The sequence below is a fragment of the Neobacillus niacini genome (assembly GCF_031456445.1).
GTDB classification, from domain to species: domain Bacteria; phylum Bacillota; class Bacilli; order Bacillales; family Cytobacillaceae; genus Neobacillus; species Neobacillus niacini_I.
This window is the reverse complement of sequence record NZ_JAVDUQ010000001.1, coordinates 173,015-229,379: the sequence shown is the minus strand read 5'-3', so window position 1 is coordinate 229,379 and position 56,365 is coordinate 173,015. Positions and strand designations below refer to the sequence as shown.

The 56,365-nt window shown below is 37.1% G+C and carries 65 protein-coding genes, 1 tRNA gene and 1 pseudogene (1 of these 67 only partly in view); 49 read left to right on the top strand and 18 right to left on the bottom strand.

Annotated elements, in window-relative coordinates; genetic code table 11:
* The 5 genes from J2Y67_RS01195 to J2Y67_RS01175 form a co-directional block, all read left to right on the top strand.
* Window positions 1-146, top strand: the end of a protein-coding gene (locus J2Y67_RS01195; RefSeq protein ID WP_310169698.1) for a proline racemase family protein. Its footprint begins 856 nt before the window's first position; 146 of the gene's 1,002 nt are visible here — the last part of the coding sequence; its start codon lies off the left edge, out of view; its stop codon occupies window positions 144-146.
* 187 nt (window positions 147-333) lie between these two features.
* A complete protein-coding gene (locus J2Y67_RS01190; RefSeq protein WP_310169696.1) occupies window positions 334-561 on the top strand; it encodes a hypothetical protein in 228 nt (75 codons plus the stop codon).
* Window positions 562-621: 60 nt separating this feature from the next.
* Window positions 622-3,225, top strand: a complete 2,604-nt coding sequence (gene adhE / locus J2Y67_RS01185) for a bifunctional acetaldehyde-CoA/alcohol dehydrogenase (protein ID WP_310169694.1) — start codon at window positions 622-624, stop codon at window positions 3,223-3,225.
* 154 nt (window positions 3,226-3,379) lie between these two features.
* A complete protein-coding gene (locus J2Y67_RS01180; protein ID WP_310169692.1) occupies window positions 3,380-3,571 on the top strand; it encodes a hypothetical protein in 192 nt (63 codons plus the stop codon).
* Window positions 3,572-3,744: 173 nt separating this feature from the next.
* Window positions 3,745-4,551 (top strand): C40 family peptidase, encoded by an 807-nt coding sequence (locus J2Y67_RS01175; protein ID WP_310169689.1) that lies wholly within the window; start codon window positions 3,745-3,747, stop codon window positions 4,549-4,551.
* A gap of 92 nt (window positions 4,552-4,643) precedes the next feature.
* Here the strand turns inward: J2Y67_RS01175 and J2Y67_RS01170 are convergent, their stop codons facing one another.
* The gene (locus tag J2Y67_RS01170; RefSeq protein WP_310169687.1) at window positions 4,644-4,775 is read right to left on the bottom strand and encodes a hypothetical protein; all 132 of its coding nucleotides are present in this window, start codon (window positions 4,773-4,775) and stop codon (window positions 4,644-4,646) included.
* Window positions 4,776-5,181: 406 nt separating this feature from the next.
* Between J2Y67_RS01170 and J2Y67_RS01165 the strand changes: the two genes are divergently transcribed.
* Entirely contained in the window at window positions 5,182-6,141 is a 960-nt protein-coding gene (locus tag J2Y67_RS01165) for an aldolase catalytic domain-containing protein (RefSeq protein ID WP_310169685.1), read from the top strand.
* Between the two features lie 338 nt (window positions 6,142-6,479).
* Here the strand turns inward: J2Y67_RS01165 and J2Y67_RS01160 are convergent, their stop codons facing one another.
* Window positions 6,480-6,650 (bottom strand): SPW repeat protein, encoded by a 171-nt coding sequence (locus J2Y67_RS01160; protein WP_310169684.1) that lies wholly within the window; start codon window positions 6,648-6,650, stop codon window positions 6,480-6,482.
* A 310-nt stretch (window positions 6,651-6,960) separates the two neighbouring features.
* On the opposite strand from J2Y67_RS01160, the gene J2Y67_RS01155 reads away from it, so the two are divergent.
* The 4 genes from J2Y67_RS01155 (at window position 6,961) to J2Y67_RS01140 (ending at window position 10,912) form a co-directional block, all read left to right on the top strand.
* A complete protein-coding gene (locus J2Y67_RS01155; protein ID WP_310169682.1) occupies window positions 6,961-8,214 on the top strand; it encodes an MFS transporter in 1,254 nt (417 codons plus the stop codon).
* A gap of 313 nt (window positions 8,215-8,527) precedes the next feature.
* A complete protein-coding gene (locus tag J2Y67_RS01150) occupies window positions 8,528-9,334 on the top strand; it encodes an alpha/beta fold hydrolase (protein WP_310169681.1) in 807 nt (268 codons plus the stop codon).
* The gene (locus J2Y67_RS01145) at window positions 9,324-9,824 is read left to right on the top strand and encodes an undecaprenyl-diphosphatase (protein WP_310169679.1); all 501 of its coding nucleotides are present in this window, start codon (window positions 9,324-9,326) and stop codon (window positions 9,822-9,824) included. Before J2Y67_RS01150 ends, J2Y67_RS01145 begins: the two co-directional genes overlap by 11 nt.
* A 521-nt stretch (window positions 9,825-10,345) precedes the next feature.
* Window positions 10,346-10,912, top strand: a complete 567-nt coding sequence (locus J2Y67_RS01140; protein WP_310169678.1) for a YitT family protein — start codon at window positions 10,346-10,348, stop codon at window positions 10,910-10,912.
* Between the two features lie 9 nt (window positions 10,913-10,921).
* On the opposite strand, the gene J2Y67_RS01135 is transcribed toward J2Y67_RS01140, so the two are convergent.
* The gene (locus tag J2Y67_RS01135) at window positions 10,922-11,563 is read right to left on the bottom strand and encodes a DUF2238 domain-containing protein (RefSeq protein WP_310169677.1); all 642 of its coding nucleotides are present in this window, start codon (window positions 11,561-11,563) and stop codon (window positions 10,922-10,924) included.
* 324 nt (window positions 11,564-11,887) lie between these two features.
* Window positions 11,888-12,613: a MurR/RpiR family transcriptional regulator gene (locus J2Y67_RS01130; protein ID WP_310169676.1), complete on the bottom strand. Its 726-nt coding sequence runs from the start codon at window positions 12,611-12,613 to the stop codon at window positions 11,888-11,890.
* A 254-nt stretch (window positions 12,614-12,867) separates the two neighbouring features.
* On the opposite strand from J2Y67_RS01130, the gene J2Y67_RS01125 reads away from it, so the two are divergent.
* The 4 genes from J2Y67_RS01125 (at window position 12,868) to J2Y67_RS01110 (ending at window position 16,425) form a co-directional block, all read left to right on the top strand.
* Window positions 12,868-14,304 carry a glycoside hydrolase family 1 protein gene (locus J2Y67_RS01125; protein WP_310169675.1) on the top strand — a complete coding sequence of 479 codons (1,437 nt, stop codon included), beginning with the start codon at window positions 12,868-12,870 and terminating at the stop codon, window positions 14,302-14,304.
* Window positions 14,305-14,462: 158 nt separating this feature from the next.
* Complete coding sequence (locus J2Y67_RS01120) at window positions 14,463-15,287, top strand: DUF4405 domain-containing protein (RefSeq protein WP_310169673.1); 825 nt, start codon at window positions 14,463-14,465, stop codon at window positions 15,285-15,287.
* Window positions 15,288-15,469: 182 nt separating this feature from the next.
* A complete protein-coding gene (locus J2Y67_RS01115; RefSeq protein WP_310169671.1) occupies window positions 15,470-15,592 on the top strand; it encodes a YjcZ family sporulation protein in 123 nt (40 codons plus the stop codon).
* A 125-nt stretch (window positions 15,593-15,717) separates the two neighbouring features.
* On the top strand, window positions 15,718-16,425 hold the full coding sequence (locus J2Y67_RS01110; RefSeq protein ID WP_310169670.1) for a ZIP family metal transporter: 708 nt from the start codon (window positions 15,718-15,720) through the stop codon (window positions 16,423-16,425).
* 160 nt (window positions 16,426-16,585) lie between these two features.
* On the opposite strand, the gene J2Y67_RS01105 is transcribed toward J2Y67_RS01110, so the two are convergent.
* Window positions 16,586-16,849 carry a DeoR/GlpR family DNA-binding transcription regulator gene (locus tag J2Y67_RS01105; protein WP_310169669.1) on the bottom strand — a complete coding sequence of 88 codons (264 nt, stop codon included), beginning with the start codon at window positions 16,847-16,849 and terminating at the stop codon, window positions 16,586-16,588.
* A gap of 370 nt (window positions 16,850-17,219) precedes the next feature.
* Between J2Y67_RS01105 and J2Y67_RS01100 the strand changes: the two genes are divergently transcribed.
* From J2Y67_RS01100 to J2Y67_RS27870, 3 genes are all read left to right on the top strand, one after another.
* Window positions 17,220-17,711: a CBO0543 family protein gene (locus J2Y67_RS01100; RefSeq protein WP_310169667.1), complete on the top strand. Its 492-nt coding sequence runs from the start codon at window positions 17,220-17,222 to the stop codon at window positions 17,709-17,711.
* Window positions 17,708-18,175, top strand: a complete 468-nt coding sequence (locus J2Y67_RS01095; protein ID WP_310169666.1) for a CBO0543 family protein — start codon at window positions 17,708-17,710, stop codon at window positions 18,173-18,175. The genes J2Y67_RS01100 and J2Y67_RS01095 overlap by 4 nt, the downstream gene beginning before the upstream one ends.
* 294 nt (window positions 18,176-18,469) lie before the next feature.
* The gene (locus J2Y67_RS27870; protein ID WP_396954027.1) at window positions 18,470-18,634 is read left to right on the top strand and encodes a spore germination protein; all 165 of its coding nucleotides are present in this window, start codon (window positions 18,470-18,472) and stop codon (window positions 18,632-18,634) included.
* A 151-nt stretch (window positions 18,635-18,785) separates the two neighbouring features.
* On the opposite strand, the gene J2Y67_RS01090 is transcribed toward J2Y67_RS27870, so the two are convergent.
* The 3 genes from J2Y67_RS01090 to J2Y67_RS01080 all read right to left on the bottom strand — a co-directional run bounded on the left by J2Y67_RS01090 (window position 18,786) and on the right by J2Y67_RS01080 (window position 20,091).
* Window positions 18,786-18,859: transfer RNA gene (locus J2Y67_RS01090), tRNA-Arg, on the bottom strand.
* A 195-nt stretch (window positions 18,860-19,054) separates the two neighbouring features.
* Window positions 19,055-19,801, bottom strand: a complete 747-nt coding sequence (locus J2Y67_RS01085) for a YwaF family protein (protein WP_310169665.1) — start codon at window positions 19,799-19,801, stop codon at window positions 19,055-19,057.
* A 77-nt stretch (window positions 19,802-19,878) separates the two neighbouring features.
* Window positions 19,879-20,091, bottom strand: coding sequence for a hypothetical protein (locus J2Y67_RS01080; protein ID WP_310169664.1), 213 nt, complete (start codon window positions 20,089-20,091; stop codon window positions 19,879-19,881).
* 77 nt (window positions 20,092-20,168) lie between these two features.
* Here J2Y67_RS01080 and mutS point away from each other — a divergent pair, with 77 nt between their 5' ends.
* The 5 genes from mutS to J2Y67_RS01055 all read left to right on the top strand — a co-directional run bounded on the left by mutS (window position 20,169) and on the right by J2Y67_RS01055 (window position 25,974).
* Window positions 20,169-22,790, top strand: coding sequence for a DNA mismatch repair protein MutS (gene mutS, locus J2Y67_RS01075; protein WP_310169663.1), 2,622 nt, complete (start codon window positions 20,169-20,171; stop codon window positions 22,788-22,790).
* Between the two features lie 13 nt (window positions 22,791-22,803).
* Window positions 22,804-24,678: a DNA mismatch repair endonuclease MutL gene (gene mutL, locus J2Y67_RS01070; protein WP_310169662.1), complete on the top strand. Its 1,875-nt coding sequence runs from the start codon at window positions 22,804-22,806 to the stop codon at window positions 24,676-24,678.
* 487 nt (window positions 24,679-25,165) lie between these two features.
* Complete coding sequence (locus J2Y67_RS01065) at window positions 25,166-25,339, top strand: hypothetical protein (RefSeq protein WP_310169660.1); 174 nt, start codon at window positions 25,166-25,168, stop codon at window positions 25,337-25,339.
* A gap of 168 nt (window positions 25,340-25,507) precedes the next feature.
* On the top strand, window positions 25,508-25,801 hold the full coding sequence (locus J2Y67_RS01060) for a DUF2500 domain-containing protein (protein WP_310169659.1): 294 nt from the start codon (window positions 25,508-25,510) through the stop codon (window positions 25,799-25,801).
* Window positions 25,802-25,806: 5 nt separating this feature from the next.
* Window positions 25,807-25,974: a hypothetical protein gene (locus J2Y67_RS01055; protein WP_310169658.1), complete on the top strand. Its 168-nt coding sequence runs from the start codon at window positions 25,807-25,809 to the stop codon at window positions 25,972-25,974.
* A gap of 589 nt (window positions 25,975-26,563) precedes the next feature.
* On the opposite strand, the gene J2Y67_RS01050 is transcribed toward J2Y67_RS01055, so the two are convergent.
* Complete coding sequence (locus J2Y67_RS01050; RefSeq protein ID WP_310169657.1) at window positions 26,564-27,199, bottom strand: pentapeptide repeat-containing protein; 636 nt, start codon at window positions 27,197-27,199, stop codon at window positions 26,564-26,566.
* A 102-nt stretch (window positions 27,200-27,301) separates the two neighbouring features.
* Between J2Y67_RS01050 and J2Y67_RS01045 the strand changes: the two genes are divergently transcribed.
* The 3 genes from J2Y67_RS01045 (at window position 27,302) to J2Y67_RS01035 (ending at window position 29,536) form a co-directional block, all read left to right on the top strand.
* The gene (locus J2Y67_RS01045; protein ID WP_310169656.1) at window positions 27,302-27,811 is read left to right on the top strand and encodes an RNA polymerase sigma factor; all 510 of its coding nucleotides are present in this window, start codon (window positions 27,302-27,304) and stop codon (window positions 27,809-27,811) included.
* Between the two features lie 12 nt (window positions 27,812-27,823).
* Window positions 27,824-28,957: a DUF4179 domain-containing protein gene (locus J2Y67_RS01040; RefSeq protein ID WP_310169655.1), complete on the top strand. Its 1,134-nt coding sequence runs from the start codon at window positions 27,824-27,826 to the stop codon at window positions 28,955-28,957.
* An 84-nt stretch (window positions 28,958-29,041) separates the two neighbouring features.
* The gene (locus J2Y67_RS01035) at window positions 29,042-29,536 is read left to right on the top strand and encodes a DUF456 domain-containing protein (protein ID WP_310169653.1); all 495 of its coding nucleotides are present in this window, start codon (window positions 29,042-29,044) and stop codon (window positions 29,534-29,536) included.
* A 9-nt stretch (window positions 29,537-29,545) separates the two neighbouring features.
* Here J2Y67_RS01035 and J2Y67_RS01030 read toward each other — a convergent pair whose 3' ends face one another.
* Window positions 29,546-30,058, bottom strand: a complete 513-nt coding sequence (locus tag J2Y67_RS01030; protein ID WP_310169652.1) for a DoxX family protein — start codon at window positions 30,056-30,058, stop codon at window positions 29,546-29,548.
* Between the two features lie 245 nt (window positions 30,059-30,303).
* On the opposite strand from J2Y67_RS01030, the gene J2Y67_RS01025 reads away from it, so the two are divergent.
* Both J2Y67_RS01025 and J2Y67_RS01020 read left to right on the top strand, forming a co-directional pair.
* On the top strand, window positions 30,304-30,957 hold the full coding sequence (locus J2Y67_RS01025; RefSeq protein ID WP_310170240.1) for an HAD family hydrolase: 654 nt from the start codon (window positions 30,304-30,306) through the stop codon (window positions 30,955-30,957).
* 48 nt (window positions 30,958-31,005) lie between these two features.
* The gene (locus J2Y67_RS01020; protein ID WP_310169651.1) at window positions 31,006-31,287 is read left to right on the top strand and encodes a hypothetical protein; all 282 of its coding nucleotides are present in this window, start codon (window positions 31,006-31,008) and stop codon (window positions 31,285-31,287) included.
* Between the two features lie 89 nt (window positions 31,288-31,376).
* Here the strand turns inward: J2Y67_RS01020 and mreBH are convergent, their stop codons facing one another.
* Window positions 31,377-32,384, bottom strand: a complete 1,008-nt coding sequence (mreBH, locus tag J2Y67_RS01015; RefSeq protein WP_310169650.1) for a rod-share determining protein MreBH — start codon at window positions 32,382-32,384, stop codon at window positions 31,377-31,379.
* A gap of 295 nt (window positions 32,385-32,679) precedes the next feature.
* On the opposite strand from mreBH, the gene miaA reads away from it, so the two are divergent.
* From miaA to spoVK, 3 genes are all read left to right on the top strand, one after another.
* The gene (miaA, locus tag J2Y67_RS01010; protein ID WP_310170238.1) at window positions 32,680-33,636 is read left to right on the top strand and encodes a tRNA (adenosine(37)-N6)-dimethylallyltransferase MiaA; all 957 of its coding nucleotides are present in this window, start codon (window positions 32,680-32,682) and stop codon (window positions 33,634-33,636) included.
* A 26-nt stretch (window positions 33,637-33,662) separates the two neighbouring features.
* Window positions 33,663-33,893 (top strand): RNA chaperone Hfq, encoded by a 231-nt coding sequence (gene hfq, locus J2Y67_RS01005; RefSeq protein WP_310169649.1) that lies wholly within the window; start codon window positions 33,663-33,665, stop codon window positions 33,891-33,893.
* 142 nt (window positions 33,894-34,035) lie between these two features.
* Entirely contained in the window at window positions 34,036-34,986 is a 951-nt protein-coding gene (spoVK, locus tag J2Y67_RS01000) for a stage V sporulation protein K (protein WP_310169648.1), read from the top strand.
* A gap of 388 nt (window positions 34,987-35,374) precedes the next feature.
* Here the strand turns inward: spoVK and J2Y67_RS00995 are convergent, their stop codons facing one another.
* Window positions 35,375-35,980 (bottom strand): trimeric intracellular cation channel family protein, encoded by a 606-nt coding sequence (locus J2Y67_RS00995; RefSeq protein ID WP_310169647.1) that lies wholly within the window; start codon window positions 35,978-35,980, stop codon window positions 35,375-35,377.
* Window positions 35,981-36,152: 172 nt separating this feature from the next.
* Here J2Y67_RS00995 and hflX point away from each other — a divergent pair, with 172 nt between their 5' ends.
* The 4 genes from hflX (at window position 36,153) to glnA (ending at window position 40,787) form a co-directional block, all read left to right on the top strand.
* Window positions 36,153-37,421 carry a GTPase HflX gene (hflX, locus tag J2Y67_RS00990; RefSeq protein ID WP_310169646.1) on the top strand — a complete coding sequence of 423 codons (1,269 nt, stop codon included), beginning with the start codon at window positions 36,153-36,155 and terminating at the stop codon, window positions 37,419-37,421.
* 15 nt (window positions 37,422-37,436) lie between these two features.
* The gene (locus J2Y67_RS00985; protein WP_310169645.1) at window positions 37,437-38,708 is read left to right on the top strand and encodes a methionine gamma-lyase family protein; all 1,272 of its coding nucleotides are present in this window, start codon (window positions 37,437-37,439) and stop codon (window positions 38,706-38,708) included.
* A gap of 312 nt (window positions 38,709-39,020) precedes the next feature.
* A complete protein-coding gene (locus J2Y67_RS00980) occupies window positions 39,021-39,422 on the top strand; it encodes a MerR family transcriptional regulator (protein WP_310169644.1) in 402 nt (133 codons plus the stop codon).
* Between the two features lie 30 nt (window positions 39,423-39,452).
* Window positions 39,453-40,787, top strand: coding sequence for a type I glutamate--ammonia ligase (gene glnA, locus J2Y67_RS00975; protein WP_310169643.1), 1,335 nt, complete (start codon window positions 39,453-39,455; stop codon window positions 40,785-40,787).
* Between the two features lie 75 nt (window positions 40,788-40,862).
* Here the strand turns inward: glnA and J2Y67_RS00970 are convergent, their stop codons facing one another.
* Window positions 40,863-41,147 carry a DUF4257 domain-containing protein gene (locus tag J2Y67_RS00970; protein WP_310169642.1) on the bottom strand — a complete coding sequence of 95 codons (285 nt, stop codon included), beginning with the start codon at window positions 41,145-41,147 and terminating at the stop codon, window positions 40,863-40,865.
* A 184-nt stretch (window positions 41,148-41,331) separates the two neighbouring features.
* Window positions 41,332-41,955, bottom strand: a complete 624-nt coding sequence (gene lexA / locus J2Y67_RS00965) for a transcriptional repressor LexA (protein ID WP_310169641.1) — start codon at window positions 41,953-41,955, stop codon at window positions 41,332-41,334.
* Between the two features lie 158 nt (window positions 41,956-42,113).
* Here lexA and yneA point away from each other — a divergent pair, with 158 nt between their 5' ends.
* From yneA to J2Y67_RS00935, 6 genes are all read left to right on the top strand, one after another.
* The gene (yneA, locus tag J2Y67_RS00960) at window positions 42,114-42,437 is read left to right on the top strand and encodes a cell division suppressor protein YneA (protein WP_310169640.1); all 324 of its coding nucleotides are present in this window, start codon (window positions 42,114-42,116) and stop codon (window positions 42,435-42,437) included.
* A 16-nt stretch (window positions 42,438-42,453) separates the two neighbouring features.
* Entirely contained in the window at window positions 42,454-43,101 is a 648-nt protein-coding gene (locus J2Y67_RS00955) for a YneB family resolvase-like protein (protein ID WP_310169639.1), read from the top strand.
* 92 nt (window positions 43,102-43,193) lie between these two features.
* The gene (locus J2Y67_RS00950) at window positions 43,194-43,424 is read left to right on the top strand and encodes a DUF896 domain-containing protein (RefSeq protein WP_310169637.1); all 231 of its coding nucleotides are present in this window, start codon (window positions 43,194-43,196) and stop codon (window positions 43,422-43,424) included.
* 181 nt (window positions 43,425-43,605) lie between these two features.
* The gene (gene tkt / locus J2Y67_RS00945) at window positions 43,606-45,612 is read left to right on the top strand and encodes a transketolase (RefSeq protein ID WP_310169636.1); all 2,007 of its coding nucleotides are present in this window, start codon (window positions 43,606-43,608) and stop codon (window positions 45,610-45,612) included.
* A 241-nt stretch (window positions 45,613-45,853) separates the two neighbouring features.
* Window positions 45,854-46,294, top strand: a complete 441-nt coding sequence (sirA, locus tag J2Y67_RS00940; protein ID WP_310169635.1) for a sporulation inhibitor of replication protein SirA — start codon at window positions 45,854-45,856, stop codon at window positions 46,292-46,294.
* A 75-nt stretch (window positions 46,295-46,369) separates the two neighbouring features.
* On the top strand, window positions 46,370-46,585 hold the full coding sequence (locus J2Y67_RS00935; RefSeq protein ID WP_310169634.1) for a YneF family protein: 216 nt from the start codon (window positions 46,370-46,372) through the stop codon (window positions 46,583-46,585).
* 103 nt (window positions 46,586-46,688) lie between these two features.
* On the opposite strand, the gene J2Y67_RS00930 is transcribed toward J2Y67_RS00935, so the two are convergent.
* The gene (locus tag J2Y67_RS00930; RefSeq protein WP_310169632.1) at window positions 46,689-46,895 is read right to left on the bottom strand and encodes a site-specific integrase; all 207 of its coding nucleotides are present in this window, start codon (window positions 46,893-46,895) and stop codon (window positions 46,689-46,691) included.
* Window positions 46,896-46,898: 3 nt separating this feature from the next.
* Here J2Y67_RS00930 and J2Y67_RS00925 point away from each other — a divergent pair, with 3 nt between their 5' ends.
* Window positions 46,899-47,315, top strand: coding sequence for a tyrosine-type recombinase/integrase (locus J2Y67_RS00925; RefSeq protein WP_310169631.1), 417 nt, complete (start codon window positions 46,899-46,901; stop codon window positions 47,313-47,315).
* A gap of 152 nt (window positions 47,316-47,467) precedes the next feature.
* Here J2Y67_RS00925 and J2Y67_RS00920 read toward each other — a convergent pair whose 3' ends face one another.
* On the bottom strand, window positions 47,468-47,680 hold the full coding sequence (locus tag J2Y67_RS00920; protein ID WP_310169630.1) for a helix-turn-helix domain-containing protein: 213 nt from the start codon (window positions 47,678-47,680) through the stop codon (window positions 47,468-47,470).
* 240 nt (window positions 47,681-47,920) lie between these two features.
* Here J2Y67_RS00920 and J2Y67_RS00915 point away from each other — a divergent pair, with 240 nt between their 5' ends.
* Window positions 47,921-48,109: a hypothetical protein gene (locus J2Y67_RS00915; RefSeq protein ID WP_310169628.1), complete on the top strand. Its 189-nt coding sequence runs from the start codon at window positions 47,921-47,923 to the stop codon at window positions 48,107-48,109.
* A gap of 607 nt (window positions 48,110-48,716) precedes the next feature.
* On the opposite strand, the gene J2Y67_RS00910 is transcribed toward J2Y67_RS00915, so the two are convergent.
* Window positions 48,717-49,094, bottom strand: coding sequence for a metal ABC transporter solute-binding protein, Zn/Mn family (locus J2Y67_RS00910; RefSeq protein ID WP_396954019.1), 378 nt, complete (start codon window positions 49,092-49,094; stop codon window positions 48,717-48,719).
* Here J2Y67_RS00910 and J2Y67_RS00905 point away from each other — a divergent pair.
* From J2Y67_RS00905 to J2Y67_RS00880, 6 genes and pseudogenes are all read left to right on the top strand, one after another.
* Window positions 49,093-49,809, top strand: coding sequence for a BMQ_0737 family morphogenetic spore coat protein (locus J2Y67_RS00905; RefSeq protein WP_310169627.1), 717 nt, complete (start codon window positions 49,093-49,095; stop codon window positions 49,807-49,809). The two genes, J2Y67_RS00910 and J2Y67_RS00905, sit on opposite strands and share 2 nt — an antisense overlap.
* Window positions 49,810-50,326: 517 nt before the next feature.
* The gene (locus tag J2Y67_RS00900) at window positions 50,327-50,485 is read left to right on the top strand and encodes a hypothetical protein (RefSeq protein WP_310169626.1); all 159 of its coding nucleotides are present in this window, start codon (window positions 50,327-50,329) and stop codon (window positions 50,483-50,485) included.
* A 197-nt stretch (window positions 50,486-50,682) separates the two neighbouring features.
* Window positions 50,683-50,766, top strand: a pseudogene (locus J2Y67_RS00895) (YneF family protein); the annotation flags it as partial.
* Window positions 50,767-51,023: 257 nt separating this feature from the next.
* The gene (locus tag J2Y67_RS00890) at window positions 51,024-51,176 is read left to right on the top strand and encodes a hypothetical protein (RefSeq protein WP_310169625.1); all 153 of its coding nucleotides are present in this window, start codon (window positions 51,024-51,026) and stop codon (window positions 51,174-51,176) included.
* Between the two features lie 242 nt (window positions 51,177-51,418).
* Window positions 51,419-53,170: an ABC transporter transmembrane domain-containing protein gene (locus J2Y67_RS00885; RefSeq protein WP_310169624.1), complete on the top strand. Its 1,752-nt coding sequence runs from the start codon at window positions 51,419-51,421 to the stop codon at window positions 53,168-53,170.
* A gap of 1 nt (window position 53,171) precedes the next feature.
* Window positions 53,172-54,968 (top strand): ABC transporter ATP-binding protein, encoded by a 1,797-nt coding sequence (locus J2Y67_RS00880; RefSeq protein ID WP_310169623.1) that lies wholly within the window; start codon window positions 53,172-53,174, stop codon window positions 54,966-54,968.
* Between the two features lie 154 nt (window positions 54,969-55,122).
* On the opposite strand, the gene J2Y67_RS00875 is transcribed toward J2Y67_RS00880, so the two are convergent.
* Window positions 55,123-55,302 carry an aspartyl-phosphate phosphatase Spo0E family protein gene (locus J2Y67_RS00875; protein WP_310169622.1) on the bottom strand — a complete coding sequence of 60 codons (180 nt, stop codon included), beginning with the start codon at window positions 55,300-55,302 and terminating at the stop codon, window positions 55,123-55,125.
* 281 nt (window positions 55,303-55,583) lie between these two features.
* On the opposite strand from J2Y67_RS00875, the gene J2Y67_RS00870 reads away from it, so the two are divergent.
* On the top strand, window positions 55,584-56,291 hold the full coding sequence (locus tag J2Y67_RS00870) for a cytochrome c biogenesis CcdA family protein (protein ID WP_310169621.1): 708 nt from the start codon (window positions 55,584-55,586) through the stop codon (window positions 56,289-56,291).
* The last annotated feature ends 74 nt before the right edge of the window (window positions 56,292-56,365 follow it).

Sequence of the window (56,365 nt, the reverse complement as noted above, 5' to 3'; positions counted from 1 at the left end):
TTATCGGACAGGTTTCTGCCGTTAGCAAGGTAGGAAACTATGATGCAATTATTCCACAGATTTCAGGGTCAGCGTGGATTACGGGTATGCATCAATTTATTATTGAAAGCGAAGACCCTTATAATGAAGGATTTTTATTAGTTTGATTAGATTTTTTTAATGGCTAAGAGCTTGAAAAGTTCTTGGCTTTTTTACTTTTTGCTGTTTGAAATGTACATCGAATAGCCCGGCCGACACTTTATTCAAGTTTCATACTTTGTTCAATATTTCACAATCTACTTTTCGAAATACGTGCTATGATGAAATCACAAAAGGTAATAAGGAGTGATAAACATGATGCAATGTGATTGGAAGACCTTTTCAACTGATTCTGAGACTTATACATTGGAGACATTTGAGACGGCAGTTGGAGACGAATTTGAGGCGATGATATTCAAAGAAAATGAGCAGATTCCTTCTTATATTTGGACCGTCAATTTTGTAATCATCGTAAAAAGAAGCTCAAAGGTTCTAACAGACATATATTTTGAAAAAATACCGCGTAATCCTGTATGTGATTAAATAACTTTTTGAATAGGCATGTGAAACATTTCACAACCAAAATTATCGGAGGGATTTATAATGGCAATCGATGAAAAAGTAATGAAGCAAACTCAAACAGTGGCAGAAACAATTGATAATTTAGTTGATAATAGTTTAAAAGCATTAGAGGAATTCCGCGGTTTTGACCAAGAAACGATTGATGAAATCGTCAAACAAATGGCGTTAGCCGGACTTGACCAGCATATGCCGCTTGCAAAACTCGCCGTAGAGGAAACAAAACGAGGTGTGTATGAAGACAAAATCATCAAAAATATGTTTGCAACTGAGTATGTCTATCACAATATAAAATACGATAAAACAGTTGGGATCATTAATAAAAACGACCATGAAGGAATTATCGAAATTGCCGAGCCTGTTGGGGTAGTGGCAGGGGTTACTCCGGTTACAAATCCAACCTCGACCACCATGTTTAAGGCATTAATTTCAATTAAAACAAGAAACCCAATTATTTTTGCCTTCCACCCATCTGCACAAAAATGCAGCAGTGAAGCGGCAAGGGTTTTACGTGATGCTGCAATCAAAGCCGGTGCTCCGGAGAATTGTATTCAATGGATTGAAACACCGTCTCTTGAAGCGACCCAAACTCTGATGAATCACGGGAATATCTCGCTCATCCTTGCAACAGGCGGCGCCGGAATGGTCAAATCTGCTTACAGTTCCGGTAAACCAGCATTAGGTGTTGGACCAGGAAATGTTCCATGCTATATTGAAAAATCTGCCAACCTAAGCCAAGCCGTAAATGATTTAATTTTATCGAAAACCTTTGATAACGGTATGATTTGTGCATCAGAACAAGCCGTTATCATTGATAAAGAGATTTATAGCAACGTGAAAAAAGAAATGATCGCCAACAACTGTTACTTCCTTAATGAAGAAGAAAAAGAAAAGGTCGAAAAATTAGTGATCAATGAACATTCCTGCGCTGTAAATGCAGATATCGTCGGGATGCCTGCTTTTAAAATAGCAGAAATGGCTGGGGTAACGGTACCCGAAGGCACCAAAATTCTTATTGCGGAATTAACAGGTGTTGGACCAGCATACCCGCTTTCAAGGGAAAAATTAAGTCCGGTTTTAGCCTGCTACAAGGTGAGCGGTCTTGATGAGGGGTTAAAAAGAGCAGAAGAAATGCTGGAATTTGGCGGGTTAGGTCACTCTGCTGTCATTCATACTAATGACCAAACGGCTATTAAGGAATTTGGTATGCGGATGAAAGCAGGTCGGATAATTGTCAATGCACCATCTTCCCAAGGAGCAATTGGTGATATTTATAATGCCTATATGCCTTCCTTAACACTAGGATGTGGTACGTATGGCGGAAACTCTGTTTCTACCAATGTTGGAGCTATTCATATGATTAACATTAAAAAGGTTGCGAAAAGGAACGTGAATATGCAGTGGTTTAAGGTCCCATCCAAAATTTACTTTGAGAAAAATTCAACTCAATACTTATCAAAAATGCCAAAAATTTCAAAGGCATTTATTGTTACTGACCCTGGGATGGTAAAACTGGGTTATGTGGACCGGGTGCTCTATTATTTAAGAAAACGTCCGGATTATGTACATTGTGAAATTTTTTCAGAAGTGGAGCCAGATCCATCCATCGAAACCGTAATGAAGGGAGCAGAAATGATGGCAAAATTCCAACCGGATGTCATCATCGCGCTTGGAGGCGGTTCTGCCATGGATGCAGCAAAAGGAATGTGGCTCTTCTATGAATATCCGGATTCTGAGTTCTTTGGATTAAAACAAAAATTCCTAGATATCCGTAAGCGGATTGTGAAATATCCGAAGTTAGGTGAAAGAGCCCAATTTGTCGCGATTCCAACCACATCCGGAACGGGTTCAGAGGTAACCTCTTTCTCTGTTATTACCGATAAAGAAGCCAATATTAAATACCCGCTTGCCGACTATGAATTGACACCTGATGTAGCCATCATTGACCCGCAATTCGTGATGACTGTACCAAAGCAGGTTACGGCTGACACTGGTTTGGATGTATTAACGCATGCGATTGAAGCTTATGTTTCCTGTATGGCCAATGATTTTACTGATGGCTTGGCCATGAAAGCTATTCAATTAGTATTCGAATATTTGCCAAGAGCCTATAAAAATGGCAATGATGAAGAGGCACGTGAAAAGGTTCATAATGCTTCCACCATTGCCGGGATGGCGTTTGCCAATGCATTCCTTGGAATAAACCATAGTCTTGCGCATAAGTTGGGGGCAGAATTCCATATTGCCCATGGTCGTGCCAATGCTGTTCTTTTGCCACATGTAATTCGTTACAATGCAACAAAACCGACGAAGTTTACGGCGTTCCCGAAATACAATCATTTTATTGCCGACAAACGTTACGCCCAAATCGCTAGAACCCTTGGCCTTCCTGCCCGTACAACAGAAGAAGGTGTTGAAAGCCTTGTGCAAGCTATTATTAAACTAGCTAGAGAGCTCGATGTCCCAATGAGCTTGGAAGCCAATCATATTGATCAAGTTGAATTTGAAAGCAAAGTGGAATTTTTAGCAGATCGTGCCTTTGAAGACCAATGTACGACCGCTAATCCAAAGCTTCCGTTAGTGACGGAATTGGCAGAGATTTATCGTTTGGCTTATAAGGGTGTTTAATCTACACAAATAGAAGAGAGTCTTCCTAAGGGGAGGCTTTCTTCCTTATGATTTGAAGAAAAATGGAGATAAAAAAGAGAATAATAATAAATATTTTCTCCTTTCATTTTTCGTAAAATTCTGTTACAATCACTCGCAGGTAGGGGGTGGAATCATGGCTAGTAACTTAACAGAATTACTTGGTGCTCCATATGAAAACTTAATTGAAGCCCAAGTAGATAAAAGTCCAAGCGAAATGGTAATTTCCAATAACGGCGGCGAAACCTATTACATAGTAACGCCTGAAGTATTCGAAAGCAATCTTAAACAACAAGGTTTTGAAATCGTAGTGCCAGCCGGAGAGTGAATTTGCTCTCTGGTTTTTTTGTTGTCTTTTCATAAAACTTCCCAAAATCTAATTAAACAACAAAATATTACAAAACTATTTCATTTAGCTAACAATTTCCGACATAATCTAGCAATCTCTCCATATAGTAAGTAAACTGGAAAGGTGATTATATAGATAACGTGGGGGAGAAAATGAAAAAGAAACTTTTAACATTGGTAGCAGCTACCGTATTTGGGACTTCTTTATATAGCACTTCAGCAATGGCAATGAATATCAAGGTTAAAAAAGGAGATACCTTATCAAAGTATTCCAAACAATACCATATTTCAGTTGCTAGTATAAAATCCGCGAATAAATTAAAAAATGATCGAATCATTGTCGGTCAGAACATCAATATCCCTGTAAAAGGAAAAAGTGCCGTAAAAGCGAGTGCTACTCCGACTTCATACATATATACAGTAAAAAAAGGCGATACATTGTCAGCAATCGCGAAAAAATATCATACCACTCTAAAACAACTGAAGTCATTAAACGGTCTGAAATCAGATTTTATCAAACAGGGTCAAAAACTGAAAGTCAGCGGCAAAATGACCACTCAATCGATCAATACGAATGAAACCACTCGAACTGATGTGCAAGAATTAAATGCAGATAAGTTGATACGAGATGCTAAAGCAGTGATTGGAACTCCTTACAAATGGGGAGGAACGACACCAAGCGGCTTTGATTGCAGCGGTTTTATTTACTATGTAATTAACAAACAAAAGCCTATCTCCCGTCAGACGGTTGCGGGGTATTGGAGCATGATGAAACCGGTATCAACTTTATCGGTTGGTGATTTTGTTTATTATGAAACGTATAAATCAGGTCCTTCGCATATGGGGATTTATGTAGGGGATGGTAAGTTTATTCATGCTGGATCATCCGATGGAATTGAAATTTCCGAAATGAATAACTCTTACTGGAAACCTAAATACTTAGGTGCAAGGCGATTATAGTTTTATGGAAGGAACTCTTATTTTAAGTAAGAGTTCCTGTTTTTTATTAAGGTCATAACCTAGAAAGTCTTGTTCTTCAGCGGTTTGTTTTTTTATTGACTGGTCATGGCTGAGAAATCTGTGGCTTTTTTCAAAACTTTATCCGATACACTAACATTCGCCTTTTTAAATTCATCTTTTAATACTTCTGCGATCTTTTCCTGTGTGATCTTTGTTTCTTTCAATTGATTTGCTACAAGCAGACAATCCAAGTGCGCTGATCATAATTCCTGTGAGAATCCATTTCTTCATTTTTCCTCTCCTGAATTTTGTAATCTATCAGATGTTAAAAACTATGATATTGAATGAATATGAATAAATAATGAACAGGTTAAGAAGAATTTAAGAAGATTCTAAGAAAAAATTAACAGGGATTTAATAGAAATTTAAGGAAAGGGTAGAACCACCCACGAAAAAAACACATGTTTGGTTTTTCGATGATAGTTAACATTGATTTCTTTTGAATTTTCAGGAAAATAGATTGACATATTTTATCGAAAAATGATATAACCACAATAAGAATTTTAATAAATAAAAGCGCTAAAGTAAAAAATAATCTTAGTATGAGGGAAAAATAGGGGGAGTTACATCATGGGACAACGTAGTAAAATTTTAGACTGTACAATTCGGGATGGAGGTTTGGTTAATAATTGGGACTTCAGCGTTGAATTTGTTCAAGACTTGTATAATGGCTTAAGTGAAGCAGGCGTTGAATACATGGAGATTGGCTACAAAAATTCACCAAAGCTTCTTAAAGCAACGGAACCCAATCCATGGAGATTTCTCGACGATAACTTCTTAAAAGAAATTATCCCTGAGAAAAAGTACACGAAGCTATCTGCCTTAGTAGATATTGGTCGTGTAGATCCAAATGATATCTTACCGCGTGAACAAAGTGTCTTAGATATGATCCGAGTCGCATGCTATATCCGCGAAGTGGACAAAGGCTTAGAACTTGTAAAAATGTTTCATGATTTGGGGTATGAAACTACCCTTAACATTATGGCTTTATCGAGTGTACCTGAAAAGCAATTGATTGAAGCATTTGAATTAGTCCGAAATAGCCCTGTTGATGTGGTTTATATCGTTGACTCATTTGGAAGCTTAGATCCAGGTGATATTGAGCATCTTGTGAAAAAGTTTAAAGATATGGTTCCAAACAAAGAGCTTGGAATTCATACGCATAACAATATGCAGCTAGCATTTGCCAATACAATAGCTGCAATGCAAAACGGAGTTACTTTCCTGGATTCGTCTGTTTATGGTATGGGCCGCGCGGCTGGTAACTGCCACACAGAGCTTCTTGTCAGCTACATTCAGAAGACAAGCTATGAGCTCAAGCCAGTTCTGGGTGTCATTGAAAAACATATGCTTGAAATGCGTCAAAAGTGGGAGTGGGGCTATATCATTCCTTATATGATTTCCGGTGTCCTGAATGAACATCCACGAGTTGCTATGGCCTACCGTAATAGCGCCGATCGTGATAAATTCGTGGATTTCTATGACAAGGTCACATCACCTGAAGTTGAATTGGCGACCGTTTCAAAATAGTTGGGATTGTAAAAAAATTAAGTAAAAACCCTTCTTCCGAACTTAGGAAGAAGGGTTTTTTTCAATGAATTTAGAGTATACCCCATACGCTTCCAGCCAATTTTAACGATGTGCTTAATCTTATTCCATATAAGTTCCGTTACACCTGTTCTGGTATTCTATAAATAAAATGGAGATATTTTTATTCATAGGATCTAAGAAATAAAGTTCCCTTCTATATCCGGCTTTAATTTTCTCAATGGGTTTAAGATTATGTAATGAAAATGCCAACACTTAAAAACCCTCCAAAAAGGAGGGAATGGTACTCCAATATGAAGCTTTTCAATCCTGCTGTACCATCAAGGATTATTATTTTTCGCCTTGTTTCCTGCCCAAATCGCTAAAATAAGAAGGATGACTCCAAAAATGATGCTGTTCCATAAGGCGCCGGTGTTGTCAGTAAAGTTGTATACCCATGGCGAGAAAAATAACCATATACCAATTAAACCTGAAAGCCATAGCTGCCACATCAAATATCGACCACCTTCCAAAGAAGATTCGAATATTGGAGTACTTATCAAATTCTATTCACGTTTTTTAAAAAACATTACCATAACCTTAAGAACAATTTTTAAAGTAAATTCGCCGATCAAGAAAAAACGAGTGAAGCATAGCATATAATTTTAAACATGTATTTTAAATTATTTATTGTAACATTAGAAGAAAATGGCTGAAATTAAAAGATCAGAAAGGATAGGATTTAAAGCTAAAGTATAGTTGGGCGAGAGTATCAAATTTTAAAATTTCCTTCTCGCTTACATCGTTTGGAGGTTACTATTTTTGGGGAATCAAAGAGGTAATTCTATCCTATTATTATTTGTCGTGTTTGGCGGTTTTTTTATTTTTGGTCTATCCGAAAACATTAAAGGCCCCGCATTACCAATCATGCAATCCGAATTCAAGCTGCATGAATCTCAGCTTGGTTTCTTGCTTGCCCTAAATTCCCTTGGATATTTGCTTGCTTGTTCTTTCACATCAAGCCTCTCTAATATGATAGGAATTAAATGGACAGGAATCCTCGCATTTGGCTCGATGGCATTGGCAGGCATATTCATGTTTCTGTCTAAGGGGTATACAACCTTAACACTATCCTATTTTATGTTATATCTGGGAAACGGCATCCTCGAAATTGGACTTGGAATTATGGCTGCCCGGATATTTACCAAGAACACGGGGACGATGTTGAACCTGTCCCACTTTTTCTACGGACTCAGTTCAATTGGGGCTCCTATTTTGGGTGCATCGATGATGGGCTGGAATGTTCTGGGTGGAGAACTTGGCTGGAGGGGCATGTATTTGATTATCCTATCACTATCCATTTTACCAATCATTCCATCACTTTTAGGGAGGTTTCCGGAGGAGCATCAAAAAGATGGAGAATCTACATCGTTTCGCAATCTATTTCGAGACCCGATCGCATGGATGATTGTGGCCATCCTTTCATTTGGAGTGGTTTCAGAAATTTCGATTGGAAGCTGGCTTGTATATTATCTGGAAAATGCTTATGATTGGTCATTAAAAAAAGCTTCAGGAATGCTTTCTTCCTTTTTCCTATTTTTTACCCTTTCAAGGCTGTTTGTCGGACCTATTACAGATAAAATTGGTTATGCCCTTTCTATTATGATTTTTTCGGCTTTTTCAGGTGTATGCAGTCTAGCAGCTGTTTTCAGCGGAGAAAAAGGTGCGATTCTTTTTGCTATTGCCGGTATAGGGATTGCTCCAATCTATCCAACCGTGATGGCGCTCCTTGCTAAACAGTATTCTAAAGGAGTAGGGACAGCGATTACTTTTACGGTGACTATCTTGGGGATTTCTAGCATTTTTGGGAATTTGCTTGTCGGTTTTATCATCGATTTTTTCAATCGGGTATTGGGGCAGGGGAGTGAACTTTTTGGTCTTCAAGCTGGTTATGTTTTTATTGCAGGAATGGCTATTCTATGCTCTGTTTGCAGTATGTTTTTATATAAAATTTTCCGAAACCGAAAAAAGGTTGAAGGGAAGGAAAAACGGTATGGGGATTTCCCAATTTATTAAGTACCGGTAAGCCTATAGTAAAAAAGACCACAATACTAAAACAAGAAACCCTTGCAATAGCAAGGGTTTCGTTTCGTATAAAATCTTCCTATCGGAGCCATGTCAATCTTACAGTACCTGCTGAGGGTTTAAAATTCTATAGCGACCCATTTAAGGAAACGCAGTTTACAAACGCAATAAGAAAATACTTTCTATTTGGAACTTTTGAATATTAAGTTGACAAATGTACAATATAAAAAAGTCTTCTGGATAACATTATGAATACATTTTGGATCAAGAAATAATTATTTTGTTCATTTGAGGTGAATATAACATGCCAATGTTGAATGTCGATGGGAATAGCCTATATTTTTCTGTTAAAGGAAAAGGGATTCCTATTTTATTTATTCATCCTCCTGTACTCACTTCTATTAACTTTGAAAACCAAATAAAGGAATTATCACAATATTTCCAAGTAATTACTTTTGATATTAGAGGTCATGGAAAAAGTCAGTATTCAAGCAAACCAATCACCTATCCGCTTATCGTTAGTGATATAAAACAACTATTAAATCATCTAGAAGTCAAAAAGGCTTTTATATGCGGCTATTCTGCGGGAGCATCTATCGTATTAGAATTTTTATTAACTTCTAAAGAACAAGCATTAGGAGGAATTGTAATAAGCGGTATGTCTGAAATTAGTGATTGTAGGTTAATGAAGAGAATTTCTTTTGCAATAAAGCTTGCGCAGGCACGGGCTGTATCTGTTTTGGCATGGTCAATCTCTTGGAGCAACTCAATTACCCAAAAACTTTTCATAAAGATGTTTATGGATTCAAAAAAAGGAGATCCGAGGAACATAGTTCAATATTACAAGTATTGTTTGAATTATAATTGTACCTCTCAACTAGGGAATATTAATATTCCGGTTATGTTAATCTATGGCAAGTTGGATAAGCCATTTTATAATTACGCTAGGTTATTACATGAGAAATTACCATGTAATGAACTAATGTTCATTGAAAATGCAGACCATCGAATTCCTACAAAATCATCAAATGCATTAAATGAAATCATTAATCAGTTTATTAAGAAACATACTTCAACTGAAAAAACAGAGGTGAATCTTTATGGACGTTAAGCTTTTTCAGGCAATAAATTTTCTTTCTGGACGTTCTTTAATATTAGATAAAATTATGATATTAATTTCAAACAGGGTTCGGTATGTATATATCCTTATTTTAATCATAATGTTTTTTAAAAAATATGATTACAAAAAAATGTCTATGGATGCAGGAATCTCTGTGCTTATTAGCTTAATGATAAATATAATAATTAAGTTATTTTATTTTAAGCCACGACCATTTTTAAAAAGACGTGTACGGATACTCATTCCCTCAAAAATGGATTCTTCTTTTCCAAGTAAACATACTTTACTTGTTTTTGCAGTTTCAACTACGGTCTTTTTATATCATCGCTGCCTTGGCTTAATAATGTGGGGGCTGTCTTTACTCACAGGGTTATCTCGAATTTGGGTAGGGCACCATTATCCATCTGACATTATTGGTAGTGCCTTTCTGGGATCATTTACAAGCATGTTCCTCCACAAAATATCACGTTTTCAAAAATAATTTTATAAGAACAACTTTTGCTTAGATTTAAAATTGCACCACCCTTTTTTGTTCTTTATAAGGTCACAAGCATATTGTTCAACTTTTTTTATAATATAAACGATAGGTTTATAATTAAACCTTCTTGATGCAATCATTTTATGATAAAGTTCCATTTTGAATGAATAAGGGCGTAGGTTTTTACCTACGCCCAAGTTTTTTTATAAGTAAATATCATTGGTTTTACATTTTCTTCTTAAAAATAGGATGTTTTCGTAAACTTTGTTGCTATTTATCCAAAAAGAAAAGTGGTTGATTTCCGCTCCAGGATGCTCGCTTTCCGCGGGGCGGGCGGTGAGCCTCCTCGGCGCTTGCGCCTGTGGGGTCTCACCTGTCCCGCTGCTCCCGCAGGAGTCTCGCACCTTCTGCTCCAATCAACTTCTCAGAAAATCTATTTAAAAACAACAATCTTTTAGAAAACAGCCTAAAAATAATACATGTACATATATTTATAGTAAAAACAAAAAAAGGTGATTTTTAGCTTGCAGAAATTATTTGCTACACTTTTAGGTAGTTTACTATTGAGTCTAGGTATAAACGGTTTTTTAGTTCCACATCATTTGTTAGATGGAGGAATTACTGGAATCGCTCTTGTTCTGCATTATTATACTGGATTTCCAACAGGTTTATCTTTATTTCTTTTAAGCATCCCTTTGTGTATCTATACGTGGTTTTATAGGCGGATATTTTTTTACAATAGCTTTTTAGGATTAATTATTGTTTCTATTAGTATTGATTGGTTAGAACCTTTAAGAAACCAATTCTTGCTTTCTATTTTTACCAGTGTGTTACTAGGGGGGATTTTCATTGGCTTAGGAGTTGGAATTATGCTTCGATATCAGACAAGCACTGGAGGAACAGACTTATTAGCCCAAATATTATCGGAGATTTTTTCCATAAATATTGGGGTCATTATATTGATTATTGACGGTCTAATAGCATTGGCAGCTTTTAATATGATTGGGATCAAATCCGTTCTTTTTTCTTGTTTAGCCATTTTCATCATTGGAACGATTACTTCCTTGATTGCAAAACCTTATAGTCATTAGAAAAGTTGTTTAGACTTTGGAATGATCCTTTCCTAATTCTTTTTGCAATAACTTATTATGCAGTTTGGAAAGGAAAAGTAATGCAAGGATTGTACCAGTTAAGGTTAATACCATATCCCACTGTGCATCCCATATATCGCCCTGGTTTCCTAAAAAGTTTTTAGCAGTTTTTCCTCCTTTATCTATTATAAAATACAACCATTCAATAATTTCATACATAGCTGAGATGGCAAGAGAAATACTTGTAGTAATCCAAAATAACCAGGTACCTTTTGTTAATGGGGTTTTCCTTAATAATAATTCTCTTATTACAATGCTAAACATGCCTTTTATAAAATGTCCAAATCGATCGTAATGATTTCTTTTAAAATCGAAAGTATCCTTAATCCAATTAAATAAAGGAACCTTTGAATAGGTGTAATGGCCGCCGACAAACATTAAAACAGCCATAATAGCAATAATGAAATAAGAAAGGGTAGTAAGACGGAACTTTTTGTATGTTGAAAGTAGAATAATCAAAACGATAATGGCAGGAGTGGCTTCTAATAACCATGATAAAAGGCTGTGGGGTTTGATTATGGACCAAATAAAAACGGCGAGAACAATCAGTAATAACAGAACATGAGTGGTGATGATACTCTTTCCCTTCATTTCTTCTATCACTCCTAAATGCTTTACTCCAAGTAATGATAAGGACGCTGAAAAAAGCTTTATTATAAAAAATACTTTTTACTAATCATTATTTTTCATAAAAAATTGAAATTACAAAAGTAGTATGTGAAATAATTTGTAGGTTATGTATTGAGATTTTCAAATTCTAACAAAACAAAACCATCCATAATAAGGATGGTTAAAGAAATTGGACAAGAATTTGTTATGTGAATAGCATTTTCACTCGTGAATTAAATGTAGCTGGGGATATAAATATTTTTAGGAATTTTTAAAACAAATCTTTTATTTCATATGGAATCTAATTTACTGATTAAGTTTATAAATTTCCCGAGCCATAGATTCTAAAATATAAACAACAGGTACTTGTGTCGTAATATTCGATTCTTCAAAAACTTCTTCTGTTACATAATAGGAAATGTTTAAATCAGAGATTTTTGCGATGGTTGAGAGTTTATGGTTGGTAATACTAACGACTTTACTTCCTTCTTGTTTAAGTTGGTTAAGATGGGTGACGGTAAAATTATTTTCACCTGAGACCGACAAAGCAATGGTTACGCTATTAAACATGAGTTTGGAGTGAATCGGAAAGTGAGGATCTTTAATATACAACGAAAATTTCCCTAAGCTTGAGAAATATCTTGCCCCATATTCAGCAAGAATCCCAGAGCTTCCGATCCCAATAAAAACAACGTTATCCGCATTAGAAACGAGACTTGCAGCCTCCCTAATTTTTTCTTCTAAATCCCCTTTAATTGTTCGCTCAAAAAATTCGACTAAGGATTGTTGAGAACTTTTTATTATCGTTTTTTTATCCTCTTTTAAATACATTTTAAGTTTGACTTTAAATTCAGAAAAACCTTCACAATTTAGTTTTTTGCAAAAACGTAAAATCGTTGCGGTTGATACATGGGTTTCATCTGCCAGTTCGCGAATTCGCATATAAGCGACCTTATCACTGTTTTGACTGATATAGTTGTATAAAGAAGTCTCTAATTCATTGAAAGAAGCGATTATCTCGTTTGAAAACATGAATCCAGTTTCCCTTCGCTAAAAAAAGTATAACCGCATTTTAACATAATTTTTTCGATAAAACACAGTGTTACATTTATGTCACAAATCACTTTTTTCGTTATAAAATACTAGATAATCTGCATTCATTTACTAGCCTGTTAAATGTAGTTATCATTCTATTGTAGTCATTGAACTTATTTTATAGGGAAGAGATTTATAAATGCACACAAAAAATAAATATTAATGATGGAATAAGTTCTGGAGGTAATCAAATGAAAAAATATCATTTCCCTGAAGGTTTTTTATGGGGAGGGGCTACAGCAGCCAATCAAATAGAGGGCGGATTTAATGAAGGGAACAAAGGACTAAATATTGCCGATGTTCTACCAGGTGGAAAAGAACGGTATAAAATTTTACTAAATCCAGGTTTTGATTTTGAGATTCATCCTGATCAATATTACTATCCTAATCATAAAGCAATTGACTTCTATCATCGCTATAAAGAAGATATTGCCTTGTTTGCGGAAATGGGTTTCAAAGCATTTCGGATGTCGATTGCCTGGACAAGAATTTTTCCAAACGGCGATGAGTTAGAGGCAAATGAGGAAGGATTGACTTTTTACGATTCTGTCATTGATGAACTGAATAAACACGGTATTGAACCAGTCGTAACCATTTCCCACTATGAAATGCCATTGCATTTAGTAAAAGAATATGGCGGCTGGAAAAGCAGACAAGTGGTGACCTTCTTTGAAAGATATGTAAAGGATATTTTCAAACGTTATAAAAATAAAGTTAAGTACTGGATGACCTTTAACGAGATCAATAGCAGCTTGGTGATGCCGATTCAAGGTCTTGGTTTTTCCATTCAAAAAGAAGAGGATAAATACCAGTCTACCTTCCAGGCCTACCATCATCAATTTCTTGCCAGTGCACTTGCGGTTAAAATGTGTCACGAAATCATTCCAAATTCCAAAATTGGCTGTATGATTCTTTTTGCACCTGTCTATTCCTTTGATAGTAATCCGGAAAATGTCATGTATGCCCTTCAGGAAGAACAGCTTTTCAATTATTATTGTGCTGATGTACAAGTACGGGGGGAGTATCCGTCCTTTATTAACCGCTACTTTAAAGAACATCATATTGAATTAGAAATTAAAGAAGGCGACTTAGAATTAATTAAAGAAGGCGCTGTTGATTATATTGGTTTTAGTTATTATATGTCCCGTACAGAGAAGAAAGTGAAGACAGATGAGGATAGTTCAGAGGGGAATATTATTGGCGGCATAAGAAATCCATTCTTAACAACAAGTGACTGGGGCTGGGAGATCGATCCAATCGGATTACGCATCACTTTAAACAAATTATACGACCGCTATCAGAAACCACTGTTTGTTGTCGAAAATGGGTTAGGGGCCTATGACAAGGTAGAAGAAGACGGTACAATCAACGATGATTATCGGATTGGCTATCTTCTGGAGCACATTCAGGCAATGGGTGAGGCCATTGAAGATGGGGTTGAATTAATGGGCTATACGAGCTGGGGCTGTATTGATATGGTAAGTATGTCGACCGGTGAGTTCTCCAAACGGTATGGGTATATCTATGTCGACAAGCATGACGATGGCAGCGGTACATTAGAACGCAGGAAGAAAACATCCTTCTACTGGTATAAGGATGTTATCTCAACAAATGGCGAGAAACTTTAATATTTCAAAAAAAGTGCGTAAATCTTAATGGATTTAGGCACTTTTTTGTTGAAGTTTAAAACGAATAATGGATTGTTTAGAGACTTAAGGATTTATTAAGGTACTCCCATTAAAATGACAAACAGTTAAAGAAAAATTATAAATTTGGGGGAATTAACTTGAAAAAGAATTATACAAAAATGGTATTGGATTTACTGATGGCAATCACTTTTGTATTGCTAATGAATCCAAGGGTATTAAATGGTTTACCATTTCATGAAATTGCAGGTCTCGTAATCGGAGTAGCAATTCTTACACATATTGGATTGAACTATCGCTGGGTGATCAATACAACCAAAAAGATTTTTGATCCAAAACTGCCGCAAAAAACACGCTTTAGTTATTTGTTAAATATCTTACTATTAATTTCGATGGCTACCGTCATTATTACAGGTATTCTGATTTCAAGGGTAGTTTTTCCAAGCCTTGCCGTTCAAGGAGGACACTCAATTAGAGGTATTCACAGTTTCTCAGCTGACGCTACACTTGCATTCGTTGGTCTTCATGTTGGAGTACATTGGCAATGGGTAATCAGTATTTGTAAAAAGGCGTTTAAATCAAAGGAAGGAAAAATTAGGAAGGGTGTTTTGGCATCAGTTGTCCTATACATCGCCATTTTAGCTGGCGGTATTCAATGGTTTTCCTCAACAGCTTCTTCAAACACAGGTGATTTCGCTCCCAAACAAGTGCAACAAAGTGGGCAGTCATCTAACAATGGGAACACTGGGGTCACTACAAATAAAGTACAGGGACCGCCTAACGGTGATTTTCGTGAAGGGAAATTTCATGGAAAAGATGGACATGGTGGCAGCAGTAACCCATTTCTCGTAGTCCTTAACTATTTCGCGATTTGGGCTGCCATTATCATTCCAACTTATTACCTGGAAAAGCGAAAATTAAGGAATAAACGAAAATCAAAGGATTTACATCTTCAAAATTCATGATCTTAGATAAATTAACTCTTGCCTTTTTAAAATAACGTAATTTCTCATTACCTACCTCAATTAAAGATCAAGAACCAAGGAGGACAAACATCCATTTTTAACTAATATGTTATATTAGCATTTCTTTAAAGGATATAGGTGCATAATCATATAGTAAACAACCTTAAGGGGGTGTGTTTACGATGTGTGGTTGGTGCGGTTGCGGTTTCGGCTATGGATACGGTTACGGTGGCTATAGCCCATTTGTTTTGATTGTTGTCTTGTTTATTCTTTTAATTATTGTTGGAGCAAGCAGCTTCTATTAATAATCATTAACAAAAATGAGGTGATCATCTATGACACCTTATTTTTTTGTAATCGTTTGACAATTAAGTGAATAAATATTGAGGAATCACCTATAAAGGAGAGGATTAAGCTGACTTCAACAGTATTGCTTGTTGTTTTAATCTCATCTCTTGCCTACATTCTTGGCGGTTTTCTTGTTTTACTGCGGAAAAATTGGTCGGAAAAAACCTTATTATCATTAGTCGCACTAAGTGCCGGTTTATTGTTATCCATTGCGCTCTTAGATTTAATTCCTGAAGGACAAGAAGGCATTAATCATAGCAGTTTGTTCGTCCTAGTTGGTTTCCTCATTATGTATTTTGTCTTTCTTCCAGTAATATTTAACGGTAAAAATGGATTAGAAAATAGTGATAATGCAACAATAAGGGGATTATCAATTGGAATGCTGCTTCACAATTTTTTTGAAGGGTTATCCATTGGGATAAGTTATACTGCATCCTTTGAATTAGGTGTCTTTGTTTCAATCACACTGATTATTCATAAAATACCAGAGGGTCTTTCTTATACTTCCGTTATGCTTGCTTTTTTTAATGGCCGGAAAAAAACAGCTATTTATCTAATCATTCAAGGAATTTTTACTTGGTTGGGAGCAGGAAGTGCCATTTTTTTATCGGAGTTTAAGGATTTTCAAGAACAGATTGTCGCCATAGGCTTATCCATAACAGCAGGGATTTTCCTGTATCTCAGTGGTACCTTATTAATACCTTTAATTAATCGGGGAACCTTTAAAAGTACACCTCTATTCTTTATCGGTGGAATTTTACTTTTTTTTGTATTACATAGTATTGTTTAGGCTTCGGACTTACCAGATGTTAACAATGATCGAGAATTTGGAGGGGGGAGAAAAATTTTCTTGTTCTTATTATTTAGAAAGGCACGTTCTTCAGTGGAATGTAGTAACACATAATACAGAAAAACCCTTGCTAAGCAAGGGTTTTTAGACGTCAACAAATTTAAGGAGCTGGTATGATTATCACTTCAATATTTTGTTCCATAACTTTTTCGGAAAAATCACCTGTTTTATCATAGTCAGTTATGATTGTATCTATTTGATCGACTGAAGCGAATGATGCAATTGAATTTTTGCCAATTTTAGTATGATCAAGCAATGCAACGACCTTTTTTGAGGCATTGACCATTGCTTTTTTTAATTCAACTTCATATACACTGAAATCCGTTAATCCTGATTCAAAGGAAAATCCATTAATTATGCTCAATCTAGAGTAATTAAATAAATATAGTTTTACCGAGTTTTTCGGCAAATTTTCGGCAATTTCAATTATAGGAAAAAAAGTCTTGTAACAATTACAAGTATGGAAGCTTTTAATAAAAATTAGAAATCTAAATACCCAAAATAATTTTTGAGCAATAGCCTTTTAATAAAATCGAATAAATGTTTCAATCGATTGGGAATGGCAGGTTATTTGGAGAAAACGGGAGTAAATGAGGACAATATAAATGAACTTTACCAAGAAATTTAAAACAAATAAATGATGGCTTACCTTGTTTTATTATTCAAATAAATGTTATTTTTTTCTAAAAAAGGAGGATGATAAATATATAAATTCTTTTTAGGAGCATAATCGAATGAATTTTGAAAGATTGATGTTAATTGGATTCTCGTTTATATGCATCCTGGCAATTTTTAAATTAGTTCCAAGAGAGAAAGTTAGAGATGCATGGATTTTATTTTTGTTCCTTCAAGTAATTACATGGCCAGCTGGTCTATTTGCTGTTGAAATGGGATGGATTGAATATCCTACGCAGTTTTTTTCATTTGCGAATAAATATAACAGGACGAGTTTCGCTTTTGAATTTTTCATTTTTCCCATTGTTGCAATTTTTTTTAGTCTGTATTATCCAAATAAAGTGAAAATAAAAGGTGCCATACTGTATTACCTATCATTTGCTGGTTTCTTCACGATTTGTGAGGAAGTTCTTGAAAAGTACACAACACTTGTGGAATATCATGGATGGAAATGGTATTGGACGTTATCTACGGTTATCATTTCGTTATTTTTAAACCATAGTTATTATCTTTGGTTTAAAAAAAGATTGGTAAAGGTTGAAAGCAGATGATGAAGGAAATTCTAATTCTGATTTTTTCTTGGTTACTTTCTATTTCTTTAATGTTGAAGTACATACCAAAAGAAAGGAAAAGAACTGCTCATATAACTTTTTTATTTGTTTCAACAATAACATGGATTTATGAATATATCGCAATATTAACTGGGGTGGTGGAATTTCCATTTAGAGAATTTAATGCAGCAACAAAAATGAGTTTTTCTCTTTATTATATTGTTTATCCAACATTTGGAGTGTTTTTTATTATTTTATATCCGATGGAGAAAATGAAACGAAAAATCTTTATTCATTTTTTTGTATTCGCACTAGCAATTACAACATTTACTTTTTTAATTGATAAATACAGCTCCTTAATTGATTTCATAAAATGGAACTGGTTCGTTAGTTTTTTCAGTAACATAATAATTTTAGTTATTGTTAAAAAGTTTTTGAATTGGTTTAAAAAGGAACTGGTATAACTAACAGGTTAAGAGTTTAGAAAGGGGAGGAGGCAATCGCCCTTTCACAATGAGTAGAATCAGGAGCTCATTTTTATTGTGCAAACGGTCAGGACTGTTAAAAATATGATGAGGCATTTAGCTTTTATAAGCAAATTTTTATTCCAAACAGGTCATACTAAACAGGATATGTCGATGAAGAGGTACTTGAAGCAGTAAAAAAGAAGATTAATGCGATTGATGTAACATATTTATTGGAAACTCGTGTAATTGAAGACGTATTAGAGGAGAAAAAAACATTATTCCCTCTAGTTTATACGTTCAGAACGTCCTGATGTAACAGTATCCGCATTATATGAGGGACAAGTCGCGATTATCGTAAATGAATTACCTTTTGTATTGATTGTGCCATCTATCTTTTTATATTATTTTCAACAACCAGATGAATACAATTCAAAATCAGGACGTTTTGGAAATTGAATTTTCCGATTGTTCAGTTGGGTATTAGCATTTCTATTACCCGCTTTTTATATAGCCATTACTCGGTTTCATACAAAACAAACTGACAGTTTAATAAATATGACTATAACAGATAATACAGAAAACCCTTGCAATAGCAAGGGTTTTCCTACGTCCCGGAGAGGATTCGAACCTCCGACCTACAGTTTAGGAAACTGTTGCTCTATCCTGCTGAGCTACCGGGACAGGATAGACCTTAATTATTTCGTTTAACACACACAACTAGAAAATAAAATCCCGTCCTGACCTCAGAAGGATTAATCAGGAAGCAGTTCAGTCAGTACGCTGAAGTAAATTCATGGAAGCTAATTCATTCGTGCTGAGCTACCGGGACATATTTTTTTGGAACGTCTTTTATTATAATGAATTGGATAAAAAAGGTCAATAAAAAGTTCTTTTATTTATATGGTGCCTGACACCATGTGAAGTTTTCACAACCTTTTCTTTGAAGATTAGCCATACCAATAAGTTTAATGAAAAGAGCAAACCTTCCATTGATAAGATATACCAAGGATAGGGTCCGAGGATATCTAATAAACTGGCGGTGGCAGGTTTATGGCTTAAGAACATGTAATTGCCGTGAACCAGTTTATTGATCAACATGATGAATGGCATCAGCATATTTAGAAATACAAAGAGTTTGACCACGGACCAGATGGTTGGTCGGTATCCGTACACCCAGGTAAAATATAATGGCACCCAAATAATCATTAAATGGGTATAAAAGAAGTGAAAAAAGCGAAAATGCGGAAAGTCGTAATGTAATATAGGTGTAATGAGTGCCTGAGTTGCTCCAAGCAATGCTGTGAATAGTAAAATTTCATAGAATACTTTTTTTCGAGTAAGCAGAAGTAAACCAGTTAAGATTAGACTGATGTTACAAAGTTCCAAAGGTAAGGCGGAGCTGATTTCCCAAATCCCATTTATTAGCATCCAGATATGATAGGTGATTTCAAAGACCATTAGTGAAATCGCGGTACCAACTTCTGCAGTTCTGCACTTTATTTTGTTTCGGAAAAAGTAAATTCCCGCAGCGCCAAGGATCAGGATAGCAATCATTGTAAAGTGGCTTACTGAATACATTTCGAAAAAATATTCTTTATTAGTTCCGCCTAACCACTTTGGCATAAAACCACCCCCATTCTGATCCATTAATTCATATTATTATATGCAGGTGTTACAATTTCCAAGACTCGGTTTAAATTTTAGTGTTTAGCCATAGAAATTGAGAATTCCCAGCCAACCTTTTTTATTTTATCTGCGATAAATCGAACTTTATCTGCGTAAATCATTGATTTATCTGCGATAAATCGAACTTTATCTGCGTAAATCATTGATTTATCTGCGATAAACGACCTTTTATCTGCGAACAGCCACTCACAATAAACAAACCCGAAACCTAAGTTGGTTAATTTCAACAACTGACCCCCGCTGCCCAGATATGTTATAATAGTTTGTCGAAGATACTCGAAATGATGAAAACGTGGAGGTCATTATGGCTGGTTATACGCCGATGATACAACAATACTTAGCAGTGAAGGCAGATTATCAAGATGCCTTTTTATTTTTTCGCTTAGGCGATTTTTATGAAATGTTTTTTGATGATGCTACTCGCGCATCACAAGAATTAGAGATTACTTTAACGAGCCGGGAAGGCGGGACGGAAGACCGGATTCCGATGTGCGGCGTTCCGTACCATGCTGCGGCCAACTATATTGAACAATTAATCGGTAAGGGCTATAAAGTAGCCATTTGTGAACAAACCGAAGACCCGAAGCAGGCTAAAGGGGTTGTTCGCCGCGAAGTGGTTCAGCTCATCACCCCTGGAACCGTGATGGAGGGCAAAGGACTAGCCGATAAAGAGAATAACTATATTGCTTCGATTACCGCTTTTGATGATCAAACCTATGGTTTTGCCTACAACGACATCTCAACTGGTGAAAGCCGGGTTACCTTATTATCGAATAACTTTGAAGAAGTGTTGAATGAGATTGCTGTACTAAGTGCCAAAGAGGTAGTTGTGGAGAAGGATTTTGATGGGGAACTTCAAAAGAAAATGCGTGAACGGGATGTTTTGGCGATTTCAATTGAAGATAATAGTTCAATAGAAATGAATTTTTCCGGCTTGCTCGAAGATTTGAACCAGGATAAATTGAAGCAAACTGCAGCCCGGCTTTTTAATTATTTGTACCGCTCACAAAAGCGAAGCCTCGACCATCTTCAGCCGGTGAAAACGTATCAAATCCATCAATATATGAAAATTGATTACTACTCGAAGCGAAATCTTGAATTAACAGAAACGATTCGTTCAAAAGGGAAAAAAGGTTCCCTTTTATGGCTTTTGGATGAAACGATGACCGCCATGGGCGGCCGGATGCTCAAGCACTGGATTGACAGACCTTTGATTAACCGAGAGGAAATTGAGCACCGCCACACCCTTGTTGATGTCTTAATGAATCACTATTTTGAGCGCCAAGAGCTTCGTGAAAAAATGAAGGAAGTATACGATTTAGAGCGTTTAGCCGGTCGGGTTGCATTTGGGAATGTGAATGCACGGGATTTAATGCAATTAAAGCGGTCACTGCTTCAGGTACCATTTGTAAAACAAATCCTGCTAGGAATGCAAGATGAAGAGATGACCAAAATTGCCCAATCTCTTGACCCATGTGAAGAAGTTACTGATTTATTAGAACAATCCATTGTAGAAAATCCGCCGCTTTCATTAAAAGAAGGAAACATCATCCGCGACGGCTATAATGAGCAATTGGATCAATACCGTGATGCGAGCCGTAACGGGAAAACGTGGATTGCCCAGCTTGAACGGGAAGAGCGTGAAAAGACCGGCATCAAATCCTTGAAGGTCGGTTATAATCGTGTCTTTGGCTATTATATAGAAGTAACACGTGCAAATCTGCATCTTTTACACGAAGGGCAGTATGAGCGGAAACAAACGTTAACAAATGCGGAACGGTTTATCACGCCGGAATTAAAGGAAAAAGAGGCGTTAATATTACAAGCGGAAGAAAAATGCGGGGAGCTCGAATATGAGCTTTTTACCGAAATACGTGAAATTGTAAAAGAGCAAATCCCTAGACTCCAAGCATTAGCCAAAGCAGTCAGCGAGCTCGATGTCCTGCAATGTTTTGCCCAAGTAAGCGAAGAGCGGCGTTATGTGAGACCAGAGTTTTCAGAGGAGCGACGCGTTGTCATTAAGGATGGCCGCCATCCGGTTGTCGAAAAAGTACTGAATTCGCAAGAATATGTTCCTAATGACTGCTTTATGGATGGTGACCGCGAAGTTCTTCTCATCACCGGACCGAATATGTCCGGTAAAAGTACGTACATGCGTCAGATTGCGTTAACTGCAATCCTTGCGCAAATTGGCTGTTATGTACCAGCTGAGGAAGCTATCCTGCCAATTTTTGATCAGGTGTTTACCCGCATCGGGGCAGCTGACGATTTAATTTCCGGACAGAGTACATTCATGGTCGAGATGCTTGAAGCGCGAAATGCGATTGTCAATGCGACACAAAACAGCTTGATTCTGTTCGATGAAATCGGCCGCGGAACTTCTACGTATGATGGAATGGCGTTGGCGCAGGCGATTATTGAATACATTCATACTCGAATTGGTGCAAAAACACTTTTTTCTACACATTATCATGAATTAACCGTTTTAGAAGAAGAACTTTCAAAATTAAAGAATATTCACGTTAGCGCGATTGAGCATAATGGCAAGGTTGTATTCCTTCATAAAATTAAAGAAGGGCCTGCGGATAAAAGTTACGGAATCCATGTTGCCCAGCTCGCGGAATTGCCGCCGGAATTGATTGAGCGGGCAAATGAAATTTTAACAGCGTTAGAACAGCCGGATCTTCAGGCTATTCCAAGGAAAACGGAAGCACCAGTAATCCAAGCTGTTCCGGCGAAACCTGAAAAAGTTGTGGAACAGCCGGCCCAGTTATCCTTTTTCGATGAAACTCCTGAGCCGAAAAAACCGGAACTTTCTTCAAAGGAAAAACGAGTTTTAGAGAAAATTAAAGAATTAGATTTATTAGATGTAACACCGCTTCAGGCGATTAATATGTTGTACGAGCTCCATAAAAAGTTGAAATAGGGGGTGACGTAAAATGGGCAAGATTATTCAATTGGATGACATCCTGTCCAATAAAATTGCCGCGGGTGAAGTAGTTGAAAGACCTGCATCTGTCGTAAAAGAACTGGTCGAAAATGCGATTGACGCCGGCAGTACGGTAATTGAAATTGAGGTCGAAGAAGCGGGTCTTGCAAAAATCCGTATTACGGATAATGGCAACGGGATTGAAGAAGATGATGTGTTAATCGCTTTTCAGCGTCATGCCACAAGTAAAATTAAGAATGAAAGTGACCTCTTCCGAATCCGGACACTCGGGTTCCGCGGCGAAGCCCTGCCAAGTATCGCATCTGTTTCAAGGTTAGAGATGAAAACTTCAACAGGGGTGGGTGCCGGAAATCGGGTCGTGATTGAAGGCGGAAAGGTCGAAGTGTTTGAAAAAGCATCAAGCCGCCGCGGTACGGATATCACGATTACGGATTTATTTTTCAACACACCTGCCCGCTTGAAATATATGAAAACCATCCATACCGAGCTTGGGAACATTACGGACGTGGTGAATCGTTTAGCGCTTTCACACCCAGAGGTAGCCTTTCGCTTAATTCATAATGAACGGAAATTGCTGCAAACGAACGGAAACGGCGATGTCCGGCAAGTTTTGGCGTCGATATACGGTATAGGGATTGCTAAACAGCTTGTGCCGATCACTGGATCTTCACTTGATTATAAGATTTGCGGGTTTGCTTCCATGCCAGAAGTAACTCGGGCATCGCGAAACTATATTTCAACGATGATCAATGGCCGTTTTATCAAAAACTATCCATTGGCGAAGGCCATTCAGGAAGGCTACCATACATTGCTGCCGATTGGTCGCTTTCCGATTGTTCTTCTGAACATCGAGATGGATCCGCTGCTGGTCGATGTGAACGTGCACCCGTCGAAAATGGAGGTGCGGATTAGTAAGGAAGCGGAATTAAATGAGCTGGTGACCTCAATCATCAAAGAGACGTTTAAATCGAAAATTTTGATTCCGACTGCTTATACGGTTTTGAAAAAAGAAATGCCGAAATCGGAGCAGACATCATTCGTTCTGGATGAGGGAACTCGTGAAACACCAGGTGTGAAGGAAATCAAGCCGCCGTCGGTTCCTGCCCGAGTGGTTCAGGAAACCCAGCCGCGATTCGATCCGTCATTTTTAACTCCGCCAATTCAAAAAGAACCGGAAACCTGGGATTTTCCAGAATCTTTTAGTGAGTTTCATGTAGAGCCAGTGGAACGGGAAGATGATTCGTTTACAGAACCGCCTGAGGTTGATGAGCAAAATGAATGCCGTGTACCGCGCATGTACCCAATCGGGCAAATGCACGGAACTTATATTTTTGCTCAAAACGAAAATGGTTTATACATTATTGATCAGCATGCCGCACAAGAGCGGTTGAAGTATGAATACTTTCGTGAGAAGGTCGGGCAGGTAGCTTCTGAATTGCAGGAAATGCTAGTTCCGTTAACTTTTGAATATTCGACAGATGACTTTTTAAAAATAAATGAAAATATCCATGAGCTTGAAAAGGTTGGGGTTTTTCTTGAGGAGTTCGGATTGAATAGCTTTATTGTCCGTTCCCACCCGCAATGGCTACCAAAAGGTGAGGAAAAGGAAATCATTGAAGAAATGATTGAGCAGCTGCTTTCGATGAAAAAAGTTGATATTAAAAAGCTTCGCGAGGAAGCGGCGATCATGATGAGCTGTAAGGCATCGATTAAAGCGAACCGTCATTTGCGCAACGACGAAATTCAAGCATTGCTCGATGATTTAAGAAAAGCATCAGATCCATTTACGTGTCCGCATGGAAGACCGATTATTGTGCATTATTCTTCATATGACATGGAAAAGATGTTTAAAAGAGTAATGTAAAAGAGCCAGGCATTTTTGCCTGGCTTTTTGAAATTTTGTGGCAGCAAATAAAACATGGTAAGTAGAAAATAAATAGCCCGAATTGGAAAATAAGAAAGTGAAACTGGAAAATAAGAAAGTGAAACTGGAAAATAAAACGGGAAAAGCGGAAGATAAAATAAATAGGTCATAAAAAAGGATAATAAAAAGATAAATGATTACCAAAAAACGGGATCTTGAGTTAGCGAAGTCAGGCATTTGTCTGGCTTTTTTGCGTTTTCAGAGCTAGAAAGGTTAAACCGGTAAATAAAATGGCGTAAGTGGAAAATAAACTGCATGAACTGGAAAATAAAACGCCTTAATATTTCTAAAATATACCAAGGTTACCAGCTGAATGGACTAAAACTCCCAAAGACACCGTTCTCAACTATTTTAGTATTTTGTGTGAAGCCGAGAACATTGGTGCAAGCTGATTCAGAAAAGATACCCCACGATAAAGAATGAGTATGTGAAACATATTTATTTTCATGGTAATGATGGTGCTGATTATTGTCTTATTTTCTTTACTTTAACGAATGGAACTGACTTTGAAATTGCTCAATTTCGCAAAGTGGGCAAAGGAAAATGGAAACAGGAGAAAATGAATCCTGAAGAAGATTCTATAAAGGAAAGTGGCATTTAAATATTTTTTATACAAAATTTGCAAAAACTGCATGACACATATAATACCTCTAATGTTAAAATATAGAAAATGATATTTTAGGAGGTCATATGTTTCAAGGGGATTTTATGTTTGAGTTTGCTCCTATTTTTATTGGAGCAATATTTATAATCGTTTATATCTGGTATTTTGTTCACCATTATAAAAGGAATCACACAGTGGAATAAAAATAATCACTCCCCGAAATTAAATGTAAACGCCCTAGTGGTTGGAAAGAGGACAGCAGTACGGGGCGGCGGAGAACGTAGAGCCTTTAGTGAATATTTCGTAACGTTCGAAGTAGAAAGTAGCGACCGGATGGAATTAGAGGTAAAGGATGCTGATTACAGTATGCTTGTAGAAGGGGATTTTGGCGAGCTGGCATTTCAAGGGACAAGATTTCTAGGGTTTATTCGCTCTGCCAATGACAAAGGAGTATTGTAACGGACTTGGCTGCCTTTTTGGTGGCTTTTCTTATCGATTCAAAAGGGCTTAGTGAATCTGATTTAAGAAAAGTGTTCCGTTCTGCAATTATTACTATTTCTTGGGTCACAAAAGAATTTGTCGTCGGTGATTTACTTCAATTTAATCATGTAAAAGGAGGAGACAAAAATTAAGGACATCTCTAATCTCAAACTAAATCTGTATTTACTGCTTACTATCATACCACTATCTGTTCTTGGATATTATTTTTCCGTATCCAAAGAATCATTCTTTTTCTTATATGAGTGGCTTCTTGCTGCAATTATGATTAGTTCAATCTTGTTTTCCGTAAAAAATATTGTGTCTATTAAAAATCGATTGAAGTGGATTGCCATATCGATCTTAGCCTTTTCTATTCAATTATCCGTACTTTGTCTATTTCTTGGACCCTTAACTCACTATGTAATGATTTATCTTTATTATGTGGTTGCAATCCTAGCGTTTGTGGTATTTTTCATCACGATAGGAAAAAACAGAACATTTAGAGTAATCCTGATTCTGTTCGTGATAATAACCGGGTTCATCACTCTATACGTGGTATTTATAAATGTTTTGTGGGGGAATAATTTGAGCTAGATATTTAATGAGAAAAATCAAAGGGGAAAAATTTTTCTTTATTTGGTTGCAGGATCTATCATGTTGCGAGGTTTCATAAAGGGTATATTTAATTGAAAAGATGGTGTTTTGAACAAAACTTGTTCAGAACACCTTCTTTTTCCATTCTTAATCTTTAATGACCAACCCCATTAATGCCGCAAATTGAATCGCTTGGTAGCTTGATACTTTGCAGCCTTTTAAATCGTTCATTTCCACAGTCAGTGTATTAAAATTAGATGTGCTGATATCGATTCCTTTTAGGGATGTTTGATCAAAGTTTGCTCCGTCAATATTGCAAAATTGAAACCCGACAATTTTAAGTTTACAGTTAAAAAAGTCTGTATTTTTTAAGGAAGAATCCTGAAAGTTTACTTTTTCGAACTTTGAATCTCCAAATGTTGTCATGTTTAAGACGGAATTTTCAAATTGTACATTTCCAAAACGAGAATCCGTAAAATCAACACCTACTAATTTACTATTTTTAAAGACGACTCTGTGAATGGAAGATTTACTCAAATTGGCGTTAGATAGATCGCAGTTTTCAAAGCAAACGTCCGTTATATCAATATTTTGAAAATCGGTGTGATTAAACCGGCTGTTCTTAATCACCATATTCGATAATCGGACCCTGCCAACCGTTTCATTTTCAAAAACGGAGTCAACAATTTTACACATTTCAAATTCAGGGTCTTCCTCATAAAAAATATCGTTGAAATTCTTAGTAGGTAATTCATCAGAAATTTTTGGTAAATCAATCTTCATATTTAATGCCTCGCTTATCAAATTTTTGTTTACTATAAAAAAATATAATTTTTCCAATAAAAAGGGGCGTTGAACCGTCTACTCTATGAAAGGAGGCTTAAAATGGTTCAAATGAATATAAAACAATCGGATATACCCATTGATAACTTAGCAGAATTTAAGAAATTATTCAATGAACATAAAAAGCATGTATTTGCAATTGCGCTATCGATCCTTAGAGACTTTGAAATGGCTGAAGATGTGCTCCAGGAAGTGTTTATCAAGCTTTTCCAGCATATGAAACATCAGCAGATTTCAAATGTGAGGGCATGGCTAATTACAGTATCCAGGAACACAGCATTAGATCTGTATCGAAAGAAAAAACGTGAAATCACGGGATTCGACGGTGATTATTTTGAACGGCTACAGTCTATAACAGAAGATCCTGTCGACAAAATGGTTTTATCCAAATACTTAGAATTGCTTAATCAAGAGGAGAGGCAAATTGTCATTATGAAGGATATCTCGGGAATGAAGCATAGAGAAATCGCCAAAATCACAGAAATGCCGTTGGGAACAGTCCTTTGGAAATATAATGCCGCTTTGAAAAAATTACGAAAAGGCATAGAGTAAGGAGGAAATCTGTTGGAGAAAGAAAAAATGCTGAAGCATTTAGATCAGGCAATAGAAAAGCAAGTACCGGATGTTTGGGATGAAATACAGAATAAGGTACATAGGATAGAAAAACTAGGATATAAAGGAGATATGGTAATGCAAAATAATGACACGGCTCATAATAAAAAAAGAAGACTATATAAGAGATTATCAATAGTTGCTGCGATTTGCCTAATTACCGTTTCAACTTTAACTTTTACCCCCGCATTGGCAGCGATTCAAGAGGCATTGGATAAAATATTTTCAAGTAAACATATTGATGATACTGGTTTAAAAATGGCGATTAACGAGGGGCGTGGCCAAACGGTGAATCAAACTTATTATGATAAGAAGCATGATATAACCGTGCACTTTGAAAGTGTTTTAACAGATGATAAGGAGACAAAACTCTTATTAACGTATCAAAGTAAAAAAACAAATTTACAGCACTATTATGTCGACATTTTTGAGGGGAAAAGTTCAATCAAGTTGATTGTAGGTGATGGACAAAAGAAACGATTACATACTGTTGGATGGGGGAGCAGGTATTATGATGCTAAGGAAAATAAAGTGTTTGAAGCCGAATCATTCGATTCAATAAAAGAATATGAAGGACAAAATATTCGTCTTGAAATTGAAAATTTGACCATCTATGATGACCAAAAAACAGGCGAAGTAAAAACCAAATGGCCGCTTGAGTTCAAACTCGGCAAATCCGCTATTTCAACAAGGGAAACAGTAAATGTAGATAAAGAATTCACTTTTGAAAATCAAAATTACAGGATTAAGCAAGTTGAGTTTTCAGCAATGGAAACTAGGGTGGTCGTTACGGGTTCTGATACTAAACTTATCATAGAAAATGGAGAAAAATTCCACGTGCTGAGTAAATTGGAACATCAATTCCTACATGCAAGGAAATTTAATAAAAAATACGGCTATATTGTGGATAATAAAAAGTCTGGCGTATTTTTGAGATCGGCTGGCAAGAGAGCGGATCCCATTTTTAGTAAGGGTGAGGTACAAGGGGCAGATGACGAATACATTATGTTTTTTGCTCCCGTTAAGGACCGCCAAAACTGTGTGCTTGAAGTTGGGGAGGATATTAAGATTCCATTGGCGAAGTAAATAAAGATTTAATAGGGCTTGACAGCGCCAGGCTCTAATTTTTTTTGAAGGTTATTTTGAATATAGTATAATGCAAGAAAAGAGGTGATTCATATCCTGGCCATTATATTTTGGATCATAATAAGTATCTGTTTTATCTTTAGTTTTGTTGGTCTCGTTTATCCAATTATTCCGTCCGTTTTGCTGATTTGGGGAGGTGTCCTGCTATACCAATTCGGGATTAATTCAAATGAACTTTCCTGGGTTTCGTGGACCATGTTTGTCCTCCTAACTATTTTATTATTTTTAGCGGATTATTTAGCGAATCTTCATTTTGTAGACAAAGCGGGAGGTTCCAAATGGGGGATGCGAGCGGCAACGATTGGTTTAATTGTCGGCAGCTTTATCATTCCCCCATTTGGTGTTATTATTGTTCCGTTTGTATTGGTATTGATGGCAGAACTGATGCAAAAGAAAACTTTCCAAGGTTCGATAAAAGTGGCTTTTGCTACTTTAATTGCCTTTTTAAGCGGAACGTTTGCAAAAGCGTTTATTCAGTTGATCATGATCGTTGTTTTTATTTTGGATGTAATTTTTTAAGAAAAAATTCTAGGCGCTAAGTGGGAATTTCTCTTGCTTCGACTTTTTTAATAACACTTTTTTAAAATATGGGTAAATCCATCGGTCTAAACCAATCTTGCCTGCATTTATTCCGGCGACAAGTATGAACATCCCGATTAGAGCCATCTGTGGATTCGTGCTAGTCGTCCCGGAAAACATATAAGCAAAATTCATTACAAGACCCATAAGCATAGCAAAATTAGTAAAGACTCCGATGATTAAGGCGAAACCCACTAAGAATTCACCCCAAGGGACTAAGATATTAAAAAGTTCAACATGTGGAATTGCAACATCATGCAAAAAATTAGCCCACCATGGTTGAACAGCGGGATGTTCACCAATTCCCTGTTTTACCGCACCGGATAAAAAGCCACTCGCATCAAAATTGCCACTGGATAATTTCCCCCAACCCGCATTTAGCCATTGCCATCCAAGATACAATCGAAAAACAGTGAGAAGCAATGAGGCATAGCGGTTTTTTCTTAAAAATTGGTTAAACATAATAAATCCTCCTTGATATGATTGATAATAATTATTGTTGATAACGATTATCATTATCACGTATTTTGAAATTACAGTCAATAAAAAAGTGGATAAATATCCATAAATAGGTAGATTTGCTTATAATTGTGTGAACAAATTGATTGGTATAAAATAGTAAAGGGGATTATTTCCATATGTAGAAGGAATTTAAGATAATATCATAAGTAAAATTTGGAAAATATAAAGTGGAGCGAGATGATTATGTGATTAAAGGGGTCATTTTTGATTTTGATGGACTAATTGTCGATACCGAATCAGTTTGGTTCGAGGCGTTAAAAGAGGTTCTAATGGAAAAACATCATGTGGAACTGGAATTATCAAAGTATTCCAGCTGTATTGGCACAGGCAGTGATGTTTTATTTAAATATCTTCGGGGAGTAGTTGGAGAAGATGTAGACTGTGAACTGCTTAATCAACTTGCACTTGAAAAGTACAACGAAAAAATGAAACAACCTTCCCTTAGAGAAGGGGTCATCGAATATTTAGAGGAAGCTAAAATAAATAATTTGAAAATTGGTTTGGCATCATGTTCTTCAAGAGAGTGGGTTGCCCGGCATCTAAAACCATTAAATATCATTGAGTATTTTGATGTGATCAATACCAAAAATGATGTAAAAAAAGTGAAACCGGACCCGGAAATATATATAAAAACTCTGACTGATTGCAATTTAAAACGACCTGAAGCCGTTGCCTTCGAGGATTCTTTAAATGGATTACTAGCAGCGAAAGAAGCCGGCATCCGTTGTGTAATTGTTCCAAATGATGTTACCAGACACTTATCGTTTGAAACTCATGATTATAAGCTGGAAACAATGAGTCAGGAAGCTTTAAGTGAGGTTATAAAAAAATTAATTTAAACAAATAGTAGATCTTGACGGTTATGGTATTGCACCTGATGGAACGGATTGGAATTAACAAATGAAAAGGCCAATAAATTGGGGGAAGCCGGAAATAAAATGCCCGAAGTGGATAATATCTGGGAGGAAGCGGCAAATATTCATGAAAAAGTGGCAAATAAAGTTGTAAGGCGTCCAAGAGGTAATAAATATCATAGATATTGCTTTGAAAAATGGTATTTTGTAAAAAACAGGCTTTATTTTTACCCAATACTGGATTTATATTTTTATTTTTACTTCAAAAAAGGATTTTGGAAAATAAAATATCCAATGTGGCAAATATCCAGATAAACCGGCTAATAAGTCATCCAAACTGGACAATAAAATGGTACCAATTGAAAAAGGTCGAAATCGCCCCCGATTTCGACCTCTAAACCTATTTATTTCGCCGCCGTTTGCAGCATATTAATATATTTCAGTGATTTTCCGGTACCAATTGCTACCGATTCAAGCGGACTTGGAGCAAGTGAAACAGGAACGAAAATTTCCTTGCTTAACCATTCCTCCATTCCATTCATTAAAGCACCGCCACCCGTTAAAATCACACCCCGGTCAACGATATCACCGCTTAGCTCAGCAGGACAGTCTTCAAGCGTTGCACGGATTGCCTCTAAAATTTGCAATAAAGACTCCTTCATCGCATTACGAATTTCATAGGATGATAGATTAATCGTTTTGGGCAATCCGGTCACCAAATCACGCCCGCGGACATCCATGAATTTTTCTTCATGATCAATCAGGGCAAAGCCAATTTCCATTTTGATATTTTCGGCAGTTCTTTCCCCAATCAGCACATTATATACCTTTCGCACGTGTTGAATAATTTCATCGTCAAAACGGTCACCGCCCACTTTAATGGAATGGCAAGCCACGACACCGCCAAACGAAATGATCGCAACTTCGGTATTCCCGCCGCCGATATCTACCACGACATTGGCTACAGGTTCGTCTATCGGCATGCCTGCTCCAATCGCTGCGGCCACAGGTTCTTCGATTAAACTAATTTTTTTTGCCCCTGCATTACGAACGGCATCATGGATCGCTCTCCGTTCAACACTGGTTGAACCGGATGGAATGCAAACTACAACATTTGGTTTGCGGATGGAAAACCCGCCTTTTTTCGAAGCTTTCCTCATTACGGCTTTTAACATTTCCGTTGTCACATCATAATCTGCAATGACTCCATCCTTTAATGGACGAACCGCGACAATTTTTTCCGGAGTTTTCCCAATCATTTGTTTTGCCTCCGTCCCAACAGCGACGATTCGCTTCGTGTTCGTATCGATTGCGACTACTGAAGGTTCGTTAAGAGCAATTCCCTTGTTTTTCGTATAGATTAATATATTAGCAGTTCCTAAATCAATTCCAATTTCTGAATTAGATAACATGTTTTCCACCTTTTCTCTTGTATTCTTACAGAATAATCTACGGATAAGCCTACCACGAATTTGGGGGTAATTTGTCGATTGTAAATGAAACGTTACCCATTTGTAATCTTAAATGAAAAACACTCCTCAATTGGAAATAAATTTGTCATAAAAAATTCACTTTGAAATTTTGCATAGAAAAGTTATTTTTTGTATATACTTATTTGATGTTCAACTGCTTTTCAAATATGTGTTACGATAGGACGTGAAAGAGTAGATCTTTCACTTAAAATGGAATAAGGGCAGTGTGAAAAGATTGGATTTAAAACAAAAGTTATTAGTCATTATTGGTCCGACTGCAGTTGGAAAAACCAAGCTTAGCATTGAAATGGCGAAAAAGCTTGACGGGGAAATCATTTCGGGTGACTCCATGCAAATTTACCGTGGCATGGATATTGGCACAGCAAAAATAAAGCCTGAAGAAATGGAAGGGATTCCGCACCACCTCATTGATATTCGCGATCCGGATGAGACCTTTTCAGTTGCGGAATTTCAACTGCTTGTTCGTGAAAAAATCAGGGAGATTGCTGAAAAAGGAAAGCTTCCAATCATTGTCGGAGGAACCGGACTTTACATACAGTCTGTCATTTATGATTATCAATTTTCCGATGCTGCTGCTGATGATGAGTTCCGGATGCAGTTGGAAGAAAGAGCGAAGAATGAAGGTGCTGAGGTACTTCACCAAGAATTAACTGAGATTGATCCCGGGAGTGCGGCGCAAATTCATCCCAACAATGTCAGAAGGGTCATTCGGGCACTCGAAATCTATCACCGCACCGGAAAAACAATGAGTGATGTGCAAAGCGAACAACAGCCTGACCTTCTATATGAGACAGCACTGATCGGATTAACGATGGACCGCGAAAAACTTTATGAGCGAATTAACCAGCGTGTCGATCTAATGATGGAGGAAGGACTTTTATCAGAAGTAAAACATCTCCATGACCAGGGACTAAGGGACTGTCAATCCATCCAGGCCATCGGCTACAAGGAAATTTATGACTACCTTGATGGAAAAATCAGCCTTGAGCAGGCGGTTGAAAGTCTAAAGCAAAATTCAAGACGCTATGCAAAAAGGCAATTAACTTGGTTTCGAAACAAGATGGGTGTAGAATGGTTTGATGTAACAGATGTGCAGAATTTCTCGAAAAAATTAACGGAAATTTCACATTATGTTGAAGGAAAGCTACAAGTAAAATCGAATACATATTAGTAGAGATAAAAGAGGAGGATATACAAATGAAAACAACCATTAATATTCAGGATCAATTTTTAAACCAATGCCGGAAGGATAACACCCATGTAACGGTATTCCTATTGAACGGTTTCCAATTAAGGGGTTGTATCAAAGGTTTTGATAATTTTACAGTCCTGTTTGAATCGGAAGGAAAGCAGCAATTAGTTTATAAACATGCCATTTCAACCTTTGCTCCGCAAAGAAACGTACAGCTTGATTTGAATGCAGAATAAAATCCATATATAAATTTGAGCCCAAATATCTGGGCTCTTTTTTATTTTTCAAAATAAAAAGCATAAAAACTGAATACACATAGGTTGAGGGAATATTGACTAATTCGTGCGCAGACTGTTTGCAGATTGAGAGGTGAAAGCTTTGGATCAACAATTCCGTGAGAAAAGTAACGGTCAAATAAGAGTTGTCCTCAACACACAAAAGAAAAAATCAATAACAAAAAAACTGCCAGATTTTCAAGTTGTTCCAAAGGAAATCCCCCCTGAGCATTCGGCTTTAATTGAAATAGAGGAAGAGCTTGGTGCTTTGGTTGGCATGGAAGAAATGAAAAAAATGATAAAAGAAATTTATGCCTGGATTTACGTGAACAAAAAGCGGGAAGAAATGGGATTAAAGGCAAAAAAACAAGCCCTTCATATGATGTTTAAAGGAAATCCCGGCACCGGAAAAACAACAGTAGCCAGATTGATTGGCAAGCTTTTTCAAAAAATGAATGTTTTGACCAAGGGACACTTAATTGAGGCGGAACGGGCCGACCTTGTTGGGGAGTATATCGGCCATACCGCCCAAAAAACGCGTGACCTTGTAAAAAAAGCACAGGGCGGCATATTATTTATTGATGAAGCCTATTCCTTAGGGCGCGGCGGGGAAAAGGATTTTGGTAAAGAAGCGATTGATACGCTTGTCAAGCACATGGAGGATAAGCAGCATGAGTTTATTTTAATTCTTGCCGGCTATTCTCGAGAGATGGAGTATTTTTTAACTCTAAACCCCGGTCTCCATTCACGGTTTCCTCTTGTTATTGATTTTCCTGATTATAACATCGAGCAGCTGATGGAAATTGCCAAGCGGATGCTGACTGAGAGAGAATATTCCTTTAGTCATGAGGCAGAAAAAAAGGTAAAAGATCATTTGATTTGGGTAAAAGCCGTTTTAAGTCCGGCTAGTTTTTCGAATGGTCGTTATGTGCGAAATATTATCGAGAAATCAATCCGGGCCCAAGCAATGCGATTACTAATGTTAAACTCGTATGATCGGCATGAATTAATGACCTTACGGAGCAATGATTTGGTTTTTGAAGAAGATATGTAAAGTTGTAATAGGGAAGTGAGCTCATTGTCGTAAAAGGCAGTCCAATTGTCGCAAAGAGGGCTCCAATTATCGTATTGAGCAGCTATTGTCGTAAAGAGCGGTCCAATTGTCGTAAAGGTTAAGCCAATTGTCGCAAAGAGGGCTCTAATTGTCGGATAAGCGGCTCCAATTATCGCATAGAGCTGCCTATTGTCGTAAAGAGCGGTCCAACTGTCGTAAAGGTTAAGCCAATTGTCGCAAAGAGGGCTCTAATTGTCGGATAAGCTGCTCCAATTATCGCATAGAGCTGCCTATTGTCGTAAAGAGCGGTCCAACTGTCGTAAAGATTGATCTAATTCTCGCAAAAGTGGCACAAAAAAAATCGGCGGATCATCATGTCCGTCGATTTTTAATTTGCTTCAAGAGAGCGGATTGGCAGCTTCCAATTGAATGTGTAGGAAAGTACTCGTAACACGGTGATCATTCCAAATAAAGTGTACAATTCCCATGGTTGGGAAGCAATTTTTAGCCCAATAAATAATCCGGCAAGAATCGCCCAAACCGCATAAATTTCAGCCCTTAGGACAATTGGTTTTCTTCCAGCTAATAAGTCACGAATAATCCCACCGCCGATTCCCGTCAAAACAGCTGCGACAATAATCGCACTCATGGGATGGTGCATATTAGAAGCATAGATAGCACCTTGAATAGCGAATGCTGAAAGTCCAATCGCGTCAAATAAGTTCCCCCATTTTTGCCAATGCTTCAGTAAATTTGCAGGAAACAAAAAGACAGCTAAAATCGCAATAATGGCGATCTGAAAAAATAAACCCTGATCCCACAAAGCCGAAACGGGTACACCAATTAACAGGTTTCGAATCGCACCGCCGCCAAAGGCTGTAACAATTCCTAAAATAAAAACACCTAAAATATCATATTCCTCTTCCATTGCCACAATCGCACCACTAACAGCAAATGCAATTGTGCCAATCATACTCAGCACTTCCCACGTCATTTTTTCTCATATCTCCCCAAAATTTCTTTTTATCTAAAACACTATATAATAAGAACAAATATGATTTTATCACGTAAAAGTGATAAATCAACTAAAATTTTGAATGGAAATAGAGAATTTTGGAATGATTTGATATGATGGGGGAAGAACTTTTCGGAAAGGAAGAATACTGATGGAACATACGGAGACAAAGGAAACCGTTGAAAAAGCAATTCTTGTTGGCTGCCAAACACAAGAGATGGACGATTTGCGTTTTCTATTTTCGCTGGATGAATTAGCTTCCTTAACAGAGACAGCACAGGGGGAAGTTCTGATTTCAGTTACTCAAAAACGTGAACGCATCCATCCGGCTACATACCTAGGCAAAGGGAAAGTTGAAGAATTAAAGGCATTGACGGAAGAACTTGAGGCTGATTTAGTCATTTTTAATGATGAACTTTCCCCAAGCCAAAAGCGAAATTTAGCGGGGGAAATCAATGCCCGGATTATTGATCGAACCCAGCTGATTCTTGATATCTTTGCGCAAAGGGCTCGTTCAAAAGAAGGAAAATTACAGGTAGAGCTCGCACAGCTCCAATATCTATTACCACGCCTGGCCGGACAGGGAACATCTTTATCCCGTCTTGGTGCCGGAATTGGAACAAGAGGACCAGGGGAAACAAAGCTCGAGTCGGATCGTCGTCATATCCGCCGCAGGATTGATGATATTAAAGGACAGCTCTCTGTGATCGTCCAGCACCGGGACCGCTACAGAGAGAGAAGAAAGAAAAATAAAACCTTTCAAGTCGCCATTGTCGGCTACACGAATGCTGGAAAATCAACTTTGTTTAATCGTCTTTCTGAGGCAGAGTCCTATGAGGAAAATCAGTTGTTTGCTACCCTTGATCCAATGACACGAAAATTGATTTTACCAAGCGGGTTCCTGGCGTTGATTACCGATACGGTTGGATTTATTCAGGATTTACCGACCACCCTGATTGCTTCCTTTCGCTCCACACTTGAAGAGGTAAAAGAAGCAGATTTACTGCTTCATGTAGTTGATATGTCCAATCCAGATTATTTTCATCATGAAAAAACAGTCAATAAACTGCTTGAGGATTTAGAGGTAAAAGATATTCCACAATTAACCGTCTATAATAAAAGGGATCAGAAGCACCCAGATTTTGTTCCGACCGCTAATACTCCGTCTGTTTTTATTAGTGCATTTGACAAAGAGGATCGGAATGAGCTAAAAAGAAAAATGGAAAGTGTCGTCATTGAAATGATGGTTCCATATCAAGTGGAAGTTCCATCAACAGAAGGAAAACTGTTGTCCTTATTAAAAAATGAAACCGTATTGCGCGATCTTAGTTTTAATGAGGAAAGTCAGCTTTATCAATGCCGGGGATATTCACTTAAGGATCATCAAATAACGGGGCAATTAGAGAAATTTAAAGTGTAGAATAGGAGATACAAAATGTTTCAACAGTTGAAAAATGGGGAAAAGCTTCAGCCAATAGTAAGCGAAGTGGAAAAGCAAATTGCTGAAGTACATAAAAGGATTGAAGAAAGAGCTGAGGTAAATCAGTTCCGGGTGTTGCAAAGTTATCAAAAGCATAAAGTGAGTGATTCGCATTTCATCCCATCCACAGGCTATGGCTATGATGACATTGGCCGGGATACATTGGAATTAGTCTATGCAGATGTATTCGGGGGAGAAGCGGGTCTCGTACGACCGCAAATTATTTCCGGCACCCACGCGATTTCCATCGCCTTATTTGGTGTGCTCAGACCGGGAGATGAACTTTTATATATTACCGGAAAACCATATGATACGCTGGAAGAAATTGTTGGGATTCGCGGGAATGGTGTTGGGTCGTTAAAGGAATTTGGGATTACTTATGATAGTGTTTCTTTAAGCAGCGCGGGGTCGGTTGATTGGGATTCGGTTGCAGCCAAAATCAAGGCGAATACAAAGATGATTGGTATTCAACGTTCAAAGGGATATGCCACAAGACCATCCTTTACCATTGCTGAAATCAAAGAAATGATCTCTTTTGTAAAAGAAATCAAGAGTGATGTGGTCGTGTTTGTGGATAATTGTTATGGTGAGTTTGTAGAGGAATTGGAGCCTTGTCATGTTGGTGCTGATTTAATGGCCGGTTCTTTGATTAAAAACCCCGGCGGCGGGATTGCCAAGACGGGCGGCTATATTGTCGGCAAAAAACAGTGGGTCGAGGCATGTTCTTACCGGATGACTTCACCTGGAATCGGAGCGGAGGCTGGTGCCTCGCTTTACAGTCTTCAAGAAATGTATCAAGGGTTTTTCCTTGCTCCGCATGTGGTGGGGGAAGCTGTGAAAGGTGCTGTGTTCACAGCGGCTATGCTTGAAAAATTAGGCATGAATTCTTCGCCAAAATGGGATTCTCAGAGAACGGATCTGATTCAAGCGGTACAATTCGATGACCGTGAAAAAATGGTGGCATTTTGTCAGGCAATTCAATTTGCTTCACCAATAAATTCACATGTCACCCCGTATCCTGCGTATATGCCTGGTTATGAAGATGATGTGATTATGGCCGCAGGAACTTTTGTTCAGGGGGCAAGTATCGAACTGACGGCCGATGGTCCAATCCGGCCGCCGTATGTGGCTTATGTCCAGGGGGGTCTCACTTATTCACATGTTAAAATTGCAGTTTCCCTAGCTGTAGACCGTTTGCTGGAAAAAGGATTAATTCAACTGGATTAGCTGAAACTATGAGGGTCGCTATAGATGGCGGCCCTTTATCAGGTTGAGAAGGGGTCTTGGTGCCCGAGAAAGCGGAAAGATCGGTTGAATGGGAACTAACAGAGGCTTATGGTGCCCGTGAACAAGAAAAGAAATCAGCAACGGTCACTTAAGAGTATTTAGATAATCCAAAGTAATGCACCATCACCCGTATCAATAATATAGATAAATTTTATTCGAAAAACCATGTTAGAAAATCTAACATATGATTGACATCTTTTCTAACACGAAATATAATAACAATATGAATTACGAAAAGGGAGGCGAGGATTGGTGAGCGGAAAAGAAATTCGCCGTTCTATGCCACTGTTTCCCATCGGAACAGTCATGCAGCTAACGGAATTGACTGCAAGACAAATCCGGTATTACGAAGAACATGAGTTGGTTACTCCAGCAAGAACGGATGGAAACAGGCGTTTATTTAGTTTAAATGACATTGATCGTCTGTTAGAAATCAAGGACTTAATAGATCAAGGGGTCAATATGGCTGGAATAAAACAGCTATTCCTTGTGAAGGAGCAACAAACCAATATTATTCAACAGGAAGCTGAAAAGGCGAAACGAGACTTAACAGACGAGCAACTTAGAAAACTACTTCGCAACGAATTGTTGCATACGAACAAATTGAGTCGTCCAACTCTAAGACAGGGTGATATGTCACGCTTTTTCCATTAATCATTTCAATTATTAATAGGGGGTAATAAAATGGCTAAGTTTACAAAAGCAGATATTCAACGTTTGGCACAAGAGGAAAATGTTAAATTTATTCGTTTACAATTCACAGATATTCTTGGAACCATTAAAAATGTGGAGATTCCAATCAGCCAATTAGAGAAAGCATTAGATAACAAAATGATGTTTGATGGATCTTCTATCGAAGGATTTGTACGGATTGAAGAATCAGATATGCGCCTTCATCCTGATCTTGATACTTGGGTTGTTTTCCCTTGGACTGCGGAAAAAGGTAAAGTTGCTCGCTTAATTTGTGATATCTATACACCAGATGATAAACCATTTGCCGGAGACCCGCGTAATAACCTTAAACGAGTTTTAGCGGAAATGAAGGAACTTGGGTTTACGAATTTCAACTTAGGACCAGAGCCGGAATTCTTCTTATTTAAATTAGATCAAAAAGGGGAACCTACTTTAGAATTAAATGACCAAGGCGGATACTTTGACTTAGCACCAACTGATTTAGGAGAAAACTGCCGTCGTGATATCGTTCTTGAGCTAGAAGAAATGGGATTTGAAATTGAAGCATCTCACCATGAAGTAGCTCCAGGACAACACGAAATTGATTTCAAATATGCTGATGCCGTTACAGCTTGTGACCAAATTCAGACATTCAAACTTGTTGTAAAAACTATCGCGCGTAAACATGGTTTACATGCAACATTTATGCCAAAACCATTATTCGGAGTGAATGGTTCCGGAATGCACTGCAACCTTTCCCTATTTAAAGATGGCAAAAATGCATTCTTTGAACCAACTGGTGATCTTGAATTGAGTGATACTGCTCGTCAATTTATTGCTGGAATCTTGAAGCATGCTCCAAGCTTTACGGCAGTGACGAACCCAACTGTAAACTCTTTTAAGCGTCTTGTACCTGGTTACGAAGCACCTTGTTATGTTGCATGGTCTGCACAAAATCGTTCACCATTAATTCGTATCCCGGCTTCACGCGGAATGAGCACACGTGTTGAGGTACGCAGTGTTGACCCAGCAGCAAACCCATACCTTGCTTTAGCAGTACTTTTAAAAGCAGGTTTAGATGGAATTAAAAATAATATAACTCCTCCCGCTGCAGTGGACCGCAACATCTATGTAATGAGCAAGGAAGAAAGAATTGAAGAAGGCATTATCGATCTTCCTGCAACATTAGCACAAGCACTGGATCAGTTAAAAACTAACGAAACTATGGTTTCTGCTCTTGGTGAACATATTTTCGAACACTTTGTAGAAGCAAAAGAAATTGAGTGGGATATGTTCCGTACAGTTGTACACCCTTGGGAAAGAGAACAATATATGTCCATGTATTAATACAAAAAACTCCTAAGCATATGTTGCTTAGGAGTTTTACTATTATACCAGTTTCTAACAAAAAAGGGTTTCCATTTAATCTGAATCATTTTGCTTAAATTGCTTATAACCGGTCAGAACCAAATCACCACCAATCCCGGCACTAATCGAGATGGTCATTTTTTCAACATAAGAATTAGGAGAAATATACACGACAAGGAGCAGTGAAGCAATTGCACCTAAGAGCATTTCTTCAAAAAACCCTAGATAAACGAACCTTTTTGTCTTACGTGGCATGATGATTTTTCCATGCTTTCGAATATGTCCGATCATTCCAACTACACCACCGATTACGAAAGAGAAAATAATGTCTTTTAACACTGATTCTCAACTCCTTAAGCCTAAATTTTTGACCTAAGGTAAAATCTTGGTGTAATTCCATTATATTAAAATTGTATTCTATAAAGAATGGGTAAAAAATACTGAATTTTCAATATTTGTAAAATAAAAATAGTATTATCTAATAAAAAAGAGCCAGCACATTATTTTGCACTGACTTCTTTGATTAGTGTATATGTCGATAAACTCCGATCACTTTTCCTAAAATCGAGACATTCCTTAAAATGATTGGTTCCATTGCGGAATTTTCTGGTTGCAGGCGAATATAATCCTTTTCTTTAAAAAACCGTTTACAAGTCGCTTCATCTTCCTCTGTCATTGCGACAACAATATCACCGTTATTGGCGGTTTGCTGCTGTTTAACAATGACATAATCCCCATCAAGGATCCCTGCTTCAATCATACTTTCACCCATAATTTCCAGCATAAATACGTGTTCATCAGATGGCGCAAGTCTTTCAGGAAGTGGAAAATATTCCTCGACATTTTCAATCGCAGTAATCGGAGTACCGGCGGTTACCTTACCGACAACAGGAACATTGACAACATTATTTCTTGGGATTTGTGTCGTTTCATCTACTTCTAATATTTCGATTGCTCTTGGTTTAGTAGGGTCTCTTCTAATAAGCCCTTTACTTTCTAATCTAGCTAAATGACCGTGAACGGTTGAACTCGAAGCAAGACCTACTGCTTCTCCGATTTCACGAACAGAGGGTGGATATCCTTTTTTCTTTACCTCGCCTTTTATGAAATTAAGAATATCCTGCTGCCGTTTAGAAATTTTAGCCATGGTAATTTCCACCTCGCCACTAGTAATTGTTACCTTAATTATAGCATGTTCACCAATTTTATACAAACATAAGTTCGAATAATATTGACAACAAACAAATGTTCGTATTATAATAAAATCAAATAAACGAACATATATTCTATTGAGAGGTGTTTGTAATGAAAAAACTATGGAACAAATATTCATTTTCTATTATTCTAATTGGATTAAGCTGTCTTTTAGCTTTTATCTTTTCGATTGATTTTAGCTCAGCCACAAATGACCACTATACAAAAATTACTGTTTCCGATGGAGATTCTCTTTGGAAAATTTCCGAGGAATACGCAAAGGAACATTCTCTTTCTAATGAAGAATTCGTAAATTGGGTTAAACTCCATAATAAATTGGAGGATGAACAAATTTATCCCGGAGAAGAGATTGTCATTCCAGTTAACAAAAAGACCTCATCTACAACAGAGCTAGCAAGTGCTGCTGAGGAATAGAAAGAGAGATATAGGTATGAAAGCAATTATTTATTGCCGTGTGAGTACAACAAAAGAAACACAGGAAACTTCACTTAAGAGGCAGGAGGAGGAACTTACTCAGCTTGCAAAACAGCATCAGTTTGAGGTAGTTTCCATCATTAAGGAGCAAGCAAGTGGTTATGATCTGGAAAGAGAAGGGATTCTTCAACTGCTTCAAATCATAAAGGACGAACCAATCCAAGCTGTGTTAATTCAGGATGAAACGAGGCTTGGCAGAGGAAATGCGAAGATTGCGCTATTACATTGTATTTTAAAAGAAGGTATAAAGCTTTTTGGTATTTCACATAATGGAGAACTACAACTTTCCGAATCAGATTCAATGGTCCTCCAAATTGTAGGGATGGTGGAGGAATACCAGCGTAAGCTCCATAATATCAAAATTAAGCGTGGAATGAAACGGGCAGTCAAACAAGGATATAAACCAGAAAAAAACCTTAAGAATCTTGGAGAACACTCCGGCAGAGATAAAATTGATGCACCTATTGAAGAAATTGTTCGACTAAGAAAAAATAAATTGACCTTCGCCGAAATTGCCGCTACTTTAAGGGGATTTGGCTATAATATTTCAAAAGCAACTGTACATAGAAGATATCAAGAATATATTCATTCAGAAGAAGATTAAACAATTAGCTTGTCAGACGAAGCATTTTCTAGTAAAATCAGGTGTCATGGATTTAGTATCTATGATAACTTGCTTCGAAAGGTGGGTTTAATTTGCTTTCAAAAGAAAAAATAGCAAGAATTAATGAATTAGCAAGAAAATCAAAAACAACTGGATTAACGGAGATAGAAGCAAAAGAGCAATCAAAATTAAGAAGTGAATATTTAGCTGCTTTCCGTTCTAATATGTTAGATACATTAACGAATACAAAAATTATTGATCCACTTGGTAATGATGTAACACCCGAAAAAATCAAGGCAAGAAAAAAGAATAACTTACATTAAAAGACTGCAGGAATACATTTTTGTATTCCTTTTTTACATTTCTCGGCACTTTCTTGATGAAAGTATAAAATGATAAGGCTTACAAAAACTAATTTTGATGCAACTAGTTGAATAAATCGGAAGGGAACTATAATATTATTGTTGTACTTATAATCCTATTATTCAGGAAAGGATGTATTTTATGTTTGATACGATTGATGCATTATCTGTAACATCCATTCGCACACTTGCGATTGATGCGATTGAAAAAGCTAATTCAGGCCACCCTGGAATGCCAATGGGTGCTGCACCAATGACTTACACTTTGTGGACTCGTTTTATGAACCAAAATCCGAAGAATCCGCATTGGTTTAACCGTGATCGTTTTGTATTATCCGCTGGACATGGTTCCGCGTTATTATACAGCATGCTTCATTTATCCGGATACAATGTAACAATGGATGATTTAAAGCAATTTCGTCAATGGGGCAGTAAAACTCCTGGTCACCCGGAATACGGTCACACTGAAGGTGTTGAAGCAACAACAGGACCACTTGGCCAAGGTATTGCCATGGCAGTGGGGATGGCAATGGCAGAACGCCATGTTGCAAGTGTTTATAACAAAGATAAATTCGAACTTGTGAATCATTTTACATATAGCATCTGTGGTGATGGTGATTTAATGGAGGGTGTATCTGCTGAGGCTGCTTCACTTGCAGGACACTTAAAATTAGGTCGTTTAGTTGTATTATATGATTCAAATGATATTTCTCTTGATGGGGACTTAGATAAATCCTTCTCTGAAAGTGTTAAGGAACGTTTCCAAGCCTATGGATGGCAGTATATTCGTGTAGAAGATGGCAACAACCTTGAAGAGATTTCAAAAGCACTAGATGAAGCAAGAAGTGATTTAGACCACCCAACAATGATTGAAGTAAAAACGGTCATTGGATATGGTTCACCAAACCGTGCAGGAACTTCCGGTGTCCACGGTGCTCCATTAGGTGCAGCAGAATTAAAATTAACAAAAGAAGCTTACAAATGGACATTTGAAGAAGATTTCCATGTACCACAAGAAGTGTATGAAAACTTCCAAAAGCTTATTGTTGAAAATGGCGAGAAGAAAGAAAAGGAATGGAATGACCTTTTTGAGCAATACAAAAAAGAATACCCTGAACTTGGTTCTCAGCTTGAAAAAGCATTAAATCATGAGCTGCCAGAGGGATGGGACAAAGATATTCCAGTTTACCAAGAGGGTAAAAGCCTTGCGAGCCGTGCCTCTTCAAGTGAAGTATTAAATGGCATTGCGAAAAATTTACCGATCTTAATTGGTGGGTCTGCAGACCTTGCTGGTTCAAATAAAACTTTAATCAAGGGCTCAAGTGACTACATGCCAAATTCCTATGAAGGTCGTAATATCTGGTTTGGCGTTCGTGAATTTGCTATGGGAGCAGCTATGAACGGGATTGCTCTACATGGTGGAGTAAAAGTATTTGGCGGAACCTTCTTTGTTTTCTCTGACTACTTACGTCCAGCGATTCGTCTAGCTGCCTTAATGGGATTACCTGTTACTTATGTATTTACCCATGACAGTATTGCGGTTGGGGAAGACGGCCCAACACATGAACCAATCGAACAACTTGCGGCATTACGTGCAATGCCTGGTCTTTCCATCATTCGCCCTGCAGATGGAAATGAAACAGCAGCGGCTTGGAAGCTTGCTGTTGAGTCTACAAACAAGCCAACGGCTCTTGTATTAACTCGCCAAGACTTACCTACGATAAAAGGTACCGATGTAAATGCATATGAAGGTGTTTCAAAAGGAGCCTACGTTATTTCTGCTTCTGAAAAAGAAACTCCAGATGCATTGCTGCTTGCATCTGGTTCTGAAGTAGGACTAGCTGTGGAAGCACAAAAAACACTAGCTGGAGAAGGTGTACATGTTTCTGTAGTCAGCATGCCTTCTTGGGATCGTTTTGAAGCACAGACTCAAGATTATAAAGACTCTGTTCTTCCTAAAAATGTGAAGAAACGGCTTGGAATGGAAGTGGGTGCTTCCTTAGGCTGGCATAAATATGTGGGTGACGAAGGGGACGTACTAGCCATTGATAAATTTGGTGCCTCTGCTCCTGGTGAAAAAATCATGGAAGAATACGGCTTCACCGTTAATAATGTAGTTGCCCGTGTGAAAGCCTTACTACAAAAATAATACCTTTTTAATGAGAGAACAGCTTCAAATGGCTGTTCTCTTTTTTGTTGTTGGGATTCATAGGGTAAGAATTTTGCTTTTAGAATTTACTCGCAGTATAATAAAGTTGAATTTTTAGAATTTTTTAATATAAACAATTAAATCGACAAAAATAGTGAAAGTTTTTGCCGCCGAAAGACAAAAGTTTTGATTTTGTTTTTTTATAATAGAAAAAAGGGTTTTTGGCGAAGGAGAGATTGTGGTGAGAAACTATCGGCTATATTTAATAGAAGATGAATTTGCCGCCCATTACTTCGGAAGAGAGAGCATGTTTTTTCAGCTTTTTCGCGAATATGAAAGAGCGTTTGGCGAGCTAAAATATATTACAGGAAAACAAATTAAATATATAACAAAAACGGTTGAGGCTTTAAAAATTCATAAACTTTTGCAGAAACAGCTCGGAAAAATAAAAGGATTTAAGGCGGAACATGGCACATATTCTATTGAAATAAATGGAAGACTAAGTACAGCAAAATTAGCCGTCTTCCAAGATTTCATTTCAGTAGAGGCTACTGGGAGCTATGAAGCAGAGACAGTGTTTTTTGAAGTTCTTAGGAAATGTGAATCTTCGTTCTTAGCAATCGACTTAGATCATGAGCGTTTTGGCTGGTTAAAGCCGATTAAAGAAAGAAAATATGTATAATTGAAAGCAGATATTGTATATTTCCCATAATTTTAGTACACTGTGTATGGTAGACAACATGAAGGAGGAAGTTTAATGGGATTGACCATTCTAGTCGGTATACTCGCCTTAGTGGCTGGTGTAGCACTAGGATTTTTCATTGCTCGTAAGTATATGATGAGCTATTTAAAGAAAAATCCGCCAATTAATGAACAAATGCTTAAAATGATGATGATGCAAATGGGCATGAAGCCATCACAAAAGAAGATCAACCAAATGATGAATGCTATGAACAAGCAGCAATCAAAATAAACCCTTGTCATATAAGGATTCTTCAATTGGTTAGGAGCAATTATACAAGTCGATTAACTAACAGAATCATCAGTTAGGTTAATCCTTCATCATAAATTTATGATTAATTGCTTAATCTTTCACCATACAAACAAAAGATCACTTTTTCGGTTGAAAACTTAACCAGAAAGGTGGTCTTTTTTGTTTCTTTTACATCAGATAACTTTAATCCCCTAATCTCCATTGCTCTAAGACCACAATCTGCAAGCATGGCTATTATTGCTTTGTTCCTTGTCTCTATATATCCCTTAAAGGAAAATGAATTGATCATTGATTGAACTTCTTAAGAATTGTTTTCATCAGTCCAGTTTTAAAAAAAATCCTAAACAAGTATGATCGATTAAGAAAACAATATTTCCAAGCCATTGTTACAAGTGATAACTATTTTTTAACGTATCAAGGTTCAGAAATGTCAAATGTTGCATTGTATAACGTAATTGTGGAAGCTGGAAAAAGGGCAGGAATAGAAAATGTTCGCTGTAGCCCTCATACATTTAGGCACTTTTATTCAATTCAAAGCCTTATGTCAGGAAAATTGGATATATATTCGCTTTCTAGGTTACTTGGACACAGTGATATAGGTATTACGCAGCGATATTTACAATCATTAACTGATGAGCAATTAATAGATAAAGCTGTTGCATCAAGTCCATTAATGAATATTAATAACAAGAAACAGTGGGAAAATTAAACACCTTACCAGAATAATCTAAAATCATTTCTGAGAGGTTTTACAAAAAATAATGTAATTGTACCTAAAGAGAATTTAAACAATCAGAATGAATAAATACAATGCTCAGAACATAAATAAAGAGTCACTAATCATGTAGTGGCTCTTTTGTGTTATTCAGCTTCTTTAATTTCAAACAAATCTTCAATTGTTAATCCTAATGCTCTACTGATCATTACTAAGTGCATATCCATGTGTTTTGTATTTCTATCGAATCTAGAAATGGACGGTTGGGGAATTCCAGTTAGTTCTGACAATTCAGTTTGACTCATTTTTCTTTCTGCAAGTATTCGATTTAATTTTGGCACAATGGTGTATTGTTTCATTATGAACATCTCCTATGTAATTACTGAATAATCATTCATTTTCTATATCTTCATTATGCCACATACGCTATACGATAAACAACAAATAATTTTATTAACTTTTTCTAATAATTTCTAAAAAAGGCATAGACTATCCCCTATACGATAGCGTATAGTAAAGATACAGCAAGACAATCACAACAAGCAAAAACAAACTATAAAAAAAGGGAGAGGTTAGTATGAATTTAGTTTTTTGGAAAAATGTTGTTGGATGTATGTGTACTTGCCGAGTCAATAGTGGATTATATGGGAGTTTTAGAAGCAAACTACAACTTGAATCCTAATAGAATCATAGCGTACAAATTGGTTGCTGTTGATTGTAAGGGGAATGAACACATCATCAATGTAAATGAAGTTAGTGAAATGGACTTAACTGAATTTATGGATTAAAAAAGATCATTAAGTTTCACTTGAGCCTGAACTTAATGACCGAATAGGAAGTTTACAAATGTAGGGCAGTAGCTACCAACTGCTGTCCTATGTAAATTATATAATGATTATATGCATAATACAATAAAAATATGATGAAGTAATTTTGTGAAAATACAAAAGAACTCCCTGTAAATATGGGAGTCCTCATGTAGTAGTAACTTCTCAGATATAGAAAAGCTATTTATAATTATACAATTGGTTGCAATGATATACAATTATTATTTTTTTATTTGATGGTTTTTATATAAGAATTAGTGGGAGAAATTTTAAAAAGGTGAGTTAATTAAACATAAGGAACTAGTATTTTTAAGGGGGAGAATTAATTGGATTTTATAATGTATTTTGGAGCAATATTGATTATAAGTTTTATTATATCAACTTTTAAATATCTTAAACATAGGCGTGAACAATCTAAGCAGTTAAAAAGAGAATGGGAAAGACAATATGTTATCTCAAATACTACGTGGTTATGTCCTAGATGTGAATCCAAGAGTGCCAAATGAATCGAATAGATGCAAATGTGGTCAACCTATACACAATATTGGAAGAAAATAAAAGGGTTGTTTCAATGTGGGATATGATAAGTTGGAAATTGTAAATAATTTTCGAATAGTGCTTTATGCTGCGGCATTTTTTTAATTAATGAGTCTTTAATGATTTCGACCATTTCTTTAGAGTAAATAGGATCAAGCCAGACATGTGGATTTACATCACAGTGATGATGGTCATCTTCATCTGCTTCATCAGCGTGCTGGTCTTTTGGTAGTTGTAACTGATCAGCTGCTGCAACTAACGTAACATTTTCATCCTTTAAGGTTGTTTTTGCCTTTTCCACAAAGCTCTCAAGACCTAATCCGATATAGAAAAACAGGTCTGAATCGGCAAGGTTCATCATATCCTTTTGCAAGTATAAAAAATAGATTGAGAGGATGGTTTTATTCATGGATGTTAGATCAGTGAATGGCGGCCAAGAAACACTTTGTATCAAGGTCAACAAAGTATATGACTGGGTTACCCGCCAATCTGATGTTCCCCTAATCGCTTTCAATGCAAGCGACTTGGGTTCTACTCTATTCTTTGATTGCCCTGGAGGAGTTACCCCTACCCCCGGATCAGATGATCCTTGTGCTGTTCTAGGCAATGTCTTTACTGTTGATTGTTTCGTGACAGATGAGGAAGGCAACCCTGTTGATCCGCTTGCACCGGGTTCCATTCTTTGTACTGAAATTGCACAGCCTGAGGGACGGCAGCCTGGATCATTTACTCTCCCCACTGGCGAAACTATTACTTTACAAAAAGTAAAAGTATTGAAAAAAGGTTTTGTTGTGGTTCGTGTGACAAACCCTCAAGGGATTTCGTGTTCAACACTGCCCATCCCGTTTGCAGTTACCGAAAAGTTCTTCCTTTGTGCACCTCCAGGAACATTCTTACAATGCGAAATCACCGACTTTGAATGTGATGCAAACTTAATTTGCCGTCCTGGTGCATCACCTGGAACTTCCACATTCCAGCAGCTTGATATTTCCATCAATATGTTTCAAAACATTCAAATGGAAGCATTGGTAAAGCTAGAAATCACAGCGGAATTTTGTGCACCACGCCCAGAATTACCGTTTGGAAGCAGTTTTAAAAAACACTTTACTACTTTTAAAATCTAGCATTCTAGTTGCGCTTTTGTACGTTATTCCGTCACATAATAGAATTGATTTTGTTATTAGTGTTTATTGTCGGACTTAGAAAAAACATTTTTATTTACAATAATGAAAAAGAGAAGATTGATGTAAATTTTACAGGTTTAATTTCTGCTATTTTTCTTTATATTATAACGGTTGGATGGACTTGGTTTAAATAAAAGAATTGAATTTAAAGAATGTGATTGAAATGGAAAGGTTTTTAGCATACTCGGTTAAAGATGGTTTCTTGACTAAAGATGGAAAGAGCATGACAAAAACATTAATGATGCTATGAAATTTAAAAATTTTGAAGAAGCTGATCTAATTGTAGAAGATGTGAAAGAGTTATTTGGAAACGATTATTCAATACAAAGTTATAAAGTAAAAGACCTGCTCAAGTAATTTACAACAGGTCTTTTTTATTCTTATTGTAAAAAAATATAAAATTTGTTAAATTTTATTTTCTGAATTTTAGAGATACAAAAATTATTGGAGAAGAGCGATGAAGGAAACAATTGATTATAATAACGACTTTGTTCGTACAGAAACAGAAGAATCTATTTTTTTAAATGCAACCAAACCTGATGACGATGGGTTTATAATTAATATTACTTATAGTAAAAATCCAGAAGAACATGAAGAGGCTATGGAAGCAAATTAAGCAATTCTTTATTAGGGAAATCTTATGATTTTTTAGAGTGGCTGATTAAGTCACTCTTTTTTTCTTATTTCTTCTATTATTTATAAGGATGATTAACTAGTATTCTGATATTTAGTAGACAAGTTTAATAGAATGAGGTAAAATTTTCTTAACTGAAAAAGTGGTCAAAATACTGGTGAAAACCCTTATAAATCAAGGTTTTGATGCAAATGGGCATGAAGCCATCACAGAAGAAGATCAACCAAATGATGAATGCTATGAATAAGCAGCAATCAAAATAAACGGACAAGCACTCGTATATATGGGTGCTTTTTTTCATGGTTAATCCTTCATCATCAATTTGGATTATAAAGATAAGATAATTTTTTCGGAAGTAAACAATATATGTGTTCTTTTTTATAGTTTAAAAAATGGTGGATTCAACAACTAATTTTATACGTTATAATTATAGGAATTTTCAGCATCTTAACAATTATCATAAATTCCTTTTACAATTGTTTGGTAATCTTATTGAAAGAACAATTTAGGAGTGATTATGATGGTTGCTAAAATGAAAAGGGAATGGCATAAATTCTGGTTCATTAGTTATAACACCCTATTGGCTAAAAGTATCGATTTAAACAAAAATGAAAAATATTTTCAAAAATCAAAACATCATGGTGACAAACTGATTCAACTTTTGTCGCAATAAATTTTTAATATAGTAGTCTAAAGAATGGTTGAAATGATTCAAACACTACCTAATGAAAAGGGTGGCATCTCACAATTATTTTGTTGGCTCTTTTATTATAGGAAAGGTTAAGCATTCAGGAATATGGGTGCTTTTTTTCATGCCTATAAATCTCAATTTCAAAATCTTTATTATTTTGCAAATATTTGTTAAAATAATATTTCAACGATTAACGTATAGATAGAGATTTTGGGGGAGTTTACATGAGGGTCTTCTTGGATTTGGGCTGGTTTTTTAAACAAGAGAAAAAATCGTATATTACAGGCACGTTAATTCTATTATTTGTCGCTTTGCTGCAGTTGGTTCCTCCGAAAGTGATTGGAATCATTGCCGATCACATAAAGGACGACACGATGACCAAAAGCATCTTGCTCGAGTGGATGGCTGTTCTTGTTGTGGTGGCCCTTATGATGTATGTATTTCGCTATTATTGGAGAATTATGATTTTTGGTTCATCGGTTAAGCTTTCTAAAATACTACGAAATCGGTTGTATCAGCATTTTACCAATATGTCCCCGGCATTTTATCAAAAGCGCCGCATCGGTGACCTGATGGCCCATGCGACCAATGATCTGCAGGCAATCCAACAAACAGCTGGTTCCGGTGTCCTTACCCTAGTCGATTCCCTTTCCACCGGCGGATTTGTCATTTTGGCGATGGCTTTTACAATCAGCTGGAAGTTAACGCTAATTTGCCTTATTCCGATGCCATTTATGGCGATGTTAACTAGCTGGTTCGGAACGATGCTGCACCGTACTTTTCACAAAGCCCAGGAAGCGTTTTCGTCCTTAAATGATAAAACGCAGGAAAGTATTACCGGGATTAAAGTGATTAAAACCTTTGGTCAGGAAAAAGAAGATATTGAGGATTTCCGAAAGCAATCCGAGGATGTTGTTCAAAAAAATATCATCGTTGCAAAAATTGACTCGCTTTACGATCCAACGATATCGATTATTGTTGGAATCTCTTTTTTCCTTGCAATTGTATTCGGTGCAAAATATGTGATTAATGGAGAATTAACCATCGGGGAACTTATTTCATTTTCTACTTATTTAGGACTCTTAATCTGGCCGATGCTCGCATTCGGCTGGCTGTTTAATATTGTCGAACGAGGACGTGCATCTTATGACCGTGTGTCAGCTCTTCTTCGGGAACCGGTTGAAATCCGTGATTCTAAAGGGGCGCTAGAAATGGTTCCAAGCGGGGATATTCAATATCAAATTTCGGAGTTTATCTATCCTGGTGAAACGGTAGCCATTTTAAAGGAGATTTATTTTAAATTAAGCCAAGGAGAAACGCTTGGAATTGTCGGCAAAACAGGTGCGGGAAAAACAACTTTATTAAAACTGCTCATTCGGGAATTCGACAACTACCAAGGGGACATTCTGTTTGGAGGAAAAAGTATTCAAGCCTACAAACTGGAAAAACTGCGTGAGGCAATCGGGTATGTTCCCCAGGATCATTTTTTATTTTCGGCAACCGTCGCTGAGAATATTGCTTTTACCAATCCTGATGCGCTTCAGAGCGACATTGAGGTCGCTGCGACATTAGCGAATATTCACGAGGATATTCTTCAATTTACGGATGGATATCAAACCGTTGTCGGAGAACGCGGCGTATCGCTTTCCGGCGGGCAAAAACAGCGGATTTCGATTGCCCGGGCGCTCATGTTGAATCCGGAAGTGTTAGTGCTGGATGATTCCTTATCTGCCGTTGATGCCAAAACAGAGGAAGCAATTCTGTCTGCCTTACGGGAGAACCGAGCAGGAAAAACCACCATCATTACTTCGCATCGATTAAGTGCGATTCAACATGCCAATCTGATTCTAGTTTTAGATAAAGGAAAAATCATCGAGAGAGGGATGCATGATGAGTTGATGGAGGCTGACGGCTGGTATAAAGAAATGTATTTACATCAGCAGCTTGAGGAGTTGGTGGAGCATGGAGGACAGTAAGATGGAAAAATCGGCACTAATGAACAAAACAACAGATAAAAAAGTCCTGTTTCGTCTGCTCTCCTATACAAAACCACACAAAAAAGCGCTGAGCTGGGCCTTCGTATTGCTCCTGCTTACAACCATTGGAGATATCGTCGGACCGATTCTTGTAAAAATATTTATTGACGATTATTTAACACCTGGGAAATTAGTGTTCAAGCCCTTACTCCTTTTAGGCACCGTGTATATGGGAATCCAAATCATCAAAGCCATCTTGATGTTTTTTCAATTAGTTAAATTCCAAGAAATCGCTTTAAAAATTATTCAACAGCTGCGGATTGATGTGTTTTCAAAGGTTCAGGCTCTTGGGTTACGTTATTTTGACAAAACACCGGCGGGAAGTATCGTTTCAAGGGTGACCAATGATACCGAAGCGATAAAGGACATGTTTGTGACGGTCCTCGCGACATTTATTCAAAGTGGATTTTTACTTATCGGAATTTTCATCGCGATGTTTATCTTAAATGTGAAGCTCGCCCTCATTTGTGTGGTCATTATCCCGATTGTATTACTTGTCATGAACCTGTACCGAAAATTCAGTTCCCGCTTTTATACGGATATGCGCGAACGATTAAGCCAATTGAATGCAAAGTTGAGCGAATCACTATCAGGAATGTCGATTATCCAAGTATTTCGTCAGGAAAAAAGGCTCAGGAAAGAGTTTGCGGATATCAATGAACAACATTATCAAGCAGGGATGAAAAACATCAAAGTGGATGGTCTTTTGTTAAGGCCGGCCATTGATTTGATTTATATCTTTGGGTTAATCATTGTTTTAAGCTATTTTGGAATTACTTCTTTTAACCATTCAATTGAAATTGGTGTCTTATATGCGTTTATCAGTTATTTGGACCGCTTTTTTGAGCCGGTTAACCAAATGATGATGCGCCTGTCCTTGTACCAACAAGCAATCGTTGCCGGCGGTCGTGTATTTTCGTTACTGGATGAAGAAGAGCTGGCACCTGCCCAGCAGGAAGAAAAGACGATGAATATTGAAGAAGGAAGAATAGAGTTTAAGCATGTAAGTTTTTCCTATGATGGGGAGCGGGATGTATTAAAGGATATTTCCTTTACGGCAAACCGGGGAGAAACGGTTGCACTTGTCGGGCATACCGGAAGCGGGAAAAGTTCGATTATCAATTTATTGATGCGTTTTTATGAATATGAGCGTGGGGATATTTTAATAGATGGAGTATCGATTCGTGAGTTTTCGAAAGAAGAATTAAGGGAAAAGATGGGGCTGGTTTTGCAGGATCCGTTTTTGTTTTATGGGACTGTCAAGGATAATATTCGTTTGCATAATGAGCATTTAACGGACGAACAAGTAGAAGAAGCGGCCAGGTTTGTTCAAGCCCATGGTTTTATTGAAAAGCTGGATGATGAGTATAATCATAAAGTTGTCGAGCGGGGTTCTACTTTTTCCAGCGGTCAGAGGCAGCTGATTGCGTTTGCGCGAACGATTGCAGCCAACCCGATAATTCTTGTATTGGATGAAGCAACGGCCAATATTGATACGGAAACAGAAGAGGCAATTCAAACAGCTCTAGCTAAAATGCGCAAAGGAAGGACAACGATTGCCATTGCCCACCGCTTATCTACGATTCAGGATGCGGACCTCGTACTCGTCCTTCATCAAGGAGAAATTGTCGAGCGGGGAACTCATCAAGAACTTCTCGCACAGGAAGGCCTGTATCATAAAATGTTCTTATTACAAAATGGAGCATTGGAACGCTTTGAAAGTACGGTGAAAGAATAAGAAAAAGCCTGGCATCTTGCCAGGCTTTCTTATTGTCTAGCTCCAGCGCCTAGCCCCTCGAGGTTGCTTCGGTCCTGCCGATGAAGTCAAAGAACGACTTCACCGTCAGGACCTCCAGCACTTGTCGGGGCTGATCAAGGCGCTTCCGCTTTTCTTATTGGCTCACTAATTGGTGAGATTTTTTTATATAGTTTCGATTATATTCATTTAATAGATGATCAAGCTCCTGGCTGTAGCGTATAGCAACGGAGGAACTCAAGCCGTTGGTGATCGCGACTTGAATTAATTCAGCTCGCTTTTTTTCGATTAATGCGATTAGTTCTTGTTTGATCACGGCCGATGTCCTTTCCGGAGAAACTCCTAAAATTCAAAAAAAAATAAAAACATTCCAAATCTATTAATTTGTTTTACTAGTATAACCTATTGTGGGAATAAATTCAAAGGGATTTGTAAAAAAATATCCATTCATTACAGGGATATTTTTGTAGGTATGAGAGTATTTTCTAATAGAGAAAGAAATGAGTTAGAGTCACAAAATATTCATGATAATCATTATCTTTTAAGCAAAAGTTTTGTTAGAATGAAATAGGTATCGACTATATTGGGAGTGTTTATATGTCTGATGTAAATATTTTTCTAGCACTAGGTGCAGGATTTTTAAGTTTTATCTCACCTTGCTGTCTGCCTCTGTACCCGGCATTTTTATCGTATATAACTGGAATGTCAGTAGGGGAACTGAAAAGTGATAATGCGATGCTTCAAAGGCGGAGTTTGCTACATACATTATTTTTCCTCATTGGTTTTTCGTGCATCTTTATCGCGATTGGATTTGGAACCTCCTTCATAGGCGGCTTTTTCCGGGAGTATAAAGATTTAATTCGCCAGCTGGGCGGAATTTTTATTATTTTCTTTGGATTAATGATTGTTGGGATCTTAAACCCAGAATTCTTGATGAAGGACCGTAAATTTGAATTTAAAAATCGCCCATCCGGTTATATTGGATCTGTATTAATTGGAATGGCCTTTGCAGCGGGATGGACGCCATGTACAGGACCGATTCTTTCATCCGTAATTCTGATGGCAACATCTAATCCTGGTTCTGGTGTGTTATACATGACTGCCTATTCTCTTGGATTTGCCATTCCATTTTTCATCCTCTCATTCTTTGTCGGAAAGATGAAATGGATTAAGAAACACAGTCAGAAGATTGTAAAAATTGGCGGTTACATCATGATCGTCATGGGGATTATTCTCTTCTTTGACTGGATGACAAAAATTATTACGGTTTTCCAAAGCTTATTTGGCAGCTTTAGTGGTTTTTAATGTAAAATCGACTTGAAAATCCTGTAAATATTCTTTGTTTTCAAATATAATAGACTCATAAATGGATAATTTTT

What these genes read in the sequence shown, in the direction of transcription:
- J2Y67_RS01190 (WP_310169696.1), top strand. Translation starts at nt 334, where the DNA reads ATGATGCAATGTGATTGGAAGACCTTTTCAACTGATTCTGAGACTTAT.
- adhE (WP_310169694.1), top strand. Translation starts at nt 622, where the DNA reads ATGGCAATCGATGAAAAAGTAATGAAGCAAACTCAAACAGTGGCAGAA.
- J2Y67_RS01180 (WP_310169692.1), top strand. Translation starts at nt 3,380, where the DNA reads ATGGCTAGTAACTTAACAGAATTACTTGGTGCTCCATATGAAAACTTA.
- J2Y67_RS01175 (WP_310169689.1), top strand. Translation starts at nt 3,745, where the DNA reads ATGAAAAAGAAACTTTTAACATTGGTAGCAGCTACCGTATTTGGGACT.
- J2Y67_RS01165 (WP_310169685.1), top strand. Translation starts at nt 5,182, where the DNA reads ATGGGACAACGTAGTAAAATTTTAGACTGTACAATTCGGGATGGAGGT.
- J2Y67_RS01160 (WP_310169684.1), bottom strand. Translation starts at nt 6,650, where the DNA reads ATGTGGCAGCTATGGCTTTCAGGTTTAATTGGTATATGGTTATTTTTC.
- J2Y67_RS01150 (WP_310169681.1), top strand. Translation starts at nt 8,528, where the DNA reads ATGCCAATGTTGAATGTCGATGGGAATAGCCTATATTTTTCTGTTAAA.
- J2Y67_RS01145 (WP_310169679.1), top strand. Translation starts at nt 9,324, where the DNA reads ATGGACGTTAAGCTTTTTCAGGCAATAAATTTTCTTTCTGGACGTTCT.
- J2Y67_RS01135 (WP_310169677.1), bottom strand. Translation starts at nt 11,563, where the DNA reads ATGAAGGGAAAGAGTATCATCACCACTCATGTTCTGTTATTACTGATT.
- J2Y67_RS01130 (WP_310169676.1), bottom strand. Translation starts at nt 12,613, where the DNA reads ATGTTTTCAAACGAGATAATCGCTTCTTTCAATGAATTAGAGACTTCT.
- J2Y67_RS01125 (WP_310169675.1), top strand. Translation starts at nt 12,868, where the DNA reads ATGAAAAAATATCATTTCCCTGAAGGTTTTTTATGGGGAGGGGCTACA.
- J2Y67_RS01115 (WP_310169671.1), top strand. Translation starts at nt 15,470, where the DNA reads ATGTGTGGTTGGTGCGGTTGCGGTTTCGGCTATGGATACGGTTACGGT.
- J2Y67_RS01100 (WP_310169667.1), top strand. Translation starts at nt 17,220, where the DNA reads ATGAATTTTGAAAGATTGATGTTAATTGGATTCTCGTTTATATGCATC.
- J2Y67_RS01095 (WP_310169666.1), top strand. Translation starts at nt 17,708, where the DNA reads ATGATGAAGGAAATTCTAATTCTGATTTTTTCTTGGTTACTTTCTATT.
- J2Y67_RS01085 (WP_310169665.1), bottom strand. Translation starts at nt 19,801, where the DNA reads ATGCCAAAGTGGTTAGGCGGAACTAATAAAGAATATTTTTTCGAAATG.
- mutS (WP_310169663.1), top strand. Translation starts at nt 20,169, where the DNA reads ATGGCTGGTTATACGCCGATGATACAACAATACTTAGCAGTGAAGGCA.
- mutL (WP_310169662.1), top strand. Translation starts at nt 22,804, where the DNA reads ATGGGCAAGATTATTCAATTGGATGACATCCTGTCCAATAAAATTGCC.
- J2Y67_RS01050 (WP_310169657.1), bottom strand. Translation starts at nt 27,199, where the DNA reads ATGAAGATTGATTTACCAAAAATTTCTGATGAATTACCTACTAAGAAT.
- J2Y67_RS01045 (WP_310169656.1), top strand. Translation starts at nt 27,302, where the DNA reads ATGGTTCAAATGAATATAAAACAATCGGATATACCCATTGATAACTTA.
- J2Y67_RS01030 (WP_310169652.1), bottom strand. Translation starts at nt 30,058, where the DNA reads ATGTTTAACCAATTTTTAAGAAAAAACCGCTATGCCTCATTGCTTCTC.
- mreBH (WP_310169650.1), bottom strand. Translation starts at nt 32,384, where the DNA reads ATGTTATCTAATTCAGAAATTGGAATTGATTTAGGAACTGCTAATATA.
- hfq (WP_310169649.1), top strand. Translation starts at nt 33,663, where the DNA reads ATGAAAACAACCATTAATATTCAGGATCAATTTTTAAACCAATGCCGG.
- J2Y67_RS00995 (WP_310169647.1), bottom strand. Translation starts at nt 35,980, where the DNA reads ATGACGTGGGAAGTGCTGAGTATGATTGGCACAATTGCATTTGCTGTT.
- hflX (WP_310169646.1), top strand. Translation starts at nt 36,153, where the DNA reads ATGGAACATACGGAGACAAAGGAAACCGTTGAAAAAGCAATTCTTGTT.
- J2Y67_RS00985 (WP_310169645.1), top strand. Translation starts at nt 37,437, where the DNA reads ATGTTTCAACAGTTGAAAAATGGGGAAAAGCTTCAGCCAATAGTAAGC.
- glnA (WP_310169643.1), top strand. Translation starts at nt 39,453, where the DNA reads ATGGCTAAGTTTACAAAAGCAGATATTCAACGTTTGGCACAAGAGGAA.
- lexA (WP_310169641.1), bottom strand. Translation starts at nt 41,955, where the DNA reads ATGGCTAAAATTTCTAAACGGCAGCAGGATATTCTTAATTTCATAAAA.
- yneA (WP_310169640.1), top strand. Translation starts at nt 42,114, where the DNA reads ATGAAAAAACTATGGAACAAATATTCATTTTCTATTATTCTAATTGGA.
- J2Y67_RS00955 (WP_310169639.1), top strand. Translation starts at nt 42,454, where the DNA reads ATGAAAGCAATTATTTATTGCCGTGTGAGTACAACAAAAGAAACACAG.
- tkt (WP_310169636.1), top strand. Translation starts at nt 43,606, where the DNA reads ATGTTTGATACGATTGATGCATTATCTGTAACATCCATTCGCACACTT.
- J2Y67_RS00935 (WP_310169634.1), top strand. Translation starts at nt 46,370, where the DNA reads ATGGGATTGACCATTCTAGTCGGTATACTCGCCTTAGTGGCTGGTGTA.
- J2Y67_RS00930 (WP_310169632.1), bottom strand. Translation starts at nt 46,895, where the DNA reads ATGATCAATTCATTTTCCTTTAAGGGATATATAGAGACAAGGAACAAA.
- J2Y67_RS00920 (WP_310169630.1), bottom strand. Translation starts at nt 47,680, where the DNA reads ATGAAACAATACACCATTGTGCCAAAATTAAATCGAATACTTGCAGAA.
- J2Y67_RS00915 (WP_310169628.1), top strand. Translation starts at nt 47,921, where the DNA reads ATGTTGTTGGATGTATGTGTACTTGCCGAGTCAATAGTGGATTATATG.
- J2Y67_RS00905 (WP_310169627.1), top strand. Translation starts at nt 49,093, where the DNA reads ATGGATGTTAGATCAGTGAATGGCGGCCAAGAAACACTTTGTATCAAG.
- J2Y67_RS00910 (WP_396954019.1), bottom strand. Translation starts at nt 49,094, where the DNA reads ATGAATAAAACCATCCTCTCAATCTATTTTTTATACTTGCAAAAGGAT.
- J2Y67_RS00900 (WP_310169626.1), top strand. Translation starts at nt 50,327, where the DNA reads ATGAAGGAAACAATTGATTATAATAACGACTTTGTTCGTACAGAAACA.
- J2Y67_RS00890 (WP_310169625.1), top strand. Translation starts at nt 51,024, where the DNA reads ATGGTTGCTAAAATGAAAAGGGAATGGCATAAATTCTGGTTCATTAGT.
- J2Y67_RS00885 (WP_310169624.1), top strand. Translation starts at nt 51,419, where the DNA reads ATGAGGGTCTTCTTGGATTTGGGCTGGTTTTTTAAACAAGAGAAAAAA.
- J2Y67_RS00880 (WP_310169623.1), top strand. Translation starts at nt 53,172, where the DNA reads ATGGAAAAATCGGCACTAATGAACAAAACAACAGATAAAAAAGTCCTG.
- J2Y67_RS00870 (WP_310169621.1), top strand. Translation starts at nt 55,584, where the DNA reads ATGTCTGATGTAAATATTTTTCTAGCACTAGGTGCAGGATTTTTAAGT.